Raw genomic sequence first — 57,671 nt, forward strand, 5'->3', positions numbered from 1 at the left:
ACCATTATTCAATTGGCAAAGGGAAATTGGAAGCAACACTATTTAATCTGGTTCACAACAGTACTATTTATTTTGTACTTCGTAATAGGTCCTATTCAAGGTTTATTCCAATAACATTCAAAATTTTACAGTGGACGGTATTTCTAATATCGTCCACTGTTTATTTGTATTAAAGTTATGTCGAAAGAAAAAGAAATATATAAGAAGTATAAAAATGAATAAAATATTAACTTTAATACCGGCTTATAATGAAGAACAAAACATTGCTAAGGTTATTACGGAATTGAAAGCTGATTTTTCAGACAGTGATGTTCTTGTAATCAATGATTGTTCAAAAGATAATACTCTTAAAGTTCTTCAAGAAATAGATGCTAATTATATTTCTACTTCTTATAACTCAGGGTATGCCGGAGCTTTGCAACTAGGTTTTAAATATGCTGTTGCAAAAGGATATAGCTATGTTATTCAGTTCGATGGTGATGGACAACATGTAGCTAATCAAGCAAAGAAATTATACGAGGCAGCCAAAGATACTGATAGCGACATAATTATTGGTTCTAGGTTTCTAAAAAAGACTAATTATAAGCATAGCTTTTTCCGTAAAGTTGGTACTAAGCTTTTCTCACTTCTAATAAGGATGATTAATCGAGTAAAGATTTCTGATCCTACTTCAGGTTTTCAAATCCTAAACAGAAAGACTTTCACTCACTACTCAAAGATGGGTAACTTTCCAGAATATCCAGATGCTAACTTGCTTATAGCTATGCTTTTGGATGGTTATAAAGTAAGTGAGGTCTCTGTTCAAATGCGTGAACGAGAGTTTGGCGAAAGTATGCATGGTGGAATAATAAAGCCAATAAAGTACATGATAAAGATGATTTATAGCATCTTTGTTATTTTGTTTATTAGATTCATGAAGATTTTCCAAATAAGAAAGTAAAAGGGCTATGAAGAATTTGTTATTTGTTTTTATCGGATTACTATTTTTCATAACTACTTATCGGAGTGTGAAAAAGAATATCTTCTCAGAAAAAGAAAGTTTCTTCTGGATTATTCTTAGCTGTCTCTTGATAATTTCTCCAGTTTTTGTGCCAGTTGTAGATTATGTTGCTCATAAAATAGGTATTGATTATCCACCTGCATTGCTATTTCTGTTGATTTTTGCTTTTTGTTTGTTGCTGATATTCAGATTGAGTAAGCATGTTTATATTCAAAATGAGAAGTTACAGGAATTGTCACAAATTGTAAGTTTGTTACGTAAAGATTTTGATGACAAAAATAATGCTGATAAAAACACTGAGTCATAACACTTAACTAAAGTAACTGTATTTAAGTAAGGTATGCATTTCCTTATTAATCCTATATTAGTTAATAATAAAGAATTTATAAATATTTAATTACCTTTAAATACTGTTGATAAATCAAAGTTTTTCTTTTGTATTTATAATATTTCAATTTTTTATTTATATTCTCTGATACCTTATATTCAACGCAATTATTAAGGAAAGTGGGCAGATGTCAGATATTGTAGATACTACTGAGATGTATATTAAAGTCATTTATGAGCTAATGGAAGATGACGTTGTGGCAATGCGAGCTCGTATTGTTGAACGTTTACATCATTCGGGGCCGACAGTATCTCAAACAGTTGCAAGACTAGAACGTGACGGTTTGCTATATATCGATTTTGATAGACAACTTAAATTGACTGACGAAGGAATGAAACTAGCACGAAATATTATGACTAAGCATAGGTATGTGGAACGTCTGTTAGTTGATGTTCTTAAATATCCTTGGGAGTTAGCTCATGAAGAGGCATGTAAATGGGAACATGTAATTGGAGATGAAGTGCTGGAATATTTGAGGAATTTTCTAGGTAAAATTGATACAGACCCTTATGGTAATTTAATTCCTATTACAAGTGAAGCTCTAAAACATGGAAAATCTCTTGTTAGTATCATTTTAGATGAGGAAAAAGAAGTCGAAATTTTGCGTATAGGTGAGCCTGTTCAAGTTCATGTTGATCTACTGAAACAGTTTTTACAAAATAATATTCTTCCAAACACTAAAGTTAATGTGAGTGTTCAAGGAGAAGAATATATATTATCGAGTGAAGATTCTTTGCAATCTCTTAGTATAAGTAAAACATTGGCGCGACATATTTTTGTGAAATAGTGTCTAATATTCAGCTATATTGCTGAATATTTCGTAATATTTTTTCTTCGTGTGACTTTTTTCTAAAAATTATGTACAATGTAAGGTAGCTTCGATTAGAAAGATGTTGAAGCTGGTAAATAGTTATCCAACCTCATCGCTATTTATCAAAGAAAACAATAGATGAGGGCGGGGAAACCAAATATGAACTCATTTGAGTTCTTGGGGTGAAAACAAGCTTTGCTTGTTAGGTAAGTCTCTACCGAATCCGACAGCTAACCTCGTAGATAATATAGGAGACAAAATTGGCTAATTCTAAAAGACGCGGTCGCCATCGTGCGTCTGCTCGTCCGGTAACTCCATTCACTGGGTTGGGTGAATCTATTTCAAAGCAAGCTCGTCGTAACGTTGCAGCAGTTGCTTCAACAGGTTTGGCTGTTACGATTATGGCTATTCCAGGAGCTAACGCTACTCCTACTCCAGTAGATGCAAAGTCTGACTTCGAAAAAGCCGAGATAAAGGCAAATCCTAATGTATCTGTAACTGATGATACAAAGTGGGATATGGACGCAATTGCGGTAGATCGTATTGAATCTAGAGAAGTTACTCGAAACGCTACTGATGATTTGCGTAATCAAGGTCGTAATGGACAAGGAGTCGATTCATCACTTCTACCAGCAGCACCAGCTGGTTCTATTATGGGTGAAGCTACGCGTTATATCGGCGTACCTTATGTATATGGTGGAACAACTCCGGCAGGTTTTGACTGTTCAGGTTTTGTCCAGTATGTATATCGTCAAAATGGTATTGAGCTTCCACGTACTTCGGGAGCACAGGCATCTGTTGGTGTCCCTGTATCACTAGCAAATGCTCGTCCAGGCGATATTGTATCTTGGGGATATCACTCAGGTATTTATGCTGGAAACGGCACAGTTCTACACGCTTCATCTCCAGGAGCTCCATTGGGATATTCACCTATGTGGGGCGGATATACAATTCGTCGTGTAGGATAGATAAGATTTCATGTGAGGGAGTATCAATTGGATGCTCTCTCATTTTGTTTAAACGCTTATTTTGTAGCTACCTTTCTAATTTTTGTATAGCCTATATTTTTTATTTACCTTATACCTGTTTTAAAATACACAATATTGTTTTCTTTGTGTTTTTATTTGTAGGATTCTGTCTTTTACTACAATTAAATACTTAGTTTTTTTGTTTTTATAGTGATGTTATATTTAATACATACTTTGTAAAAACCTTATAAAATCAAGGGTTTTGTAAAAGTGTAATTGTAAAGTAAGTATTGGTTATCGAGAATCTTTTTTAAATAATAGCTTTAGTGTCTTATAATTATAGTAAGTATTAAATAGCCCCCTTTAGGAGAGTGTGATGAGTAAAAAAGAAATTATTTTGGTTGGGGTTGATGGCTCAAAGGAGAGCTTAAACGCAGTTAAATGGGCTGCTAGCCGAGTAAAAAAAGCTGATGCAAGGATGCATATAATATGTGCTTATTCTTTGCCGAGCTTTACTCCTTCATCGCTTGAAGGTGGATATGCAACAATTGATGATGTATCCATAAAAGAAGGTGCTCAAATTGTAGTGGATGAGGCAGTAAAATTAGCAACTGAAGAAGGTGTTGAAGTAACATCAAGTATTGAAGTTGGTGATCCTGCTAGAATTCTTGTTGAATTGAGCAATGAAGTTTCAATGATTGTGGTCGGTAAATCTGGTACAGGTGGTGGAATTGCTGATAGGCTTTTGGGATCAGTTTCTTCTGCACTAGCTTGCCACTCATGTTGTACTGTTGTAATTGTTCCTTTTGCTGACGAAGATAAAGATTATTCTGAGATAAATGAAATTGTTGTTGGTGTTGATGGTTCTGAATCTTCACGTCTAGCTTTTAAAGCTGCTATTTACGAAACAAAAATGGACAATGCTCATCTAACAGCAGTTATGACTGTACCAATGACTAATAGTCTAGGAATGTTTACTTGGCTTCCTTTTACAGTTGAAAAAGAAGTTATATTGGAAGATGTTTCAAACAGTCTAAATGAAGTTATTGAGACTGAATTAGCTGGAGAAGAACTAGAAGTAACTCGTTATGCTTTAGAAGGACATCCAACAAAAGTTTTGACTGAATTTTCATCTCGAAGTGATTTATTGGTAGTTGGGACTCGTGGTCGTGGTGGTTTTACAGGATTACTATTGGGATCTACTTCTCAAAGTTTGTTAAACTATTCTGAATGTCCAATAATGATTGTTCCGTCTACTTACGAGGGATAGAATTATTTACTGAGCGAATATTAAAATGTACATGAAGGGTGTGTGTCTATTACAGGGTATACACCTTTCATTATTTTAATATTACAAAATAGACATACTTATTTTATATATTTTTTGTTTGTGGTACACTTCATTTATTGCCCTCGTAGCTCAGGGGATAGAGCACCGCTCTCCTAAAGCGGGTGTCGGACGTTCGAATCGTCTCGGGGGCACTTTTTATTGTCTTACTTTATTTGTTTTTAGAATGAAATCGTATTTATATATAACTTTGGGTATATGATTTGAATATATTTGTAAGTACATTGCTTAACTATAGTTAATACACGGGTGAGGTAAACGTAGCATAAAACTTTATGTGCTTTTGATATTTGTAACTATTTTAAGAAAAATATCTAGTATATAATTCTTATTATTTGTTGATAGGAGAAAGTTTAAATAGTTGAACTTTTAGAAAATTCTTTAGTATTTTTTACTTCTATAATATTATTTTTACTAGCTTTACTATAATTATTGAAAACTAGGTGTGAAGTAAAAATTTAAGTATTGTTTTTACTTCTAAGAATAAAGGATGATTTTACTCTTATTGATAAGAATAGTAATAATATTTCGAATTTGTAGTAATATTCTTATAAAATCTTACGGTATTGAGTTTAGTAGATTTTAGGATTTACCTATTAGACAAATATATTGTATATATGTAATTGTTTATTTTTAATTTTTATTTATAGTCAATTTTGATAATTTTGAAATTTACTCGTTAAAAAGTTTTTGCTTGCATTTACTATTAAATACAAGCAAAAACTTTAGCGTCTGTACGTATTGGTATTACATTGTTTTCTTACTTCTACGTGAGATAAGAATTATAGCCACACCTGGTATAGCTGCAAGTCCTACCATTGATAAAGCATAAGAATTTAGACCAGTTTCAGCTAGAGGGCTAGATTTCTTTTTCAAGACTGGTTTTAGAGCCTGCTTATTGTCATTTTTATCTTTACTTTCTGTCTTAGCGGCTTGTTCTTTAGATTTTACAACTACCTTCACATCTTTAGTCGCAACTGTGAAATCATTTTGTTTGAAAGTGTAACGTACTTTATATATTCCAGGTTTGGAAGTATCTACGTTTGAATCTATACTTACTCGTGGATCAGTTAGATCTACAGAAGTTGGAGTTTTTACATTGTACTCATGGATTGAGTCTAAAGTATCAGCTGGTGTGTATTTATCTCCAACTGTAAGTTCAGTATCATGAGCTTTTATATACTGGAATAGTTCTACATATAAGGTGCCTAGCGTATTTCCGTTAGAATCTGTTGTTTCTCTAGGAATAGGATTACCGTTAGCATCTGTTAGTTCAGCGCCTTCTCTGGTTGTGTAAGTATAATAAGGTAATCCATTAGTTGTGTAGCCTGTTCCCTCTAAAGAAGCACGAATGCGTTCTAGCTTTATTCTATAGAAACCGCCCTGATATAGGGTTGGATCTGTTGTCGCATCGGTCCAAGGTAAAGTGCACTTTTTGAAGAATTTTTCAGCACAGAAGAAGTCGTTAGCAATTGTGTAGTCAGACAAATCTTGGTGTGGAAGAACTTTTTGTATATCAGCTGGAACTGCTGAATATTTTTTGGCTCCAGGTTCAGTCATGACTGTGCCAATATACTGTCCTTTATTACTTAAAATAGGATTACCTGACTTATCTTTTACAGCTTGTGTAAAACGTATATCTATGGCAACGTTTGGTCCTTTTGCAGATCCAAATACTAAGTTTATTATGCTGAAATAATGACCATCAGTCATTTTCATTTTATCAGCATTTATAAGCTTTAGAGGAAGCCGAGCGGTTAGTTTAGTGCCAGGAGGAATTGGAGCTTTGCCTATAAAATGAACTTGTTCGACATTGCTGTACTCAACAGCTTTGCCAGGACCAACTTCATTTGCTTGTTTGCCGTTGTATGTTGAATTTGTAGCAATATCGGAATTTGGATCTGAGAAAATCATCTCTCCAGCCATTTGAATTTGTGCTGGGTAGCTTTTGTTTGCCTGAGTTGGGTAGCGTCCTGGTAAATAATATAAATCACTTACTGTGATAGGTGAGGAAGAAGTATTTTCTAGTTCAAACACCATGGATAGAGATTGCATGTTACTCAAGTCAATCAAAGAACGGCCAATTCCATCTAATCCAGCAGCATTTGTGCGGTAAGTTTTTCCGTCTTTGCCAACTACTTCGTAGTAAATTGTTCGTTTGTATCCATCATTAGATACTACACCCTGAGTATTCACGTTTTGATCATTGCCGTTAATAACTACAGGATTATCAGCAGTTTGAGCAAAAGTTGGGGTTTGAAACCCTAAGATTAAGAGTGTAAATGCTAGGAAAAAGTATAGTGTCCTAGACTTTGTATTTTCGATATTATACTTCATTTTAAACATGGGTATGATTAAAACATATAATGTAATTGTTAGCTATATTGTGAGTTTCTATAATAGGATACTTTATAATAATGTAATGTTTAACTTTATTTTTCTTTTGAACTTTAATATATATTGCTAGACTTTTTGATTTGCTGTGGAATGTGTATTTTGCGTTAGTTTGAATATTTATTTTTTCAAGGTTGGAATTTTACTTGCGACTAAAAGATTAAAGAAAATTTAAATTGACTTTTATAAAGGTGCAAGGTGGTTGTTTGACTTAGTTAGTTATGTAGGGGCTAGTCTTGTATGAGACTATGGAATGTGTTGTACTTGCATTGTAAAGAAATTTTGGTACATATAAGTTACGTAAATAAAATTTTATAAATCTTTTAGCGTATTTGAAACGCCTTTTGTGAGGTGAAAATTTTCTATTCTTTAAGATTGTAATGATAATTTTATTATATTTAGAATTCATAAAGATTTAGTAATTAAAATATTGCTACTGGTAAAGATGTATAATGTATGAGAATAGTGTTTGTGATATGTAACTAATAGTTGAAATCATTGACTTTGCTAGATAAAGACAAGGGTTTTATGTATATCACTTTGCTATGTTGAATTATTCGATTAACATGTAAAACCAATAAACAAAAAAAGAATTATTACATAGTAAGGTTAACTATTGAATGAATAACTTTATATTTAGTTAATATTAAACTACTCATTCTAATCTGTGTCACCTTATATTAGTATAGTTTTTGAAAAAAATGTTTTACAATTGTCGCAACAGTGCATAGGGGCACTGCCATCAGTAATTAACAGTGCATAGGCGCACTGTTATCAGTAACACATGAGGGGGAAGCTATGAAAGCTTATACCTATATTAAACCAGGCGAAGCAAAGTTTGTTGATGTTGACAAACCAAAGATAATCAAGTCGTCAGATGCTGTTGTTCGTATGGTGAAAACAACTATTTGTGGTACCGATTTGCATATTCTTAAAGGTGATTGCCCTGAAGTTGATAGCAACCGTATTCTAGGACATGAAGGTGTTGCTGTCGTCGAGGAAGTTGGTGAAGGTGTTACCAATTTTAAGAAAGGTGATAAAGTACTAGTCTCATGCGTATGCGCATGTAGTAAGTGTGATTTCTGTAAGAAAGGTATCTACGCTCACTGCGAAGACGAGGGCGGTTGGATTTTTGGTTATATGATTGATGGAACTCAGGCAGAATATGTACGTGTTCCTCATGCTGATAATACTTTGTACCATGTTCCAGAAGGCGTATCTGATGAAGCTCTTACAATGTTGTCAGATATTCTTCCAACAGGTTATGAAATTGGTGTTATAAAGGGTAAAGTAGAGCCAGGTTGTAATGTTGCAATTGTTGGTTCCGGCCCTGTAGGTTTGGCAGCATTGGTAGCTGCTCAGTTCTACTCACCAGCAAAAATCATTATGGTTGACTTGGATGATAACCGTTTGGAAACTGCTTTGGACTTTGGTGCTACTCATAAAGTTAATTCAAGAGATGCAGAAAAAGCAATTGAAGAAGTTTACAACTTGACAGATGGCCGTGGTGTAGATGTTGCTATCGAAGCAGTAGGTATTCCTGCTACATTTGAATTCTGCCAGAAAGTTGTTGGTGTTGACGGTACAATTGCTAATGTCGGTGTTCATGGAAAGCCAGTCGAATTTGCTTTGGATAAGTTGTGGATTCGTAACGTTAACGTTACTACTGGTTTGGTATCCACAAATACAACACCTCAATTGTTGAAGTCTCTTGTGGCTGGAAAGATTAATCCAGAGAAATTTGTTACACATCATTTCAAACTAAGTGAAATTGAAAAAGCGTACGAAGTATTCTCTAAAGCTGCAGAACATAACGCTATTAAGGTAATTATTGAAAACGATATTACAGTAGAATAAAGCATTCTAATTAGGGTGGAAAGTTAGAAAACTTTCCACCCTAATTATAAAAATCTTTTAGTTGTATAAACATTTTATAATCAAAGTAGTTTTTCTGACGTTCATTAAAAATTTTCTAGTTTATTTGTATTTCAGTTGATGTTTTACGTGTTAATAGGTATGTATAAAATAAGAAATTCTCTGAATTGTTGTAATAGTGTTAGTACATCTAAAAGTTATTGTTGTTGGTTTTGTGATCTAAGATAGAGTTCGCAAGGTGTCGTATTATGCAAATTTCAAGTCGTTTTACAATTGCTGTTCATATTTTTGTGTGTATAAATACTTTTGAATGTAATGAAAAAGTTACAAGTAAGTTTTTAGCAGGTAGTATAAATACAAATCCTGTCATTGTGAGACAAATTGTTTCTATGCTCAAATTAAAAGGATTAGTTAATTCTAGTAGAGGTAGTTCTGGTATTACTATTGCTAAAGATCCGTCAGAAATTACTTTATTGGATATTTTTCAAGCAGTAGATCTTATCGATAATGGTGAGTTATTTAATTTTCATGATAATCCTTCTCAAGAATGTCCAGTTGGAAAAAATATTCACAGTATATTGGATGATAAGTTGTGCTGTTTTCAAAAGGCATTAGAAAAGAAGCTAGAAAGTGTTACTTTAGACGATTTATTCGAAAGTGCTAAGACATATATAGACCTTTAGTTTTGTATAAATGTATAAAATAAAAGTTGTAGTATTCAATATTGTAACTTTTGTGTCTTTTTATCATAGTTACTAAAACTTATGGTTACTAGAATTTATTAAGAGATATATAACGGAAATAAAGAATTCATAAGTGTGTTTGTATATGGAAATGTGTGAAAGTTAGAGAACTTTTATACAAGAATTTATATTTTTATACTCAACATAATCTTGCTCTTGTAATCGTTAAATATACTTATTACGAAGACTGTTTAATGTTTGGTATTCCCTGCAAAATGTAGAGATTGTAGGGTATTCCAAGATTACGAGAAAGTTTTTGCGTAATGGTATACATGCTTTGTCAGACAAAGTGACCAAGTAGCATTTTATATTCTAAGCTTTGGATATGAAAAAATCATTTATTATTGGAATAATGTTGAAGTATTTTTTTCGTAGATTTGGCAAAATGAAGACAGAAATTTTAGTTAAGATTACTAGTAACTGCTTGGTTTATGTTGGTTATTTTCCTATATTATGCAATGTGAAAAACTAAAAGGAATAAATTAGATTTCATTTGTAACATTATATAATAAAGTGATTTTGGGGTTGTTAGAAAATCTGAACTATTGTCTTTAGCGCAAGAAGACAAACGAGACAAAGTGAAAAACCGTATTTCTTAATTACTTACCTATTCAAGGAAGGAAAAATTTGAATATATAGCCATATCCCCCCCCGAAAAAAGAATACAAACCAAACTTTTAAAGACTAACTAATATAAGTATTTTGGGAAAAGTGAGCCAGAATTTATAGAGATTCAAAACCTATTTTTACAGCAAAAATTGATAAAAAGAATAGTTGATAGTCAGATTATACAGGATACTAGTCTAATATATTTTTGTGAAGAGGCTGTAAACAAAGTCTTAAGTTGAAGCAATTGTAAATTCGGTAAATTCGACGTTGTTGAAGTGTTGTGCTCCTAACCAATATTGTTTTGATACTGCACTCACTCATTTGTCGGTACTCAACTGTATTTTAAGCGTAACAAGAACATGCTGCATAAAGGTGCAATAAAATCGGCAGGGAAAGTTGGAATATATTTGTATATAACTTATCTAGTGATTATGTAGTATATACACTAGGCTCAATAAGTGTTGATGTATTTTTCTAAGAAGAATAATTACTAGAATCTTGCTATTTTTTATCAAAAATGGTTGATGAAAAGAAAACTGACTTTATTGTTTTATATAAATGTCAACAGACAAATTTTACTTTTTAATGAGAAAACTCATAAATTTTGTTATATGAATTGTTATAAGAAATATTCACAAGATAGCTAATAGTTAAATAAGGTAACATTTAGTGTTTTAAAAGACAAAATAAGAACATATAATAAAGGTACATAAGTAACGTAAAACACTTCTAAGTGTGTGTAAAAAGTTGAGTTTGGCAAGAAACGTTAATACAGGTTCATTATAGATTAATCCAATGTGGTTACCCATGTCATCAGAAAACTTATATAAATGAGCTAGAAATAAAAGAGATAATTCCTCCTAAAAAGCATGAAAATATCAGCCTAACATACTTATATTCTGATTTATAAAATTTTAATTACTATGAAAATACGTATAGATAATAAGTTGTATTGAAAATAGAGAAATAATAAAAGTTGGAGAGTATAATACTTGTTTTTTTAGAAGAAAACATAGGGATAGTAACTGTGTTTTTTGGAACTAGATGTTGAGTGGAATATTTATGGAAATATTTAAATATTCATTTTATAAAAATGACTTATGGTAATGAAAATTAATTTGTGAAAACAATGTTTCTCTTTAAATAGAGTGTTAAACCACTAGTGTAATAGTGAATAATGACAACGTTATTAGAAGAAGTATTTAATAGTTTTGATAACTAATAAGTAACAAAATAATTAATTATTGAAAAATTTATAACAAGAGATACTAGTTCGTGTAGACTAGAATGGTAAATTTACAACAATAGTAAGGATTGTATATAGTAACTGGCAAGTCTGTGTAATAGGAATACTACAGTTTGTAAGACTAGTATTTTATGTGAATATTACGAAGTAATTTTTACATGCAACTAATATTTAATATTATTTATTTCTATCTTGAGTGCCTATTTTAAACGTACTGTATGCTTTCTTTCTTATTATTTTGTTTTTAAAGGAGATACTGTATGGGTAAAATGAAGAGGAAACTCAGTTTCAAATATTTTATGGGATTTTTTCTTGCATTCTTAACAATGGGAATGGTTTTTCCCACTATGGCTAATGCCGAAGATGGTGTTGGAGTAACTGTTTCTATTTTATATCAAGGAAATTTGCTTACAGTTCCTAAAGGAACAGAAGCAGCTGATAAAGTAGCCATTCCTGAAGGATTACGCGATATACGTTTTACTTTGACAAATACAAAAGATCCTAGTAAAACTTACACTACTACACTAAATAGGGGTAATGCTGGTTTCCCATATACAGGTGCATTCACAGAGTATCCTAAAACAGTTCCATTTGGCGACTATACTTTGAGAGCAGATAACTATGATGCTGATAAGTATGAAGTTTATGGTCTAGGTAGACCACAAGTTAGAGACTTTAGAGTAAAAGTTGGGAAAAATACTCCTAACCAGCTAGTAGGTATTTGGGCAAAAAAGACTATTCAAGGAATAGTTAGCGTTGATGGTAAAGAAATAGTTACAAAAGATCCTTCTGTAATTCCAGAATCTGCACTTCCTAAAGAACTAATAGGAACTACTGTAACATTGACTAAAGGTTCCGAATCATGGACAGGAACTTTAAATAAAGCTACAGCTGATGGAAAATTGTCTTTAGATTTTGGTAATACACTATTTTCTTCAGGTAAATATGATGTAAAAATCAATTTCCCTAAGAATGTTACCCAAATATATAAGTACACAGGACCTACTTCTCTTTTAGCATCATATGACAAAGACACCTGGGATATACCTATGACATTTGAAAAAATTGATTCAGAAAAGTATAACCCAACTTACCCTAGCGAAGGTGTAAAGGCTGAGAAAGAAAGTACAACAGAAGCTGATGTTTCAGTTCCTGAAGGACAACAATTACCTGATGGAACTACCTTTACTCCTGCTGGTAACGTTCCTGGCTGGGTAAATATTGATAAAAAAACTGGAAAAGTTACCCTAACTCCTGGACGTGATGTAGAAGTTGGTGAACATCCTGTTACTGTTACTGTCACATATCCAGATGGCTCAACTAAAGATATTGTTCTAAAAGTAAAAGTTGTTGAAAAACCAAAGGCTGATGAAAAATCAAATGCTGATGAAAAATCAAAGACACAAATAGATTCTTCAAAATCTGGTGTTAAAAAAGTTAAGCTTCAGAAACGAAGCGCTTTGGCAAGCACAGGTATCAACGACTTATTCATGCTACTTACCCTAGGAGCTGGTACTCTAGCTGCAGGAATGTACTTGAAAAAGACTGTTAAGAAGTAATATTAACTAAGTTATATAGATGGTGAGATATCATTTTGGTATTTCACCATCTATCTATTTAAATAGATAGTAGGTAAAACGAACTGCTGGCGAAAATAAAGAATAATCCACCGACCATAAACTGAACTAACTTATTTGCAAAATATGGCTAATATATTAAATATTATTAGAAGTTATTCCTCACGCATTCCTTATTCTAATCAAAACATGAAAGTGTTAAAATACAGATACTTAAATAATGCTTAGACACACAAACACTAAGGAAAATGATGAACGTTGAAAACTTATTAAAACAAGGATTAGTTGATTACTTAGAAGTTGATACGTTGCAAAGAAAAATTCATCAAGAAGTTTTAGAAGGTACTAGAAAAAGCACATTGATAGTATCCCAGTTCAATAATGTTTACACAGCTGGTAGCAAAACTAAAGAAGAGCATTTATGTGGACTAGATAACTATGTTAAAGTTGACCGAGGTGGATCAATAACATGGCATGGACAGGGGCAACTTGTTATTTATCCAGTAGTTAAGCTGAAAAATCCCTCTGATGTGATTTTGTACATTCGCACAGTTGAAAAAGCTGTTTTAGCTGCAATTCGTGAAGAATACGGTTTGAATGTGGAAACTATTGAAGGCAAAGCAGGGGTGTGGCTACGAAACCCTGATCGCAAAATTTGTGCAATTGGTTTAAAAGTGGCTAATGGTGTTACTTTGCATGGTTTGGCATTAAACGTGAACCCAAATCTTGACCATTTCTCTAGAGTAGTTCCTTGTGGGTTATATGATTGCGGTGTCTCATCATTAGAAAGTGAAGGTATCTGCGATAGTTTGGATAACTGTGCTGAAATATTACTGCGATATTTATCTGAGCACTTAGAAGCGATTTTAGACCATGCTTCAAAATAAAATTTAATGTATTTTTAGATTTGATTTGTGTGGTTTCCTTTTTTTTGAATGAAGTAAAATAGATGCTTCATTCAAAAGATGTTTGATGAAAAACTATATATAGATTTAGAAATCTAACAGAAAATGTATTTATTTTTTACAATATTGATATTTTGTATTTATAGACTAATGAATTTTGTATTTTAAATATAGAAAATATATACAATATTAATAAAAATAAAGTTATTTCGAAGTGAAAGCTTTAGCGGTTGAAATAAGTTAAAAAGTAGTTTAAGGCTTTATATAAAGAAATAAAATATAAGATATCTGTGTTTAAAAATAGTCTATAATTAAAACACTTTTATGATTACATTTATATATGAACGGTTGAAAACAATAGGCTAAGCGTAACAGAAAGTTGACAAAATGAGTACTATTCCAAGTCCGCAGGGTAGGAAACTTTTGCGTATAGAAACACGTAATGCTCAAACGCCTATTGAGAAAAAACCTGAGTGGATTAAAACCAAAGCTGTATCTGGTGAAGAATATATGCAAATGCGTTCTTTGGTCTCAAAGGGCAACTTGCATACTGTATGTGGAGAAGCTGGTTGTCCTAATATTTATGAATGCTGGCAAGATCGAGAAGCAACATTTTTGCTCGGAGGGGCTTTTTGTACTAGACGCTGTGACTTTTGCGACATAGCCACTGGCAAACCTACTGAATACGATAAAGATGAGCCTAATCGTATCGCGCAGTCCGTAAAAGAACTAGACTTACGCTATGCAACTATCACAGGTGTTGCTCGTGATGATTTACCTGATGGTGCTGCTTGGTTATATGCCCAAACTTGTAAAAAAATTCACGAATTATGCCCTAGTACTGGTGTTGAATTGCTTGTGGACGACATAAAAGGGGAAAAGAAATCCTTAGATTTGATTTTTGACTCGTCTCCAGAAGTATTTGCTCATAACTTAGAAACGGTTCCTCGTATTTTTAAGAAAATACGTCCAGCTTTTAACTATGATCGCTCTTTATCTGTAATATCAATGGGACGTGAAGCTGGAATGGTAACTAAATCTAATCTTATTTTAGGTATGGGAGAAACCAGAGAAGAAATTGAGTCTGCTATGCGAGATTTACATTCAGCAGGATGCGATATTCTCACGATTACACAGTATTTACGTCCTTCTAAGCTACACCATCCCATAGATCGTTGGGTTCATCCTAAAGAGTTTGTTGAGCTTAGTGACTATGCTAAAGAAATTGGGTTTTCAGCTGTTATGGCTGGACCACTTGTGAGGTCTTCATATCGTGCAGGCTTTTTGTGGGGTAAAGTCATGAAAATGCGTGGGGTTGAGGTGAATCCGAATTTAGGGCATTTGCTAGAAGATAAATCTTTGCGACAAGAAGCTAAGACAATACTGGAGACTAAACCATCTTTATGTCACAAATAACCTTATAGGTACATACTGGGGTAAACAGTAGTATATTTAGCATAAGTCTGTGTTTAAGCTCTAAATATAGCGGGTATAAATTTCTGTAAGTCTATTGGTATCAATTTTCCCATTAGGTAGCAAAGGCATAGAACCCAAAATAATTATTTCCTTAGGTATCTTGTATTTACTTAGGGTAGTTTTTAGATAATTTTTGATACACAAATAACTTTCACTATCGTCTTTTAGTAAGCATGTTTTTTTATTTATGAAACTTTTATATTCTTGTTCAGTAAGTTTGTTTATGAAACTTGTATTTTGCAAGTTGTTACTTTTAGTTATAGTAAAGTTGTTTTCCTTATCTAGATTTTTATGCTTAACGGAAGAGATGTTGTCTTGTAAAACGTAATCGTCTTGAGAAGGGATTGTAGGTACTATTGCTGAAATTATTTTTTCTCCCCAATATTTGTCAGGCACTGAAAAAGTTTTGGACATTGTTATTTCTGTATGAGATTGTAAGATTTCGTCTATTTCATTTGGAAAAACGTGTTCACCGCCACTTATGATTAGCTCACTTTTTCTTCCTGTTATTTGTACAAATTTATCTTCAAACCAACAGCCTAAATCCTTAGTTAAAAGAAAACCGTTGTGAAAATGCTCTTCGTCGTGTTCAGTGTGGTTTAAATAGCCGCTAGATACTGACGGACCTTTTACTGCTATTTCGCCGATTTTACTATTTGTAGTTATTGGTTTTTTATCCTCTAAGGAAAGTATTTGTATATCGACATGGGGGAAAGGTAAACCAACATTATTAGGTTTTTCAGTGACTAAATTTTGAGGCAAGTAAGTCCCAGAAGCAGAAATCTCAGTCATACCCCATACCGGTAATAAGTTTAAACCGTGATTTTTAGCTTTTGAAATCAAAGTTTTAGGTACAGGACTACCTCCAGTTAAGGGTAAACTCAAATTTGATAAATCCTGTGAAGTATGAGCTAGTAAGATTTTTTCATATAAGGTTGGTACTGCAAACATCAGTGTAACTTTTTCTTTTTCTAAAATATCTAATAAGTAATCTGCTTGCAAATTTTCAGCTATGACTACTGTTCCTCCATTTATAAGCAAGTCAATCGTACAACCATTAAAGCCCCCTATATGAGACATCGGGGCAACCACTAGCGCGATATCTTCATAAGTGTATTTGAAGCCTAAACGCAAATTTTTTGTGCCCCACCATAAATTTTTATAAGTTAGTTTTACTCCTTTAGGTTTACCTGAGCTGCCAGAAGTATACAATATTGCCCCAATATTATTTACTTTCCTCTCAGAAGGATTTTTTATCTTTGTAACTGTGTCATCTATTGAGGTAGTGTGATTTATACTTTCAAAACACTTGCTGTAATACTCATCTAAATTTTGGTCAGTGATGTGTAACAAAGGTTGTAACTCATTGAAAATATTACTTTTATCTCTTTTTGATAACAAAGGATTTATCGGAGAAAAACTTAATCCTAAATATGCGCAGGATAAATAAGAAATTAATAATAGAGGATGATTTTTAGCGCTATATAACACATTGTTACTTAAATGCATGTTTTGATTTTGAATAAAGTAAATGAAATTATGTACGAGTTGTAAAACTTCTTTAGCAGTATAAGACTCTTCTTTGTAAACTAATGCTTTTTTATCAGATGAAACACTACATGTGTCTTTAAAAATGTAGTAGGGGTTATATTGAGTATATTCCAAGTCGTATGAGCTATTTTTACTCATATCATTTGTTATATTTTCACCCATACACTATCTCTTTCTAAATTTAGTTTTAGGTTAAATAGTTTTAATCCATGTAATATTTTCTAATTATTTATATAATATAGTCTAGGATAATTTTAGCTTTTAGTAGAGAGTTGGCGAGAATAAGTGTCACCATTATTGTTTTCAAGAGGTAATTCACGCAAACGTGAAGAAAATAACGAAGTAGAAACAGTAGAGCCAGTTTTTTCTCCTGAACAGCTCCGTGCTGAAAATATTAGTGCTGCCCTTGACAATTGGATAAGCAAGATCGAAAAATCTAGTTTAGGCAACGCTCTATCAAATATATCTATACTAGGTGAAAACATTATCGACATTACAATGGCTCATCCATCTGGTATTGCACAACTCTATAGTGATAGACCTACACCTTTATCTAATATTATCCGTGAACATGATATGTTGGCTCGCACTCGCGTAAAAGCTCGTTTAGTACATAGTGAAGCTGACACGATTTCCCAAAAACATGGTGTATGCCCAACTTACTTAGCAATAGGTTTAGGGCGTTGGGTAGATAAAGCTGAAGAAGGTAAAGTAGTTAATAGATATGCACCTGTGTTATTGCGTCAAATTTCGTTAAACACTGGTAGTGGCGATGATATAGTATTTTCTTTAGAGGATTCTTTGGAAATAAATCCAGTACTACTTGAATCGTTTAGAAAAGCAGGGGTGGTATTTGACCCTACAGAAATAATACGGTTAGCTTCTGTGAACCAAGGTTTTTCTCCTAAAAATGCACTAGATAGAATATCTCAAATAGCTAAAGAAACATTCGATTATTTCGTTTTAGAAGATAAATTACTCGTAGCTTCTTTCACATCACCATCGCAAATACTTATAGATGATTTAAACGAACTGAGATCTAAAGCCATATCATCAACTTTAGTTGGAGCTTTAGCTGGAAATGAAAGTGATATACAAGAGCTATCCAAACCTCTTTTAGATCCTAACCCACTTGACCGTAAACCAAACTTAGAACGTGGCATTGGAGACCTTGATCCAGTGCACCAAGATGTATTGGACAACGTTTCTAGAGGAACTTCAATGGTTGTTGACTGTCCGCCTGGTAGTGACAAACTAAGCATGATTGTTTCTTTAATGGTTGACTCAGCATTACAAGGACGTACAGTCTTATATGTGCCAGGAACCTCGCGTATCGGTAAAGAAGTCGTCGAAGAGTTCAAAAAACACGAATTAGACGAGTTTGTGATGAATGCTGTTAGTGTTAATAAGTGGCGTAATAATATTGCTGACGGTTTGAAATATGCTCTATCACGTCAAGAAAAAAGCTACGATAAAGCAGCTGTAAATGGTGTACGTTTAAGGCTAGAACAAGCTAGATCGCAACTGGGAGAATACACTGCTCGTCTACACAAAATTCGTAAACCATGGAATGTGTCTGCTTGGGAAGCTCTGCAAGCATTAACTGATTTAACATCAGCTAACCCAGGACCTCGCACTTGTGTTCGTTTTACACCAGAAGTTTTGTCTCATTTGAGTGAAGATAGTTGCAAGTCAGCACGACAAATACTAGCTAAAGCTTGTGATTTACAGATATTCTCACAACGCAAAGTAGATAATGCTTGGTATGGGGCTGTGCTAACTAATGATAACGCTGTTGAAGGTCTACTTGAATGCGTTGCTCGTCTATGTGAGGAGACTTTGCCTACTATCCAGCGTCATATTGCTATGGTTGCTGCTGATACGGGGTTAACGCCTGCTGACTCATTTGAAGCATGGGAACATCAACTTGAACTACTTCAAGGTGTTGCTTCTTGTCTTGAAATTTTCCAGCCTCAAATATTTGAAAATAGTGCTGCTGATATGGTTATTGCTACTTCTTCTAAGCAATGGCGTAAGGAACACTGCATAAATATGAAACTAGGAGCTCGTCGTGCTTTGGTACGTCAAGCTAAAAGTTTAGTTCGTTCAGGTGTGAATGTGGTTGACTTAAATGCTGAGCTGATTCGTGTTCAAGAAAAACGTGAAATTTGGAAGAAATATGCTTCAAATGACACCAGCTATCCTCGACTACCAGTTGGGTTAGATAAAATCCAAGAAGTATTATCTAACGCACGAGCAGATATGAATAAGCTAATTTCAGTTCTAGGCTCAGCCCATCATGATATCGAAATTATGCCTTTAAATGAACTTATATCTTTGCTAAATGACTTAAAGTCAGATCGCACAAATGCTTTCTTACTACCTGCTCGTGTACGTGTGTTGAAAGAGTTACATGACAATGGGTTGGACGAATTAGTAGAGGATTTACGTGCAAGAAATGTTAGTAATGACATTGTTGCCAGTGAACTAGAACTTGCTTGGTGGGCTTCTGTACTTGGAGCTATTTTGTTAGAAGATCCACAGCTAGCAGGTTACGATGGTCAATCTTTACAGACTTTGGCTTATCAACTTCGACAGCTAGATAAAGCGCAAGTTAACTCACTTACTATACATGCTCGAACAGAGCTAAATAACCGTTCATGTGTATTTGTAAAAGACCGTCAAAACGAAGCTATACAGTTATTTGAAGCTTTAGATTTATCTGCTGGTTTGCAAACTGTTCGTGAATTGTTATCAGCTTTTCCAATTACCAGAGTTTTGCAGCCAATGATTGTAAGCCCTCCTATGATTGTTCCACAAATAATGGGAGCGGATTACAACTTAGATTTATTAGTCTTAGACAGTACTAATTTTATGTCTATGGCTGAGCTTATTCCATTGATAGCTAGGGCAAAACAAGTTGTTATAGTCACAGACACTAAGACAAGTTCTGACTGCGAAATTGCTGACTTGATTTCCTTATTGCCAAGTATTGTTTTGCCAAGTTCTCAAGGTAAATACAACGAGGACTTATTAGCCTTTATGTCTAAGTACGGCTACGGGGATAAAATTCAGGCTGTACCTTTGCCACGTCCATCAAGCAATGTATCTTTACACATGGTTGATGCTGTAGGTATTCCTTCTTCTGGTAAAGGGGCTGTTGAAAGCTCATCACAAGAAGTAAATAGAGTAGTTGATTTAGTTATTGATCATGCTTTAGCTTATCCTGAAAAGTCTTTGGCAGTTGTTGCGCTGAACGAATCTCATGCAAATCGTATTCGTGAGAGTGTACGAGCAGTAGCTAAGGAAAATAGGGCAGTTGAAGCTTTCTTTGCTGAAGAAAAAGAAGAAGCTTTTGTCGTAACTGATATATCTTTGACTTCTGGTCTGCACCGAGACATCGTGATTTTAGCAGTTGGATATACTAAGACTCCTAACGGTAAGCTACTTCACGAATTTGGAGTTATTTCTCAGCAAGGTGGACAGGTTCACTTGGTCTCAGCACTTGAATGCGCTATCGAAAGAGTGATAGTTGTTTCTAGTGTTACACCTGAAGAAATACTTTCAGGGTATGTTTCATCTGATGGTGGAACTATGCTTGCTGATGTTATAGCTTGGGCTGGAAATAGCGAAGAGTTCAAGAAAATGTCTGATGAAGAGGCTGAGTTATCTCAAAAGCCTGATAGGTTACTTGTAGATTTGGCTGATAGATTGTGGCGTTTAGGACTTCGTGTAGAGGCGAACTTAGGCGGTAATTCTAGATTTAGGATTCCTCTAGCTATTGGACATCCTCAGTTACCAGATGAATACTTGGTTGCTTTGCTAACTGATGATAGTCGTTACGTGATGGAATCTAGTATGCGTAGACGTGAGCGTCACTGGGTTGAGCGTTTACAAAATCGTGGTTGGAAAGTTAGTACTGTATTCTCCACAGCTGTATTTATGGATCCACAGGGACAAGCTGAGGAAATTTTAGAAATAGTTTTAGCTGCTCTAAAGACGCGTATAAGTGAAATAGAAAAGGCAAAAGCTAAGGTGCTGAATGCTAATAAAGCTATTTCGATTCCAGTTGAAGAGGTGCCTGCAGTTTCTACAGCTTCAATTGAAATAAACTTGAAGCGTGGACCGCGTCCACCAATTGCGCAGGGATTGCCTTTGGCTGCTTATGGAGACGATCAGCTTGATGATTTGTTGGCTTGGATTTTGTCAGATGGAGTTGAATACACGGAAGATGAAGTAGTTGAACAGTTGCGTAAAGCTTTAGCTTTGACTCGCAAGGGTGCTCAAGTTGATGCCGTACTGAGGCATGTTGTAAAACGTGGTATGAAGTAGGAATTACGTTGAATAAGGCAAGAAAACACAAGAGAGTAATAGCTTTATCTAAAGTTGATCTTGCCTTAAAAGAATCTGTGAATAAAACTGAAGCTGATATTGTTGCGTGTAATTTATCGTCTGATACTAGTTTACGTAACTCTGTTTTAAAAGAAAAAACTTTGGAAATAGGGAAATCTGAATTAAGGTTTGGTAAAAATACTTCTGGAAAAGTAAAAAATGATACTTCTAAAGTATGTGCTGATAATAAAATTATGAAAAGTAAAACTATCACGCATAGAAAAAGTGATAAAAATACTACTAAACCTAATAGGCAACTTAGTGAAAATGAAAAATTTATATTAGAACAATGTCCACCTCATTTCGGTAAGATTTAATCCATTTTGATATGTGTCTTTAACTGTTTTTAAAAATGTGTATATAAAGTATTAATTGTTTATAAAGAATAAATAGTTGTGGATGTAGAATAAATAAAATATATAATGTAAAAAATATATAGAGATTTTATAACAAAAACACCACGGCGAGTCTCGTGTGCTAAAAAGACATAGATAAACTACTTAAATTAGTAGAATACCTCCAAATTTTAAAATAGAATGTGTAAATTTTAAAAGTAATTTGTATATAAGATTTTCGCTAAAATACGATATAAAAATATTGCAAAAAAGGTAGCGCAAACGCCAGATACGTTTAACGTATATATAGATATTTAGTTTAATGATGCTGTGTTCTTAGAACCACTTAGTTTTCTTTAAAGAAATACCATCGTATATGTGTGTCATTTTTATGTCGTGACTTTCTTGAGGAATTATGCCTTGTTCAGGTACTTCCCAATCATATACGGTTGCTATAAGTGATATATTTTCCTGAGCATATAACAAAGCCTGATCGTACCAGCCTCCACCTTGGCCCAGACGTACTCCCTTGTTATCGCAGGCTAAAGCAGGAACTATAATTGCTTGGGCTTCTTCAATTGCCTCAGCGTCTAATATTTCAGTGTCACATACGGAAGGAACTTTGCCTGGACCGTTGCTTAGTAAAGCAGCTCCAGCTGTGTATTCACTCCATTTTGGATACTTACCATTAGAAATTGAAGGTACAATTATTTTTACGCCTTTATTAGATAAGAAATCTAGCAGTTGTACTGTAGGAGGTTCTATCCCGTATGATAAATAAGCTCCTACACACTTAAAATTTTTCAATTGTGTGCCAAGACTTTTTATCATTGAACTACCATAAGAATAAGCTACATGTTGGGCATATTTTGCCCTTTTACTCTTATAATGTTGGCGTAGTTCAGCCTTAGTTTGTTGTACTGACATACACGTCTCCTTGATATTTTAAACAATATTTTAGCAAAATATAGTAATAAATGTTCGTATTATGTTATTTCCTACATTAACCTTAAGGGTATGAATAGTAAGATTTCGAAAATTAAGCATGCAGTTATTCCAGCTGCTGGGCGTGGAACTAGGTTTTTACCAGCCACTAAAGTAATGCCTAAAGAGATGTTGCCTATAGTTGATAAACCAGGCATTCAGTACGTTATTGAAGAAGCATCTAGTTGTGGTATCAAAGACTTATTACTGATAACGCGCTATGGAAAAAACTCTATTGAAGACCATTTTGACTCAATTTCTGATTTAGAAGACGCTTTACAAGCTAAAGGTGATTTTGCAACTCTGGAGAAAATAACTAATACTGCTGCTGGTATTAAAGTTGCATCTGTTAGACAGGGTAGGCCACTTGGATTAGGACACGCTGTTTTGCAAGCGGCAGGACACATTGGAGATAATCCTTTTGCTGTAATGTTGCCAGACGATCTTATGCACCCAGAAGATCCTGTATTAGAGCTGATGACACGTGTACATGAACGCCTTGGGGGAAGCGTTGTAGCATTGCTTGAAGTTACTCCGCAAGAAGCTACTGCTTATGGAAATGCTGATGTTGAAATAATAGATTTTAGTGAAGATTCACTTAAAGATCGTGTATTTGAAATTTCAGACTTAGTTGAAAAACCATCTATATCTGAAGTCCGTTCAAAATATGCTGTGGTAGGACGCTACATTTTAGATCCTTCGGTTTTCAAAATTCTAGAAACTTTGCCTCCTGGCTGTGGTGGAGAAATTCAACTCACAGATGCCTTGAGTGTTATGGCCTCTAGACCGAAAGAAGAAGGTGGCGGTTTATATGGTGTAGTAATACGCGGTCGTCGTTTTGATACTGGAACACCATATGGTTACTTGCAAACTATTGTTTCTTTGGCAGTTGAGAATGAAAACTTTGGTGAATCTTTTAATGCATGGCTGAAAGATTTTGTGAGGTGATTTTGTGAAGTCTGTTGCTGAACATTTAGTTAATTGTTTAGATGCTGTTGGCCCACAGCCTGCTTTGGAGGTCTTACTTCCTGATGCTGCTGGCTGTATTCTAGCTGAAGACGTTAATGCTCCTTTTGACCTTCCTGTAGCTGACCTAGCCTCTTGTGATGGTTACGCTGTTATGAGTGCAGATTTGGTTGATGCGTCTTCAACTAGTCCTGTATTTTTAGAAGTGTTAGATGATGTGAATGCGGGAGATTTAGATCCAACTCGTATCGTTCAAGGTTCTAGCGTACATATTGCTTCTGGAGCCCCAATTCCAAGTGGCGCTGACGCTGTTGTTCCTATAGAGTTTACAGATCATGGACAAGCACGTGTAAGTGTTCGCACAACTGTAAAATCTGGGGATAATGTACGTCGTAGAGCAAGAGATGTTCAGGCAGGACAGATTCTTTTGAGCAAAGGTACTCGCCTAGGAGCACGACAAGTAGCATTACTAGCTGGTGTTGGACGTCACCGTGTTCAAGTACATCCCAGACCACGTGTTGTCGTAGTTTCTATTGGTGATGAGCTCGTTGAACCAGGACACATTAGTCAGCCAGGCAAAGTGTTTGATGCTAATGGTCATGCGCTTTCATGTGCTGTTTCAGATGCGGGGGCTGCAACTTTCCGTGTTGCTGCTGTTCCTGATGAGCGTGTCGCTTTGAGAAACGCGTTAGAAGACCAATTAGTTAGAGCTGACCTAATTATAACTACTGGTGGTCTTTCTTATGCTGCTGGTGATACTGTGAAGGAAGTTCTGGCTCCTTTAGGTAGTGTTCGTTTTGATAACGTTGCTATTGCTCCAGGTAGGCAGTTAGGTGTCGGACATTTAGAAGATGATACTCCAATTTTCTGTTTACCAGGTGATCCTGTAAGTGCGCAAGTTGCTTTTGAAGTGTTTGTGCGTCCGTCTTTGCGCAAAATGCAGGGCTGGGGTGACCTTTACCGAGCGAGCGTTGAGGCAAAAGTTACTTCAGGCTGGACTTCGCCTATTGGCAGACGTGAATTTATGCGTGTTAATTTGAGCGGTAATCCATCTGAAGGTTACATTGCAGAAGTTCAAGGTGAGCCTGATGAGTTGTTACTATCGACTATGGCTAGTTCAAATGCCTTAGCAGTTGTGCCGGAAAATGTTACAACTATAAATCCAGGTGACAAACTTGTATGCATGCTTTTGGATTAATGTGAGTATCTGAATATATATTTTGTATCTCCTCCTATGAGTTTATATAATTAATGTAAGCTCAAGGAGGAGTTATGTTTTTATCACGCTTGCGTTTTAAACGTTATTTAGATTCTTTTCCTGAACTGGTAGAAAATAACGTCGGGTTGCGTAATCTTGTGAAAAGTAGTCCGTTGGATGAAAATGAGTGCCCTGATGAACTATCAGTGTCTTTGATGTCATATAAGGATTTTATTGACATTTTCGCCTTGAATAAGAAAAATAAAGCTTGGCTGGATCAGTGGACTGTATGCCAACCTAAAGGATACATTTACTCCACGAATGATATTTTTAGCTTGTCTAATATTTTTTCTAATACAATTGATATTTATTTAAATCAAGTGCTTCAAGATAAAGGATACTTTTTTAAGATATCTTTAGATGGTAAGTTATGTGGATTTATATGCTTGAACGATGTTACTAGGGGAGCTTTGTGTTCTGCTAAAGTTGGGTATTGGATTGCTTACGAGTTTGCTGGGCGCAATATTATGCCAGTTGCATTAGCAATGTTGACTGATTTTTGTTTTGAGTATTTGCTTTTACATAGGGTGGAAGTAAATATATGTTGTGACAATTTGCCTAGTTTGAGGGTAGTGGAAAAACTTGGTTTTAATAGTGAAGGTAAGAGAAGTAAGTATATCTTTGTAAATGGCAAATGGGCTGATCATTATTCATATGCGCTAACCGTTGAAGATGTTTGTTGCGGAGGTGTTTTAGCTAGATATGAGAATAGTTGTTCTTGTTTTTAGCTTTGCTTGTAGATTGCTTGAAGTAATATAACCTTCTAAGGAATATTTATTTTTTCAGATATTTTACTATACTTATAAAATTTGTAATTACATTCTTGTAATTTTATGCAACGCACCGTGTGAAATGATTGACTTTTTCCTACTATATTCTAGTTTTATAGTGTGGGAAATGTTGTTATACCTTTAGTGATTGTAATTGTGTTGGGTGTTGCATATATTATTCCTCGCAAAGCAGTTAAAAATGATAAGATTGCTAATTCCCGTATAGAAGATCGTTTTTCTTCGGGAATTAAAGTATTGGATACTAGTGCGAGATATGCTTCACCGATTGCTCAATGCTCATCTACACGCATTCACCCTCAAAACGACAGTAGTAGTTACTTGAGAAATACTAAGAAAACTGGATCCACCATGAAAAAAGTCTCTTCTCTGCGAATTAAGAATGCGAATGATATTCGTGTTATAGCTAGTTTAAAAGCAGATCATGCTGCTAAAAATTCTAAACGTGCGATTAAAGTGCGTGTTTTGACGGCAGCTATAGTACTAAGTATCTTGACTGCTTTTATTGTTTTAGGTGCTTATTTAGCTTCAGTTGTTTCTATATATTGGGTGTTGACTTCTTTTGTTACTACTATGGTAATCGGTGGATATACGCGTGTTATAGTTGCTAAAGATAAGCATGAAGCACTGGTAGAGAAGAAAAAAATTATCGCTTTGCAGAAAAAAGTTGCTATTTCAAAACAAAGCTCTGTTAAAGCTAAAACTAAGCTATCAGAGTCAGCTAAAACTAAATCATACAATGCTCAGCAAACTTATAGGAAACAAGATTCTGATGTAAGTATAAATACTGGTCTTGCAATATCTGAGGTTGATAACTTTCAAGATAGTAGTGTTGCTAACGCTACAGAAAACGACATTCAAGAAGTCGCTTCTAAATGGACAGCAACTCGTATCCCTACACCTTTATATGCCAGAACTGAGACACATAAAGTTTCTGTTGCTGTACATGAGGATATAGTTACTGGAGATGAGAAAACTCAAACTTATCGTCCAACAAAAGCTTCACCGATTGATAATGCTGTATCCACTGATGAACTAGTTGAAAAGCAAGTACGTTTCAACTTAGAAGACGTTCTTCGTTCTCGTACAGCAGGTTAATTTTTATATAAGTAAGACTCGTGGAAAATATTTATTTTTGTCCTACGAGTCTTATTGTTTTTAATATCATTAATATAGTTACCTCTTTTTAAATACTACTGAGTTATAAAAAGTGCTATTTTATTTTAGTCTTTGAATTTTTAAATATTTAACTCTTTATTTACTTTATGTATTTTGTTACTCGTATTTAATAAAAGGTGAGCTAGTAGTGAAATTCATAGTAAAAATTACTATCCTTTTGAAAAGATAAACTAGCTTTAGTGTTTTATTTTTACATTGGCTTAGTTATTCCGGGAGGAGTATAGTTATCAATGAAAGTTTCTATTTCTTCTAAGGAATCTGAGAATAATATTTTTTCAAACTCATCTTGAAATAGGAAACCAGCTTCAACCATTTCTTTATACACATTTTGCATTGATGTATAAAAGTTATCTATGTTATAGAAAATACATGGGTTATCATTTTTACCTATACGTGACCAAGAAACAACATCAGTAATTTCTTCTAGAGTTCCAGCACCCCCAGGCAAAGCTATAAATACATCGCCCAAATTGAACATTATATCTTTACGCTCAGCCATTGTTTCCACAGTAATTAGCTCAGAAATACCATCGTGACCAAGTTCTCTATCTTTCAAAAAAGTAGGAATAACACCTATTACTTTTCCTCCGTTTTCAAGCACTGCGTCAGCAATAGTTCCCATGAGCCCAGTGCTACCACCACCATAAACAAGAGTGTGGTTATTTTCGGCAATCCATTTACCTAAAGTTATTGCACTTTGCTTATGAAGAGGATTTACGCCAGAGTTTGCTCCACAATATACTGTTATATTCATATTTAGTGCTGACCTCCACTTTTGTATTATTTAGAATATTCCATTATAGATATAAAACTATTATTATTGAAACTTTTGATTTTGCTTTGTTAAAAGCAGTGGCTGAATCTGTAGTTTTACAGGCTTATTTCCCTTACTTGTAACTCTAAGTATTTGTATATACAAACTTTGCTATAAGAGTATACTTAAATGAGTGGTTAGTAACATGTGTTTAAGGAGTCTTAGAAAATGTTTGGCGATTAATGGCTTTTCTCCAAGAACATTTTCACTTTCTTTTTATTGGTATTAGCATATTCACTATTATTGCTTGTATTTTTGACTGGAAATGGATGACGAGAATTGTATCGCCTGCAAAACTAAGCGGTATAAGGGCTTTTATTGAAGAACTTCATGGGGTAGAAGCAAGATATAAGTTTGAAAGATTCATTATTTTTGTTTGCGGGATTCTACTTTTATTTATAGGTGTCCTTTATTGGTTTTATAGCTAATATGTTTATCGAGTACGGCTTAAATAAAAGAGATGAAACATAAAATAAGAGATAAATCTAAACTTTAGAATTATAGCGTTTAATAAAACCTACTACTTACTTAATACGTTGCGGGTTGAAGTAAGTAGTAGGCAATTTTACTAGTTACTTTATTTTCTTTGATGTTTTAATAGTGAAAGATGTTAGAGCGAATAAAATGATTATCCAAATTAATAAAATTACAAAACTAGTGTTACTAAAGTTAAACTTTCCATTAGTTAATTCGTTGAACGCACCGAGGAATGTGTATTGTATAAAAGTACCTATAGACTTATTTAACTGAGAAAACATAGGTCCTAAAGCAATTATAAACATTATTGGTAGAGAGTTTACTTGTGCTTTGGATTGAGTATCTGATATGCCAGCTATACACAAATAAATTAATATTGTAGCTAAACAAGTTAGTAAGACTACTGTAGTGTATTGTATATACATTCCAGATAAATCTACATCAGCTGTAAGTGGGAAAGCTATAGTTACTAAAATTGCGAAAAATATTGGATAAGCAATCGTTGATATTATATACTCGCTAGTTTTTACACCACTTAACATTAAAGTTTTAAGATTTTTCTTTTCTTTTTCTTCAGCAATTATTATAGAAATAGTAAGCCCAACAGACATAGCTATCGCCATAGACAAGCATAAAAACATTATGTATCTATTTGCCATACCTTCAGGTTTCATAACGAATTTATACATAATTAGCATGGCATAGGGAAGTATGACTTGTATTAGTATATTTACGTTACTTTTTAAGATTTGAGTTCTAAGCCATAACAAGGCAGTTATTCTTCTATACATCTAATTTCGCACCTGTCAATTCTATAAAAATATCTTCTAAAGTAGGTTCGCATGAATGAATTGAGAAAATATCTCTTGTGTCTAATGTTTTAAAGTCATCAAATGAGATAGTTTTCTCTGAAAAATCGTTGTAAGTAACTGTAAGAGTTTTTGAGTTATTATACTTTTGTATTATAGAACGAGGGTTTCCATACTCGATTAAACTTCCCTTATTTAGTAAAGCTAAATTGTCACACAATAATGTTGCTTCATGCATATCGTGTGTTGTTAGGAAAATTGTTGTTCCTTTAGCTTTTAGTTCCAGTAGTAACTCATGTATAGCTTTTGAAGTGGTTGGATCTAAACCACTTGTAGGTTCATCTAAAAACAAGATTTTAGGGGTGTTTATTAAGGCACGAGCAAGAAACATGCGTTGACGCATACCTGTTGATAACTTTTCTGCTATTACATTTTTACTTTCATCTAAGCGAACTTCTTTCAATATTTGTTCTACATGTGAGTTTGGAACTCCATAAAGTTTTCCGTAAATTAGCAAGTTTTTATACAGTGATATTTTTTCATAATAGCCCGATTGGTCGCTGACTATACCTATTTTTTCTAGGTCTACAGGAGAAAGTTTTGATGTATCTTTCCCCATGATTTCAGCACTACCTTTTTCATGAGAAAGCTGTCCTGTCAAAATATTTATCATTGTAGTTTTACCAGCACCAGAAGGACCTAAGAAACCAAAAATTTCACCTTCTTTGATTTCAAAACTAACTTTATTTAAAGCTATTTTATTTTCAAACGACTTTGAAATACCATTAGTTTTAATCATTATTTCATTCATAAAGTACCTATAATGTGTTAAGTAGAATGAGTATGTAGTCATACTTATTATGTTGATTGTGATTTTCTATAATAATACAAATTCGTAAAAACATATTCAAGTTGGCCACAGTTTGTACACGTATACATCCTATGTTTAGAAAATATTAATATAGTGTATTTTAGCTTGCCCTGTTTTTTGAAGAGGAGATGGCTTTTAAGAAAAGAATGCAAAGTTGTTTGGAGACAGTAATTATTTATTCATACTTACTTTAAATTGAGATATTTTTATTATTTGTGTCTAGTTTTTAAATGTAAGACAGCCTTTGTTGTTAATAGGTAACAAGAGCGTATTATAAAAGAAGAAACTATACACGTAGCAATATGGATAAATAGTTACGTATATAGTTTCTATATAAAATGTATTAGTTTGAAAAACTGTTAGTGTATATAATCCCAGTCTTTTTCTGGATATAAGAACTCTAATATGTGTGTTGTAAGTCTCCTTGATTTTCCTTGATAAGGGAATATATGCATCATCATCATTGGATTGTAGTTTGCCTCAACAACGCCATAAGAATTTTCATGATTTAAAGGTTTGTTAATATCTGGGATAATAAGATCTACTCCGCATATTTTTGCCTGTAAAGCATTAGCTATTTTTGCTGCTACGTTTTTGTAGCTTTCGTGGGCTTTATCTGTGAAATCAATAGAATCACCACCAGTACTTATATTTGAATTAGCGCGTAAAAATATCTTTTCGCCTTTGTCTGGGATTGTGTTTTCGTCATATCCTTGAGTTTTTAAGTGTAATTTTTCAAGTTCACCTAAAGCTATTTTCTTTAGCGGCGAAGAAAGTCCATCTCCTCGTAAAGAATCTTCGTTTTTTATGTTCACTAATTCTTTTATTGTGTTTATTCCATTACCTGTTATATTGGCGGGAACTCTGGACAAAACAGCTTTGGTATCGTTACCTAATACAAAGAAACGGTATTCTTCACCCACTAAGTAATCTTCTATCATGATTTCTTTATCTTCTTTTAAAGCAATTTCAACAGCTTTTATAAAATCAGTTTCTGAATAAGTTGGGTTAGAAAAAATTGTTATACCTAATCCGAAGTTAGTACTTTTAGGTTTTATTACAACTGCTTTATTTTTTACCTGTCGATATATATTTTTAGCCTCTTGTAGATTTGAGCATTGCACACTCTTTGGAACGTTAAAACCTTGTTCTTCTAAAACTATTTTTGTCACAACTTTATTGTCCATTATTAGAGGTGAAATATAGGTATCTTTACTTGTCATATTGCCGTTTTTGACGTACTCAACATGATCTTTGTAAGTTAGTTTAACGAACTGGTCGCTTTCGTCTAAAATTTCTACCTCTATGCCGTGTTGTATAGCATCACTTATCAAAGCTTGGGTTGATAACTCCATGTGCGAAAAAGCTGTTAGTTGGTAAGGTTTTTCTAAAGCTGCTTCTTTTTGCTCTTTAGTGATTTTTGCTGTGAACTTTTGGAACTCTTCCCAAGAATTACAATGTTTGTAGATTTGTCCAGCTAGTGTGAGTTCTGGTGAATGCAGAGCTAACTGCTTTTCTTTTATTATCTCAATATCTTCTTCTGGCAATCCTAAGATTTTTGACATTTCTAGCATTTGAGTGAATAGCCATTTGCCCTCATCTAGATACTCAGTTTGTTGGAGAGGATGAGAAAGCGCTACTAGTTCATTTTTAGCTTTACCTACTTCTGCAGATTCATTCGGGTTAGTTTCATCAAGCCATGACATCAACATTGTAAAAAGGTGAATGAAACGAATGTCCGAAAGTGCTATTCCTGTAGGAGAAAAAGGATTGATATCAAAAATGCGTAGTTCCAGATATTGTATGCCCTTTTCTAAGAATTCACGAGCATTTGATGAGCCTTTCAACCTAACAGCAGAATAGAATTCTTTTTCCTCAATTAAATCTTTGTTAGCAACATAGTTTTCTATGTTAGCAACGTACTCTTCTAAGGAATTGAAAGAAATTTGTATTTTGCCTTCGTTGACATAGCCGTATTTACTCACTCTGAGACTACGGACTGGAAGAGTAGGTTTTTCATCTATTTTACAAACCTCATACTTGTTTATGTAGTCAAAGTATTTTTCGTCTATGTAAGGTGTGCAACCATATAGGTAGACTAGCAACCATTGATATCGTAGGAATTGACGAGCAACTTTCATGTATAAATCATTTTTGGTTTCAGTCAAGCTAGTATCAGAACTTTCAGCTATTTTTAGTAAAAAACTATCAGTGAAACTAAAGTTATAATGTATTCCAGATAGTAACTGTTTGTGTTTACCATATTTCTCAGAGAGATACTGTCTGTACTGTTTTTGTTTTTTGTCCTTCAACTGTACTATTTTTATTGATTCCTCTTTTGGTAACTCAGGTGGAATACTGATTGGCCAGATATATTCTTCTGAGTCTAAAGCACGTAAAGTTACTTCATTTATTGTTTGTAATATTCGATATAATTCTTTTTCAGTTTTGACAGCAGGAGTTATTAACTCAAGTTGAGATTCAGCGAAATCTGTTTGTATATATGGATGATAGGAACGATCCCCAAGATTATTAGGGTGTGTACTTGTTGCTAAAAGTGGTTTTTCAGCATCTAAAATAACTCTGTGCCCTTCTTTTTCTAAACCTAGATTTGCTTGGGAAAAGAGTTGTTCAAGACAGTCTTCTGTTATTATATCTCTTATGTTCATCAGTTACATTTCCTACTTATAGCATTTGAATAATTACTAGCAAGTTTATAAGCATTTTGTTAGTAATATCCTATATATTTTAGATGGAATACTATTTTTACGTAAATGGTTTAACAGTTTATTTATTGAAAAATTCCATTTTTCTTTCTAGTTTGTGTGCTTATTTTTTTTGTTTGTTTTGGTTTTATTATTAATGTGTTTGTTTTTACTGGGTGTAGCTATTGTTTGTATGTGTGTTTTGAGTGTTGTAATTATTATGCAGTTAGTAATGTTTGTGTTTTGTAGGTGCTGTATGTATTAGGTAGTCGGCAATACTGTGTTTTACGTATGTTCTTATTTGTAGTATATGTTTTTTATATTTGGAATAGTAGGAACATAATTTAAGTAGAGGCGGTTATAACTACCAAAATATGTGTGGTAGTGTGTTTTTTGAGTAATTTTATTTAGAGCTTTGTTTTTTGTGTTTACTACTAGCCAGGGTACGGCTATAAGTATTTTTATAAACTTTTGATTACTGTCGTATTTTGTGCTTTTGACAGGTAAGTTTTACTACTTAGTTTAGTTTGTTTTTAGCCCTATTCATATTTTTGAGGTGTGCTTAGTGAAATCTAAAACTTTATATGTAGCTGTGTTATTAGTGATGAGTAGCTAGTTTGTTATTAGTATTTCTCTATTTATTATATGAGTTCTAGTTGTGAAGTATTTTACAAACGCTTGTGTGGTATGAGAAGAAAAAGTATTTATTTGAGCAAAGTGGGGGAAGGTTTTTATCTTAGGGAAGACATGTGTATTGAGTGCAATGTATGTAGTGGTTTTTATAGATGAATAAAATGAGTGATTATTTGCGTGGTTGGGAAGATGTAAGTCAGAAGTAGGTTTTTTGGTAGTTGCGTTTGTTTTGCTTTCGGTAAGTGGTTTGTGAGCTTTTGTATTTATTACTTATCTTTTTGATTGGATGTTTATTTTTTGATGAATCAAAGGTATATTATTCGTGAAATGAATCGTGTAGTGTTTACTTTGTAATTATTTTAGGTGTTTTAGTTAGTGGCGTATTAGATAGCTTTTATATTTGAAGATAAACTTTTTTACTTTGGACTTATTATTGTTTTATTTTGCCTTATTTAGCATTTCTATGTTGGTGTGTTAGTGAAGATTTTGGGTGTATGGACTTTATTTATTTTTAATTATTAATAAATGGCAAAGATAAGGTAAAAGATAATAGAATAGATATTATTTATTTATAAAACTGATACATAATATTTCTCCTTTTGAATTGACTTTTTGAACAAGGTGAACAATATTTAAAGTGTGATTTAGGTCACACAACTTTAATGGTTGTATAAAAGAGTTTGGACAAGTTTTAACACAATGATGTGAGTGAAACAATATAAGAAAGGAATCACTATGAAAAACTCACGTTATTCTAAAATAGTAGGAACTATAACGGCACTTTCGCTAAGTTAGTTATTTATTATTGCTCCAGTAGGAGTTGCTAATGCAAATATACATGGTAAAACACCGGTAGTTATGAGTGGAAGCAATGAAAAATTTAATTCCAACGTTACTAATCCAATAGAAAACCGCTTAGCTAATAAATTTGAAGAAGGATTTGAAATTTTATTTACAAAGGTTATTGAAAAAGGCGATGATGGATTATATAAAGTTAGACAAACCTATAAAGGAGATTTATAGGGACTGCCTGTATCTAAAGCAGAAGGTACAGCTAAGGGGTTCAATATTCTTATAGTATCGCATGAAAAACGTGGTGTTATAGGCTATGTAACGTGTGTCCTATAGGGGATTATTCCAGGGCTGATTTGGTAGATATTAACTGGGGCAGTGTATATACTTGGGTAGAACAAAATACTTGGGGAAAACTTTCCAGATATCTTGTTAAGCATGCAGTCAAAAAGTATTAAAGACTTGGTTAAACTTACTCATTGACGGTTAGCTTCTTCAATTCCTATATCTATGGTTTCTCATGTGATTGGAGTATAACATGCGAAAAGGATTTGCACATTTCCTTGAAATACTTGCCTACAGCGTTGTTGGTTCTATTGGGATAATTCGTTTTATTAGTAATCCTGAATTATCTACACTTGTGATGTTTACTATTGCAGCTTGTGTTTCGTACATTCATGTTTTTTACCTTTTAGATTATGATTCTTTGCCAGAGTATCAACAAGATATTTATCGAAATAACGTTGCAACATTAGTGGTCGCAGGAATTATTATTTTCTTGTACAAGCCAGCTTCTTTTGTCATAGGTGGGTTGTTGTTACTGATTGCATTTGCAATTTTTGTTCGCTCATTTATTTTGAAAGAACACGGACCTATTAAAAGAGGTGAAAGGAGCCTTTGGTTTCCTTTTCAAGGAATCTAGGTATTTTGCTTTATATGATAGGTTTAGTGCCTAGAAATATATAACAGGTAATATCTAGAAATGTTTTATAGATGTTTATATTGAAATATTTGTGGACTATTTATCTGCTTTACTGAATTATTTATCTATAAGTTACTCACTGTATTGTTGAAATGGTAGATAGTTCGTAGATATTGATTTTGCTCTTAGCTCTTATACATATTGATAGTGTAAGAGCTAAAAGTATTTAAAAGAGGTGTACAAGAAGTACATGACCTGAGATATGTGGTTGGGATAGTGTATTAAGTAGAAGCATCTGAAGAAGTACTATAAGTAGGATGTACGTGGGGTTGTGTTTTAAGCAATGTAGGCAAGAGGCATTACTATAATGAAAGTATTAATGTATTTGTTTTGAATGGTAATTTTTGAGCAGGGGGTTTTGGGTAGGGTGTTTTGTCTAGTAGTGTTTTATGTTTGATATATTCAAAAGAGGTCATGACTTTGTTGGTTAAAAATTTAGCACTCTGTTTTGTGGTGGAAAGTGTGTGTAAGGTAGTGTGTTATAGCTAGAAATGTGTGTGAAGTTGTTTTGAGTAGTTTATAAGATGCTGTTATAAGTGAGTAGAGTAAGTATTGATGAGTGTGTGGGATTTTGGTTTTGAAAATGCTCAAGTTGTATGAGAAGGATTTGTGTTGTGTTTTCGCGAATTTGTGAGGTTTTGTTAAGGGAGTTATTGTTTTGTTTTGTGGAGAAAGCTTGAGTTAGATAGTTTTTGTCTGTAAGTACTTACTATAGTGTTTATATGTAATAATTGTGAGATTGTTTTTTTGCCCGCATTACTATGAGTAAAATATTTTTTAATGTATTTGTTTTGAATGGTAATTTTTGAGTGTGTGTTTTTGAGTAGTGTTGTTTAAGGTGTTGTTGTTTCGTTCAAAGTATGTAAAGTGTGAATGGTTCCTATGACTGCTCTTGCATCCTTTTCTACTAACAAGACCAAAGACACATCCAGCAAACAACAATGTCACTAAACCAGTAAACAATCCCTCAACACCAGTAGTAGGTAGTTTACGAATTCTTAACATTAGTTATGCTCTTTTTCAACGGTAACACCGTTGTAAGTAGTAATGAGTGTGAGGTTATTTTTAAGCAGTTCTTAAGGTGTTGTTTAAGTGAGTAGGGTAGGTATTTGTTTTTTATTGATGAGTGTGTGAGATTTTGGTTATGAGAGTGTTTAAGCTGTGTGGAGAGGGGGGTATTGTGTTTTTAGTAGGGCGTGTGAAGTTTTGCTGAGTAAAGGAAGTGTTCGTTTTGTTTTGTGGAGAGAGTTTGAGTTAGATAGTTTTTGTTTGTAAGTACTTTAGATGGTGTTTTGTGTGATAACTTATAGATTGTTTTTGTGTGCATTCTTATGGGTAAAATATTTTTTAATGTATTTGTTTTGAACGGTAATTTTTGAGAGTATATTTTGCGCAAGGTTGTTCAATATGGTGTTGTTTCGTTCAAAAGTGTGTAAAGCATGAATGTTCTTATAGGAGCATTTGTGACTTTGTTGACTAAAAATTTAGCACTCTGTTTTGTGGTGGAAAGTGTATCTATGGTGTGAATAGCTTATAGTGGTATTTGTGAGTCTGTTGTAAGTAGTGTGTTCAAGGGTATATGTTATCTAAGGTGTGCGGAATGTTCCACTGTAGCTAAAAGTACCTAATACTGCTTACCATGCAATGTTATGTAAGAGTGTCTTTTGGTCAAAGTGTTGAACGCCTCATTCTGTACTACAACGTATACAATACAACACTATGAGTAAATGTAGATGAGACATTGTCTCAAAGCGAGAATGACCACTACTGTAAGCAATAAGTAAAATGCACAGGATAGGTTTGCTAAGTAAAATCTGTGTTAGACAGTTTTTGTAGGGACATCGAAGGTTGGTGTATTCTACAAAACTACTCAGGACAACACACTAAGCAAAAATACTTACACGATTTGTACACCAGAATTACTATGCAGAGATATAATGTATGCCTCCTCGAAAATACGTTTTGGTTGTTAAGTGTGCAAGCATATATTTATAACAAGTTATTTGAATACTGTTTGTCCTTTGATTCACTTCATACGTTCAAGTAAATATGGGTGGTTTATATCTCCGTTTTCCTGTTACCGTTGAAATCAAGACTATTAAAGTAGAGGATATATGACTACTTTACGCTTCGAAGTAAGATAAGTAGAAAGAGAAAATTCATTCTATAAGCAATAAGAGCTTCCTGATAATCTATAAGCTTCGGTTATAAGTATTGTTCAACTCTGATTAATGCCCTAGATTTTATAAATAAAAATTGAGGGGAGAATTACTTTATAAATCCTGTGCGAAATTTTTAGATTTTGTTATTTTTGTTTATGATTACTTTTGGTTTTATTTTGTCATTGTAATGTGGATAAGCGTCCGTATAATCATTTGTATAACCTGAATTAACTTAGAAGCAAGATAGTATTCTTTTATATAGAAACTTTATATTCAACGTGGTAAATACTTATCTAATCTTAGCTTTAGAGTGTGTAACTACTTATTTTTACTTACTTACTTACTTACTTACTTACTCCCTTTGCCTTTTTATCTTACGCTATTTGAATTATTTTTGATTTTTTACACAAGGGATTGGAAGAAACCACATCTTTTATTTTTTCTAGCATTTGCGAATAAGATAAACCGTAATAGTATAGTGCTGTGAAAGTTTCGTATTCTGAATAACTCATAATTTCAGCTTCGTTTTCAAGTCTTTCAAGTATGAGGTCATTCAAATCGTTTACGTCATTATTAGCGTATACTTCATCTGGTAAATCTTTTCCGTTTAAATACAAGCCAAGACCTTCTAAGGTTCCCAATGGAGTTATAGTATTTGATGGGAAAGATTTCAATTCAGATCCTTTAGGGATAGGAGTGTTTTCAAACAATTCTTGAAATATTTGAATCTCATAATCGGATAGTTCTGTGGTAGAAAAAGTTACAAAATCAATATTGCATGATTTTATTTCTCCAGTTTTTTCAAAGGTAGTTTTACCTCCTATTAAAGACCCTAAATTACGGTTTGTTAGAAAGTTTTCAAGTATATCTTCGAACTCGTAGCGAATATATGGTTGAAATCTAGCGTTTAAATAAAGTTTATATTTCATACGATTTTCTCCTTATAGGTAAGAATGATATAAGTAGTTCGTGCGCTCGAATATTATAAAAATATCTGGATTATGAAATAGAATTAGTTCTTCGAATATGTTGAAATAGTAAAGTATACAAATATATGTAATAACAAGTTCTCTCTTTGTGTATCGATTATACAGGTAAAATACTTCAAATTTACTTTGTAAATAAAAACGTTATAAATGTTTAATGAATTGTTTTTTTTTGTTTGGTGTGACACGCCCGGGTGTTTGTTGTGTTGTGTTGTGTGTGGTTGGGGGTGTATAGTTTTTGTCTGTTGCTTTGATGCTTTTTGTGTCAGGGTTTGTGTTTTTCCTGGTTTGTTTTCGGGGCTTCTGCTTTTTTTTGGTGGGGGTTTTGGGCTTTCTTGGGTTTTGTTGTTTGTGAACTGAACAGTGTGTCTTTTATTTTTGTGATGCCATTTATTTTTTTGATGATGCTGAGTGCTCTTTTTTGGGTGTTTGGTGTTGTTTTTTTGTTTTTTGCTTTTATTGGGCTTTTTGTTCAAGGGCTGAATTTGTTTTTTGTTTGGTTTTTGTTCGGAGAGTTTGATTCTGGCTCAGGACGAACGCTGGCGGCGTGCTTAACACATGCAAGTCGAACGATGAAGCATTTCCTTTCGGGGTTTTGTGGATTAGTGGCGAACGGGTGAGTAACACGTGAGTAACCTGCCCCCTTCTTTGGGATAACTATCGGAAACGGTGGCTAATACTGGATATTCAGCTTTTGCCGCATGGTGATTGTTGGAAAGGTTTTTTCTGGTGGGGGATGGGCTCGCGGCCTATCAGCTTGTTGGTGGGGTGATGGCCTACCAAGGCTTTGACGGGTAACCGGCCTGAGAGGGTGACCGGTCACACTGGGACTGAGATACGGCCCAGACTCCTACGGGAGGCAGCAGTGGGGAATATTGCACAATGGAGGAAACTCTGATGCAGCGACGCCGCGTGAGGGATGAAGGCCTTCGGGTTGTAAACCTCTTTCAGTAAGGGAGAAGGCTCTTTTTGTGGGGGTTGACGGTACTTACAGAAGAAGCGCCGGCTAACTACGTGCCAGCAGCCGCGGTAATACGTAGGGCGCGAGCGTTGTCCGGAATTATTGGGCGTAAAGAGCTCGTAGGTGGTTTGTCGCGTCTGCTGTGAAATTTCAGGGCTTAACCCTGGACGTGCAGTGGGTACGGGCAGACTAGAGTGCAGTAGGGGAGACTGGAATTCCTGGTGTAGCGGTGAAATGCGCAGATATCAGGAGGAACACCGGTGGCGAAGGCGGGTCTCTGGGCTGTTACTGACGCTGAGGAGCGAAAGCATGGGGAGCGAACAGGATTAGATACCCTGGTAGTCCATGCCGTAAACGTTGGGCACTAGGTGTGGGGTCTGTTTCCACGGATTCTGCGCCGTAGCTAACGCATTAAGTGCCCCGCCTGGGGAGTACGGCCGCAAGGCTAAAACTCAAAGAAATTGACGGGGGCCCGCACAAGCGGCGGAGCATGCGGATTAATTCGATGCAACGCGAAGAACCTTACCAAGGCTTGACATACACTGGGATGCTGCAGAGATGTGGTAGTCTTCGGACTGGTGTACAGGTGGTGCATGGTTGTCGTCAGCTCGTGTCGTGAGATGTTGGGTTAAGTCCCGCAACGAGCGCAACCCTTGTCTCATGTTGCCAGCACGTTGTGGTGGGGACTCGTGAGAGACTGCCGGGGTTAACTCGGAGGAAGGTGGGGATGACGTCAAATCATCATGCCCCTTATGTCTTGGGCTTCACGCATGCTACAATGGCCGGTACAGAGGGTTGCGATATCGTGAGGTTGAGCTAATCTCTTAAAGCCGGTCTCAGTTCGGATTGGGGTCTGCAACTCGACCCCATGAAGGTGGAGTCGCTAGTAATCGCAGATCAGCAACGCTGCGGTGAATACGTTCTCGGGCCTTGTACACACCGCCCGTCACGTCACGAAAGTTGGTAACACCCGAAGCCCATGGCCTAACCGTTTGGGGGGAGTGGTCGAAGGTGGGATTAGCGATTGGGACGAAGTCGTAACAAGGTAGCCGTACCGGAAGGTGCGGCTGGATCACCTCCTTTCTAAGGAGACCGCAAATCATTTATTATTATTGTTTTTGGTTTGTGTTTGTCTTTTTTGGCATGACTGTTTGCATTGGACCCTTTGTTTTTTGGGTTGGTTTGTTTGTGGTTGTGTTTTGTTTTTTTTGGGTGGAACGTCATGGAAGACCTCGTTTGTTTGCTGGCCTGTTTTGGGTTGGTGCGGGGGTGGATGCGCTGTTTGGTTTAGGGGCAACAGTTTTTGTTGTTTCTTTTTTTTGTTTGCCATGCTTATTTTGTCGCGGTCCTTGTTTTGGGGTTGTGGTGGTTTGTGTTGGTGGGTTGTTTGTGAACTGTATAGTGAACGCGAGCATCTATGACAAGAGGATCCGTTTTTTTGGGTTTTTTTGTTGTTGTAATGTTTGTTAGAGAATTTTTTTTGGTCTCATTTTTTTGTTTTGTAGTTGCTTAGAGCATTCGGTGGATGCCTTGGCACCAGGAGCCGATGAAGGACGTTGTGGCCTGCGATATGCCTCGGGGAGTTGGCGAACGAGCTTTGATCCGAGGGTGTCCGAATGGGGGAACCCAGCAAGAGTTGTGTCTTGTTACCAGCATTTGAATATATAGGGTGTTGGGGGAACGAGGGGAAGTGAAACATCTTAGTACCCTTAGGAAGAGATATTGCGTGAGTAGTGGCGAGCGAAAGCGTAGGAGGCTAAACCATGCGCGTGTGATAGACGGCAGTTGTTGCGTGTGTGGGGTTGTGGGGCGTGTTTTTTCAGTGTGCTGCCGCATGCTGGGTGAGTTATAAATGGTTGTTATAGTTGAACACTTTGGGAAGAGTGACCGTAGAGCGTGATAGTCGTGTAGGTGTAATTTCAGCCACTTGCTTGATGCGTTCCCGAGTAGCACGGGGCCCGTGGAATCTCGTGTGAATCTGCCAAGACCACTTGGTAAGCCTAAATACTACCTGGTGACCGATAGTGTATTAGTACCGTGAGGGAATGGTGAAAAGTACCCCGGGAGGGGAGTGAAATAGTACCTGAAACCGGATGCTTACAATCCGTCGGAGCCTTGAGGGGTGACGGCGTGCCTTTTGAAGAATGAGCCTGCGAGTTAGTGGTATGTGGCGAGGTTAACCCGTGTGGGGTAGCCGTAGCGAAAGCGAGTATGAATAGTGCGTTTTAGTCGCATGCTCTAGACCCGAAGCGGGGTGATCTACCCATGGCCAGGTTGAAGCACGTGTAAGAGCGTGTGGAGGACCGAACCCACTTCAGTTGAAAATGGAGGGGATGAGCTGTGGGTAGGGGTGAAAGGCCAATCAAACTCCGTGATAGCTGGTTCTCCCCGAAATGCATTTAGGTGCAGCGTTACGTGTTTCTTGCCGGAGGTAGAGCTACTGGATGGCCGATGGGCCCTACCGGGTTACTGACGTTAGCCAAACTCCGAATGCCGGTATAGTTAGAGCGTAGCAGTGAGACTGCGGGGGATAAGCTTCGTAGTCGAGAGGGAAACAGCCCAGATCATCAGCTAAGGCCCCTAAGCGTGTGCTAAGTGGGAAAGGATGTGGAGTTGCATAGACAACCAGGAGGTTGGCTTAGAAGCAGCCATCCTTGAAAGAGTGCGTAATAGCTCACTGGTCAAGTGATTCCGCGCCGATAATGTAGCGGGGCTTAAGTACACCGCCGAAGCTGTGGCATTCACACTTTTTTTGCTAAGCCGCCCTTTGATGGTTGGTTCAGGTGTGTGGATGGGTAGGGGAGCGTCGTGTGTGGGGTGAAGTCTCGGAGTGATCTAGGGGTGGACTGTACACGAGTGAGAATGCAGGCATGAGTAGCGAATGGAGAGTGAGAAACTCTCCCGCCGTATGACCAAGGGTTCCAGGGCTAGGCTAATCCGCCCTGGGATAGTCGGGACCTAAGGCGAGGCCGACAGGCGTAGTCGATGGACAACCAGTTGATATTCTGGTACCGGCGAAACACCGTAAGGAACTGAACTTTATTGTTTTCGTGAACGCTGGTGGCTTTTCTTTTTTCTTTCGGGGAAAGGGTTGGTTGCTGGTTTTTGTGTTAATGTTTTTAGTAGGTTAGCGTGTTAACAGGGGTGACGCAGAAAGGTAGCCTCCGCGTGCTGATGGTTATGCACGTCTAAGGATGTGGCCCGTTTCCTAGGTAAATCCGGGGAACATGTGGGTGAGGTCTGATGGTGACACATTTTTTGTGGAAGTGGGTGATCCTATGCTGCCTAGAAAAGCCTCGACGTTAGGTGTTAGCCGCCCGTACCCTAAACCGACACAGGTGGTTGAGTAGAGTATACTAAGGCGATCGAGATAATCATGGTTAAGGAACTCGGCAAAATGCCCCCGTAACTTTGGGAGAAGGGGGGCCTACCTGGTGAAGCCAATTTTTTCTGGTGGAGCTGGTGTGGGTCGCAGAGACCAGGGGGAAGCGACTGTTTACTAAAAACACAGGTGCGTGCGAAGTCGTAAGACGATGTATACGCACTGACGCCTGCCCGGTGCTGGAAGGTTAAGAGGAACGGTCAAACATTTTTTTGTTGAAGCTGTGAATTTAAGCCCCAGTAAACGGCGGTGGTAACTATAACCATCCTAAGGTAGCGAAATTCCTTGTCGGGTAAGTTCCGACCTGCACGAATGGCGTAACGACTTCCCTACTGTCTCGACCATGAACTCGGCGAAATTGCATTACGAGTAAAGATGCTCGTTACGCGCAGCAGGACGGAAAGACCCCGGGACCTTTACTATAGCTTGGTATTGGTGATCGCTTGTGCTTGTGTAGGATAGGTGGGAGACTGTGAAGATGGAACGCTAGTTTTGTTGGAGTCGTTGTTGAAATACCACTCTGGTTCAAGTGATTGTCTAACCTCGGTCCGTGATCCGGACTAGGGACAGTGCCTGGTGGGTAGTTTAACTGGGGCGGTTGCCTCCTAAAAGGTAACGGAGGCGCTCAAAGGTTCCCTCAGCCTGGTTGGCAATCAGGTGTCGAGTGTAAGTGTAGAAGGGAGCTTGACTGTGAGAGTGACAGCTCGAGCAGGTGCGAAAGCAGGAACTAGTGATCCGGCCGTGGTTCGTGGAAACGCGGTCGCTCAACGGATAAAAGGTACCCCGGGGATAACAGGCTGATCTTGCCCAAGAGTCCATATCGACGGCATGGTTTGGCACCTCGATGTCGGCTCGTCGCATCCTGGGGCTGGAGTAGGTCCCAAGGGTTGGGCTGTTCGCCCATTAAAGCGGTACGCGAGCTGGGTTTAGAACGTCGTGAGACAGTTCGGTCCCTATCCGCTGTGCGCGTTGGAAACTTGAGAAGGCCTGTCCCTAGTACGAGAGGACCGGGACGGACGAACCTCTGGTGTGCCAGTTGTACCGCCAGGTGCATGGCTGGTTGGCTACGTTCGGGAGGGATAACCGCTGAAAGCATCTAAGCGGGAAGCCTGCTTCAAGATTAGGTTTCGTTTGAGGTCCCCACTAGACTAGTGGGTTGATAGGCTGGATGTGGAAGAGCAGTAATGTTTTTTAGAGCTGACCAGTACTAATTGACCGATAACTACAAAAACATGTAAACAAAAAAATTTTTTTTTGGGATTGTATGTATTGTTTTCTGACAAAGTGTTTTGGTGTTCGCGTTTTACTATATGGTTCATGACCAACCCGTCGGGGTGTGGTTTGATAGGTTTTTGCGGTGGTCATAGCGTGGGAGTTACGCCCGGTACCATTCCGAACCCGGTAGCTAAGGCCTGCAGCGCTGATGGTACTGCACTCGTGGGGGTGTGGGAGAGTAAGTCACTGCCGCAATAAAAAACTGTTTGTTTTGTTTAGGGGTTAGGACAGGGAAACATGAGAAAGTGTTTCTTGTCCTAGCCCCTAAAGTATTTTAAACACAAAAAACATTCTTTGATTCTTGTTTAGTATTATTCTTTGTTCTTACACACATATTTTTAAACACAAACATTTTTTGTTCAGGGGTATGCGTGTAGAGGGTATGAGTTCCCACGTATGAAACCCCTTGTGAAGGGAGGGGGTAAGGAGTGGTGTAAAACCTTCGGATTAGTGTGTGGGAATATATAGGGTTTGTGTATCATATAACTTTATATCCAAATTATTATTATTACTATTATTATTGTTGTTGGTTAGTATTCCTTTTATTACTTCCCCTGTGGTTTTATTTTGTTTATTCTCTGGGTATAGTTTTTTGTTCTTTGGGCTGACTTTCCAAAAATACTACTTTTACTATTTTTTCTGCTTATCTCTGGTCTTTTTTATTTTTTTGTTTGCTGGGATTTTCTAAAACCTATCCCTATTACAAAAAAAGGGGTCAGGGGAAAGCCAGTTACTCTGCCAAAAAAAGGTGTGTTCTCATAGTTTTTCTTACATAGGGATACTTGTATATTTTATTGTTCTGGTTTTATTTTTGTTTATCCCTGCTTATCTCTGGTCTTTTTTCATCTATACTAACTACTGAAAAATGGGTTTTACTAGGGATTGCTCATAAATATTTTTTTTAAAACTATTCACTGAACATGTAAGCTACACTACTAAAAGGTAGTATATATGCTTATACACCTGCTTTTGTGGTATGTATAAACACTATTACGGACTATGAAATATATAAAACCTTACTTTTAAATGTAATAAGAAGTATTGTAATAGCTACTTAGGGGAAATATATGTAGTTCCTTATGTAAACATGTTTAAAAGTCACAGACCTATACGTACGTAACACGAGCTATAAAGTTTATGTATTTTAATATGGTGGTGTAAAACTATCTTAAATATATTTTATAAGTTTCAATACATTTTGTTATTTTTTTATAATATATTTTCTCTGTACTAAATTAGGTTAACGCAAACAAATAAACAAATTTTATCTTCTTACCTGAAAAATACATACATCTATATTTTGTACCGTAGTATGTAGATATTGGGTAATAAAATAGCAGTTTCCCTAAAACTTACTTACGTTTTAACAATGAGTGTAAAACAAGAACATTTTACTACTTTTTACATGCTTTCTGAGATATGAACCATACATACGCATGCTTATAGAAGACACTATACCAAACACACTCTATGTACGCTCATAGAACTTAGTTATCAATTGAACTTTTTAAACTTATGCATTGTTCAGCCGATAATACGTCCAAAGTTGAATTTATGCACTGTACATCTTATATTTACTCTATTTTAGTTATTCTTATAGCGAAATTCTTTTTCGTTACCAAATACTTTTCTGAAACAAAAATTTCATGAAAAGTTTGAAATACCAATGAAAAATCCTACTCTATTTTCTTGTTAAAAATGACAGACATACTAAAGTAGAGTTGAAAGTTGAGCCTAAGAGACTAAAGTTTTAAAAAACTCTCTTGCTTTTAAAAAAGCAATCCTGTAAAGTTGAGTGCAGAACGCTAAAGTTTAGAAACTTTATAGAAATAGGAGATAAAATGGGACGTGCAGTAGGTATTGACTTAGGTACAACAAACTCTGCTATTGCAGTACTAGAAGGTGGAGAACCAACAATTATTGCTAATGCTGAAGGTGAACGTACTACACCATCAGTTGTTGCTTTTTCTAAATCCGGTGAAGTTTTAGTTGGTACAGTTGCTAAACGTCAGGCTGTGACAAATGTGGATCGCACAATTGCTTCAGTAAAACGTCACATGGGTACTAACTGGTCTACAGAAATCGATGGTAAGAAATATACAGCACAGGAAATTTCAGCTCGTACACTATCAAAGCTAAAGGCTGATGCTGAGGCTTATCTTGGTGAACCAGTAACTGATGCTGTTATTACAGTTCCAGCTTATTTCAATGATGCTGAACGTCAGGCTACAAAGGATGCTGGTCAAATTGCTGGTTTGAATGTTCTACGTATTGTTAACGAACCAACAGCCGCTGCTCTTGCTTACGGTCTAGAAAAGGGCAAAGAAGACGAACTAATTTTGGTATTCGACCTTGGTGGCGGTACATTTGATGTTTCTTTGCTAGAAGTTGGAAAAGACGAAGATGGATTCTCAACAATTCAGGTACGTGCAACAAATGGTGATAACCGCTTAGGTGGTGACGACTGGGATCAGCGTATTGTGGATTGGTTGATTGAACAGGTAAAGAATAAGGATGGCGTAGACTTATCTAAAGATAAGATTGCTTTGCAACGTTTGCGTGATGCTGCTGAAGCTGCTAAGAAAACACTATCATCTTCAACATCAGCAGACGTTTCTTTACAGTATGTCTCAATGAGTGAAAATGGTCCAATTCACTTGGAAGAAACATTGACACGTGCTCAGTTCCAAAATATGACAGCTGACTTGATTGAACGCACAAAGGCTCCATTCAACGCTGTTGTTAAAGATGCTGGAATTAAAATAAGTGAAATTGACCATGTAGTTCTAGTTGGTGGTTCAACACGTATGCCAGCCATTACAGAAGTAGTAAAGGAATTGACTGGTGGTCGTGAACCAAACAAGGGCGTAAACCCAGATGAAGTAGTTGCTGTTGGAGCAGCTTTGCAGGCTGGTGTTATTCAAGGTGATCGTAAAGACGTTCTACTTATTGACGTTACACCTTTGTCACTAGGTATTGAGGTCAAGGGTGGCTTTATGCAGAAGCTGATTGAACGCAACACAGCTATTCCAACAAAGCGTAGTGAAATTTTCTCAACAGCTGAAGATAATCAGCCATCAGTTCTTATTCAGGTATTCCAGGGCGAACGTGAATTCGCACGTGATAATAAGCCATTGGGCACATTTGAATTGACAGGAATTGCTCCAGCTCCACGTGGTATTCCACAAATTGAAGTAACTTTTGACATTGACGCAAACGGTATCGTACATGTTAGTGCAAAGGATCTAGGTACAGGTAAAGAACAGTCCATGACTATTACTGGTGGTTCAGCTCTTCCTAAGGAAGAAATTGACCGTATGGTCAAAGAAGCTGAAGCACATGCTAATGAAGATAAAGCTCGTCGTGAAGAAGCTGAGACACGTAATACAGCTGAACAGACAGTTTACAGTGTTGAAAAGCTTTTGAAAGACAATGCTGAAAAACTTCCAGCTGATGTAACTTCACAGGTTCAAGAAGCTGTCGATGGCGTAAAGAAAGCTCTAGAAGGCGAAGATATTGAAGCTATCAAGACTGCAATGAGTGCTTTAGATGAAAAGGCTCAGCAAATCGGTCAGGCACTATATGCTAATGCACAAGCTTCCGAACAGAGTGCACAACAAGCACCTGAAGAAGAAGTTATTGATGCGGAAGTAGTTGACGAAGACGAAAATAAATAATTGTGAATTTCCGTTCTTGGGCTACCAAATTTGATGGTGGCCCAAGAAACATATCTGCTAAAAATTCTATTAACTAGGTGTGCTATAAATGAACGACAATATTGAAGATAAGAAAACTCGCGAAGCTTTGATAGATGATAATACTGGTGAATCAACACAATGTGAATGCGAACAAAAAGCTGAAGAAACTCTATCTGGTGCTGAAAACGAAACAGGAACAACAGATAGTGAACTTGCTGATGAGAGTGCAAAAACACCAGAGGAAGAAAACTTAGAGTTAAAAGAAAAAATTGATAAACTAACAGATGAACTAGCAAGATCTAACGCTGATTACTATAACTTGCAAAACGAGTATTCTAATTATGTGCGTAGATCAAAATCTGAAATTTCTACTTATAAGTTAGCCGGAGTTGAATCAGTTGTAGAATCCTTATTGTCTGTATTTGATGATATTGATGCTGCTAAGAAACATGGAGATTTAACCGATGGACCATTTGTTGCCATAGTTAATAAAATTGAAACAGCTTTAAAAACTGATTTTAAAATTGAACGCTTTGGTAATTTTCATGACGAATTTGACCCGAATATGCATGAAGCTTTACTAGTTACTCCAAATCCAAGTAGTGACAAAGAAGAAATTGGTGATATTATTCAAAGCGGTTGGAAGATAGAAGATAAAATTATTCGTGCTGCTAAGGTTGTTGTATTTACTCCTTCAGAATAATTATTAGCTAAGCTGGTATAAGAGGATAGACTATTCTTATTATAAAAAATAATAGCAATATTTATGAGGCAAACGAGCAAAACGAGTATCATAAAAGCTCAGAAGTATTCAACAAGGTGCTAATAATTACACTTATTTCAGCAGAATAACCTGAAAATATTGTGATAGGCTAACTTCATAGGTTTCGTAGGCTTCCATGGGATAACTTATCTGTTTTCAAAAATTGCTATTCAAAATATGGTTGGTGTAAAAGGAGAATTAGCTTTCATACCATTCATATAAGAAAAACATTGCCACGATGAGGATTTATTCGCTATTTATAAATTTTTGAGAAATTTCGTTCATCTGTAACAATTAGAGAAGAAGGAAAAATGGCTTCACAAGATTGGCTTAACAAGGATTTCTATGCCACTCTTGGCGTGAAAAAAGACGCAGACGATAAAGAAATTAAAAAAGCTTATCGTAAACTTGCTCGTCAATATCACCCAGATAAAAATCCTGATGACAAAAAAGCTGAAGAGAAATTTAAAGAAATAGGTGAAGCATACGCTGTATTATCTGATCCTAAAGATAGGCAACAGTACGATGCTTTACGTACCATGGGTAGTGGTGGTGCGCGTTTTTCTGCTGGTAGTGGTGCTGGTGGTTTTGAAGACATATTCAGTTCCATGTTTTCAGGAGGCAGGGCTTCTCGAGGAAATACAAGAAGTGCTGGTGGCTTTGAAGACATATTTAGTGGGCTTTTCAACGGAGGATTTTCTACTGCTTCTAATGGTAGTTCTGCTAGTAGAATGTGGGAACAAGCAGATACTGGTAGGCAATCAGCTACTCCTCAAAAAGGTAAAGATAAGCAAGCTAAGATAACTCTGAGCATTAGGCAAGCTATCAAAGGTGCAAAGATAAAGCTAAATGTTTCTGGGCAAACGGTTACAGCAAATGTTCCAGCGGGCATAAATGATAAACAAAAAATTAAAATATCAGGTAAAGGTAACCCTGGAGAATTTGGTGGAAGTAATGGTGACTTAGTCGTAACTATTACTGTGAAAGAAGATCCTTATTTAAAACTTGAAGGTAAGGATATAGTTATAAAAACACCGATTAGTTTTAGTGAAGCTTATCTTGGTGCTGATATACAAGTTCCAACGCTTAATGGTGAGTTAATTGATGTTGCAATACCACCTAAAACTGACAGCGGTAGCAGAATTACCGTTTCAAATAAAGGTGTGCAAACTTCTAAAGGAACTGGTGACTTAATCGTTGAAGTTCAGATTGTCTTACCTAAGATAGATGACGATGATACTAATGTTGTTCTCCAGCAGTTGGCTGAACAAGTTAACAAGGCTGAATCGAAAACTCGTGAAAGCTTTTTGGAACATATTATGCCTTAGGGAAATATTTAGTTTAAGTGCTTTATAGAGCGGGTAAAGTTGTGCTTTAGTATTCGAAGTAAAAGCTGAAAACAATATTTGCTTTAAAATGCCTAAACGCTTAAAGCTAAGTATTTATATGAAAGTGGCATATAATATGAAATATATCTTGGTATATATAGAAAATGAATAATTGCGCTCTCGAAAATAAGTGTTACCAAAAGTTTCTAATAAAGGGTATGCAAAAAGGTGTGAAGAGTTATTGTAGTGACAAATATAATAGCTTTTTATGGAGAAAAAGAACTTATAATATTAAAGTAACTAGTTAAATAGTGGTGGTGATAAGATGGCTAAGAATTTTGCAGATGAAATAAATGTTTTTGAAGAAGAAGATGGCACCATTCGTTTAACTTTTACACAATTTGAGCAATATGATTATGATGATCAAGAAGAAATTGAGCGTATGCCATTAATGCCTATTTCTGTTGCTGCGGCTCTTGCTAATATGCACCCTCAAACTGTGCGTCAATATGACCGCTTAGGACTTGTTATCCCTGGTAGAACAAAAGGTAAGGGTAGACGTTATAGCTTGAAAAATGTTGAAAGGCTTTTAAATATTCAGCGTATGTCTAGGCAGGGAGTAAATCTTGAAGGAATACGTAGAATAATCGAGTTAGAAGAAGAAAAAGACTATCTTTTGTCTAAAATTGCGAAACTAGAAATGCAAGTACAGTCTAGTAACAGGGTATTTACAGCTGATTCTAAGGGAAGAATACACCCAATGCGTAGAGGAATGCGTTACTCTATCAAAGAAGAAGCTGGCGATTCATGTGCTTTGGTAATATGGAAGCCTGCACAATCTTTTTAAGATTTCAGGTTAGTTTATTATACAGTCCTGATATTTGCGGTATTACAAGGTAAAGGCTTTAGTGAATAAAATAATTATGAGGCTAAAATCGATAAAATATTATAAACTGTGCGACGATGTATAGTAGTTTTATGTTGATTATTTATGAATTGCCATAAGTGAAGTAAATTTAAAGCATTATTTCTCATATACCTATAGTTTTGTGAATATTTATATATTAATATTATGTACACAGTAAATTTTACGTTAGAGAGATTATGCGTACTATACTTGACTTTTTTGCTCAGAATACAGTTCTTCTTCTATTTGTTTTAATACTCATTGGTATGGCAATTGGTAAGGTCAAGATTGGAGGAATTAGTCTTGGCGTAGCTGCTGTCTTATTTGTTTCTATGGGATATAGTGCTTTTTCTCACTACTATGGTATAGAAGTATCTATTCCTGCTGAATTTGGGACGTTAGGGTTGGTCCTGTTTACTTTCACTATAGGAATGAGCTCTGGGCCTAGCTTCTTTAAAATCTTGCGTAAGTCTTTCTGGCATATTCTTGGGTTGTTATTAATACTAATTTTTTCAGCAGCGGCTTGCTACTTCGTAGGCTATTATTTGCTTGGAATGTCACCTGCTGTAATTGGTGGTACTTACGCTGGGGCTTTGACTAGTACTCCTACGCTTTCAGCTGTGGGTAATGCTTCAAATAGTTTACAAGAAGCAACCGTTGGTTATGCTCTTGCTTATATTTATGGCATTTTAGGTATGATGATTTTCTGTTATATGGCTTTGCGGTATAGACGTAAAGACAAGGATGCTCCTGAAAAGATTTATACCCATACTGTGCGAGTTGAGAGTGATTTGAATTTGACTATTGGACAGATAAGTAAAAAATATGGTTCAAAAATTAAATTCCCTCGTCTAGCGCATGGAGAAAATGGCCATGTTTCTCTGCCTTCTGAAGACCAACTTTTGAGAGAAGGCGATTTAGTTACTATAGTTGGTTCTGAAAAAGTTGTTAAAGAAGTGATTGACTTTTTAGGACATGAATCTTCGTTTGCTTTAGATGCTGACCGTTCAGAAATGGATATGTGTAGGTTTACTATTTCTAACCCTAAGTTTAGTGGCTGTAAAGTTAAGGATTTGAATGTTGAAGGTAGATTTAATGCTACTGTATCTCGAGTTAGGCGTGGCGATGTTGATATGTTTGCTGATCCTGATTTACGTTTACAGCAAGGAGACAGGGTTAGGGTAGTTGTTCCTTGGAATAAAATAAAAGAGCTTAATGAATATTTTGGTGATTCTGTTAAAGGACTAATTGATATAAACCCAGTTGCTTTGGGGCTTGGCATTGTATTTGGTGTGCTTGTAGGAATGATACCTTTGTTCCCATTACCGGGAGGACACTTTTCGCTAGGTATTGCTAGTGCCACTATGTTAGTTGGTATTATTTTTGGTTACTTGGGTAAGATTGGTTCGGTTCCTCTTGCTATTCCGTATACTGCTTGCCAAGTTTTATGTGAGTTAGGGCTATGCATTTTCCTAGTTCAAGCTGGTGTAAATGGTGGTAGTCAGATTTTGAATGCTTTCACTAGTGATATGTGGTGGAAGATTCTTCTGCTTGGCATTATGGTCACCAGCATTGTAGGTGGTTTTTCATATTTGGTAATGCGTCATGTTATGAAAATGGGTGGTACTCGTTTGTCTGGTTTTATTGCTGGAGCACAAACTCAATCAGTTTTGCTTTCTTTCTCAAGTAATATAACTAAAGGGGATCCTCGTGTAGCTATTGGATATGCAATGGTTTATCCTATAGCCACTATTTGTAAGGTTTTTATTGGGCAAATTTTAGGTGGTTTGTAACTACTGTAAGGTAAGTTTTATTTGAATAGAGTTCAAACACTTTCGCTCTAAGATAAAAAAGTAGAAATAAAGTTGAGCGTAGTAGACTCAACTTTATTTTTATGGGAAACTATACTTAGACATTTAGGAGGGAAAATGACTCAAAAACTTACGGTTAAATCGCAAGAGGCACTAGTTGCAGCGATACAAACAGCCTCCGCTGCTAACAATCCTCAAGCTGAACCATTACATTTGTTACAGGCCTTACTTGAGCAAACAGACGGGATAGCAGTTTCGCTATTAAGTTCACTCAATGTTGATGTACAAGCTATTGGTAGAAATATAAGGCAAGAGTTAGTGAATTTACCTACAGCTACAGGAAATACTTCTTCGTCGCAACCTAGTAAAGAATTCTTAGAAATCCTAGATAATGCAGGTAAAGAAGCTAGTGAAAACGGTGATGAATATACTTCAACTGAACACCTACTAATAGCTATTTTACAAAGCAAAACAAAAGCTTCGAAAATTTTAAAAACTTACAAAGTAGAGTTAAACGCTTTGAGAGAAAACTTAAAAATAATGAGAGGTAACACAAAAATTACTACAGCAAATCCAGAAAACACTTTTCAAGCATTAGAAAAGTACAGCACTGATCTAACAGAAGTAGCTAGAAGCGGTAAGCTAGACCCTATAATTGGCAGAGATAGTCAAATTCGCAGGCTAATACAAGTATTATCAAGACGGACTAAAAATAACCCTGTTCTAATAGGTGAACCGGGTGTTGGTAAAACAGCAGTAGTTGAAGGATTAGCCCAAAGAATTGTGGCAGGAGATGTACCTGATAGTTTGAAAAATAGAAAACTTGTTAGTTTAGATTTAACTGCTATGGTTGCTGGGGCAAGTTACAGAGGCGAGTTTGAAGAGAGACTACAAGCAGTTCTAAACGAAATAACAAACAGTGATGGCCAAATAATTACTTTCATAGATGAGCTACACAATGTTGTCGGTACGGGTGCTAACTCTGAAGGATCAATGGACGCATCCAATATGTTGAAACCTATGCTAGCTCGTGGTGAATTGCACTTAATAGGTGCAACTACCCTAGACGAATACAGACAATATATAGAAAAAGATCCGGCTTTGGAGCGAAGATTCCAACAAGTATATGTATCTGAACCAAGTGTTGAAGACACGATTGCAATACTCAGAGGTATCGCACCTAAATATGAAGCTCACCATAAAATTACGATTGCTGATAGTGCTTTAGTATCTGCTGCAACTCTTTCTGATAGATATATAAGTGGTAGGCAACTACCTGATAAAGCTATTGATTTAATAGATGAAGCAGCTTCAAGATTGCGTATGGAGCTAGATTCCTCTCCAGTTGAAATAGATAACTTGCGTCGAACAATTGATAGACTAAAAATTGAAGAAACATACTTATCTCAAACTGAAAATAATGATGAAGCAAGTAAAGAACGACTAGATAAACTACTTGAAGAAATAGCTGGAAAATCAGCACAATTGGCTGAGCTAGAGTCCAAGTGGGAAACACAAAAACACTCGCGTAACCAAATTGGAGACTTACGTGTAAAGCTTGATGAATTGCGTACTCAACTTGATTTAGCTATGCGTGATGGAAACTTAGAATTAGCTGGTAGACTACAAAACTGGCAAATTCCAGCTATCGAACGTGAGATTGAAGCAACTGAGATACATGAACAAGAAAACGAGGTCGCTGATGAAGAACTTCTTGTTGCTGAAAAAGTTGGACCTGTGCAGATTGCTGAAGTTATAGAGGATTGGACTGGTATTCCAACTGGAAAGCTTTTAGCTGGTGAAATGCAAAAGCTCTTAAATATGGAAGATGAAATAGCGCGCAGGTTAGTTGGTCAGACTAAGGCTGTGTCTGCTGTTGCTGATGCTGTTCGTAGAAGTCGTGCTGGAATTTCTGACCCAGATCGCCCAACAGGTTCTTTCATGTTTTTAGGTCCTACAGGTGTGGGTAAGACTGAGCTTGCAAAATCTCTTGCTCAGTTCCTATTTGATGATGAACACGCAATGGTACGTATTGATATGAGTGAATACTCTGACAAGCACTCTGTCTCTAGACTAGTTGGTTCTCCTCCTGGATACGTGGGATATGAAGAGGGTGGACAGCTAACTGAAGCTGTTCGTCGAAGACCGTATAGCGTGATATTGCTAGATGAAGTGGAAAAAGCTCACCCTGAGATTTTCAACATATTCTTGCAAGTGCTTGATGATGGAAGATTGACTGATGGACAAGGCCGTACAGTTGACTTCACTAACACTATTTTAATTTTGACTTCAAATCTAGGTACTCCGATTATTATTGATGAGCAGATACCAGAAGAGAAAAAACCAGACGCTATTATGCAAATTGTGCAAGCTAATTTTAAACCTGAGTTCTTGAATAGATTAGACGAAGTGCTGATTTTTGAACCTTTGTCTCAGGAAGATCTAAGCAGGATTGTTGATTTACAGCTACAAAAGATAATGGATAGGCTAAAATCACGACGCATTAAGATAAAGGTTGATGACAAGGCTAAGCAATTCTTAATAGCCAGAGGATATGACAAAGCATACGGCGCTAGACCGCTAAAGCGTCTAATCCAGAAAGAAATTGGGGATAAACTGGCTAAAGAGATTTTGAGTAATACTGTTAAAGATGGAGATAGCCTAGATATTAGTTATCGAGAAGAAAGTGATAGCCTAGAAATCACATCTAATAATTAAAACCATAATCAAAGCTATATAAGAAAGTGTGTAACAATCTTATATAGCTTTGATTTTATAAGATATAATTAAGACGTTATTTTAGCGTATATTTTAAGAGTAAAATGCAAGAATTTAGCTTTGAAGTAGCCTATGAAACTGGAAAATTGGGTGAAGTTACATATAGCTTTGGTGATACTAAAAAGGAGTTTCCATTAGCTTCTGTCACCAAGCTTTTTACTACTTATTTAACTTTAATTCAGGTTAATAAAAACCTTTTAACACTAGAAGATAGACTCTTGCCAAATAATGCGACTGTTGCTGACTTATTAGCACATACTAGCGGATTAGCTTTTGACAAATATGAATTCATACACAATTTACGTGAATACAGGCAATACTCAAATATTGGAATGGAAATTATTGGAGAGTATTTAACAGATATTACAGGTATAGAGTACGAGGAATTGCTTATAAAAGAAATAGTTGAGCCTTTGGATTTAGACTGTTTTGTTTTTAAAGATGAGAAAAAACCTTCTAAAGATGGTTGGGCTACTTTGAAAGATTTACGCAAATTCGCTCAAGAGTTATTAAACCCAACTTTAATACCTAGAAAACTCTTAGAAAAGGCTTGTACACAATATTTGTTCTTACCGGGAATTTATTTAAACACTATGTTAGAAATTGATGACCATGCTTGGGGCTTAGGATTTGAACTCAAGGGGAGTAAAACTAACCATTGGATGGGAAATCTTTCTTCTAAACGTAGCTTTGGTCATTTTGGCAGTGCAGGCTCGTATCTCTTTATAGATCTTGATAAGCAAACCTACAATATTTTTCTTGGAGAAAAGAAATACAACATTGAACATAGACAAAAGTGGAATAAACTAAATGATGAATTATCAGCTAAACACAATATAAGCAATGAAAACTAATAATTTGAAACTATAGAGACAAGGATAAGCATGACGTGTAAAGACGAAATTCTTCCAAACGAAATAGACAGAGTACGTGGTGAAAATCTTTTGAACTTGAATAGGCGAATTTTTGACCCTAAAACACGTATTGGCACAGCTTTAGTTACAGGAGCTTCAAGTGGGATAGGGGAAGAATTTTGTTGGCAAATAGCCTCCAGAGGTCATAACGTAGTTTTAGTTGCTAGGAATGAAGAAAAGCTACAAAGACTTGCTGAAGATATCCATCAGATTATGGGAGTGCAAACGCAGGTGATAGTTGCAGATTTATCTCAGCAAAAAGATATAGACAAAGTTATAAAACGCTTGAAAGATACAGAAAACCCTATAGATTTGCTCGTAAATAATGCTGGATTTGCTATAGCTCAGCCTTTTGTAGATGGGGATTTAGATAGAGAGATTTATGGTCTGAAAGTATTAGTAGAAACCACTCTTAAGCTAAGTCATGCTGCTGTGCATTCTATGAAGAAGAGGAAGAGGGGAGCCATAATAAATGTTGCTTCCGTTGCAGCTTTTAGCGCTATGGGTACTTATGCTTCAGCAAAATCTTGGGTTGTAACTTTTACTAAGTCACTGGCAACTGAAGTTCAAGCTCATGGTATTTATGTTTCAGCTTTATGTCCTGGATTAGTGCGTACCAACTTTCATAATGCTCCTAGTATAAAAGATGCAAGATGGCCAAAGTATTTGTGGTGTAATGTTGAAGAAGTGGTTGAAGATTCGCTTGAAGGACTAAATAGAGGCAAAGTTATCGTTGTGCCTAATTGGAAATACAAAGTAGCTTACTTTTTAATGAAATTTGCTCCTGAAAAAGCTGTTCGTAAATTTGCTGGGCACTCATCTTCTTCAAATGCACAGTTCTAAAAGTAATATATTTAGGAAAACATTAAGATGTGTGAAATATTTGCGATTGTACTACCTAACGGATAATTCTAGTATTAGTATTGTACAAGGTATTAAAAGAATTGAAGGTGTGTCATGGACGAAGCAATAGTTGAAAAAATTATTGATTTATCAGCTTTTAAAAATAACTTTGATGTTATAAAAAAATATCTCGATGGCACTATGATTTTATCTGTTTTGAAAGCTGATGCTTATGGTCATGGAATGAAAGAGCTGGCTATTCCTTCACTTGAAAATGGAGCTAGTTTTTTGGCTGTGGCAACTACTGGTGAAGCTCTTGTTTTGCGTAAATACCTAGATGAGCAGAACATAGCACGCCCACTTTATGCCCAAAAACCGGATAAGAATAATCCTCGTTTGCTTTGCTGGACTTACGATCCAGATACTGACTTACAGGAAGTAATTTTAGGTGATATTGATATAGCGATTTCGAACACAAAACAGCTTCAACAAGTCATTTGTGCTTTGGAAAAGGTGAATTTGGCTGAGGAACTATCTGTCCCTAAAAAAACTGAAGTTGTGGGAAATGAATCTGAAAAAGTTTTCCAGAAAAAAGCTTATGTGCATATTAAAGTTGACACTGGTATGTCTAGAATCGGTGTTCAGATACAAGACTTACCTCACCTTGTTAAAGAGATAAAACGACATGACAATATAGTTGCAACTGGTCTTTTTTCACACCTTGCCTGTGCTGATGAATTAGAATCAGATTACACGAACTATCAGAGAAATATTTTTGAAGAAGCAATAAGTATTTGTGAAGATAATAACTTACATATTCCGTACAAGCATTTAGCTGCATCCTCGGGAATTTTATTTCACCCGGATACACACTATGACATGGTGCGTGCTGGAATAATTATGTATGGACTGACTCCAAATATACAAATAGCAACGGGTAAACAACTAGGGTTAAAACCAGTGATGAGCCTAGAAACAAAAGTTATT

36 protein-coding genes, 1 tRNA gene, 3 rRNA genes and 1 riboswitch (2 of these 41 cut by a window edge) are annotated in these 57,671 nt (G+C 35.8%); of the genes, 32 read left to right on the top strand and 8 right to left on the bottom strand.

What is annotated here, in order from left to right:
- The 7 genes from HCQ94_RS01110 to HCQ94_RS01140 all read left to right on the top strand — a co-directional run.
- A protein-coding gene (locus HCQ94_RS01110) for an NCS2 family permease (RefSeq protein ID WP_166979122.1) crosses the window boundary here: on the top strand, window positions 1-114 show its final stretch. 1,329 nt of this gene lie to the left of the window's left edge; only the last 114 of its 1,443 coding nucleotides appear in the window; its start codon lies beyond the left edge, outside the window; it ends in the stop codon at window positions 112-114.
- Window positions 115-214: 100 nt separating this feature from the next.
- Entirely contained in the window at window positions 215-940 is a 726-nt protein-coding gene (locus tag HCQ94_RS01115; RefSeq protein WP_166982815.1) for a glycosyltransferase family 2 protein, read from the top strand.
- A gap of 7 nt (window positions 941-947) precedes the next feature.
- Window positions 948-1,307, top strand: coding sequence for a DUF2304 domain-containing protein (locus tag HCQ94_RS01120; protein WP_166979032.1), 360 nt, complete (start codon window positions 948-950; stop codon window positions 1,305-1,307).
- 208 nt (window positions 1,308-1,515) lie between these two features.
- On the top strand, window positions 1,516-2,175 hold the full coding sequence (locus HCQ94_RS01125) for a metal-dependent transcriptional regulator (RefSeq protein WP_166982813.1): 660 nt from the start codon (window positions 1,516-1,518) through the stop codon (window positions 2,173-2,175).
- Between the two features lie 134 nt (window positions 2,176-2,309).
- Window positions 2,310-2,459: riboswitch (cyclic di-AMP (ydaO/yuaA leader) on the top strand.
- The gene (locus HCQ94_RS01130) at window positions 2,460-3,167 is read left to right on the top strand and encodes a C40 family peptidase (RefSeq protein ID WP_232525736.1); all 708 of its coding nucleotides are present in this window, start codon (window positions 2,460-2,462) and stop codon (window positions 3,165-3,167) included.
- A gap of 376 nt (window positions 3,168-3,543) precedes the next feature.
- Window positions 3,544-4,437, top strand: a complete 894-nt coding sequence (locus HCQ94_RS01135; protein ID WP_166979038.1) for a universal stress protein — start codon at window positions 3,544-3,546, stop codon at window positions 4,435-4,437.
- Window positions 4,438-4,576: 139 nt separating this feature from the next.
- Window positions 4,577-4,649 (top strand) — tRNA-Arg (locus HCQ94_RS01140).
- A 613-nt stretch (window positions 4,650-5,262) separates the two neighbouring features.
- On the opposite strand, the gene HCQ94_RS01145 is transcribed toward HCQ94_RS01140, so the two are convergent.
- Window positions 5,263-6,861 (bottom strand): bacterial Ig-like domain-containing protein, encoded by a 1,599-nt coding sequence (locus HCQ94_RS01145; protein ID WP_196373615.1) that lies wholly within the window; start codon window positions 6,859-6,861, stop codon window positions 5,263-5,265.
- Window positions 6,862-7,707: 846 nt separating this feature from the next.
- On the opposite strand from HCQ94_RS01145, the gene HCQ94_RS01150 reads away from it, so the two are divergent.
- The 5 genes from HCQ94_RS01150 (at window position 7,708) to lipA (ending at window position 15,280) form a co-directional block, all read left to right on the top strand.
- A complete protein-coding gene (locus HCQ94_RS01150) occupies window positions 7,708-8,766 on the top strand; it encodes a zinc-dependent alcohol dehydrogenase family protein (RefSeq protein ID WP_166979044.1) in 1,059 nt (352 codons plus the stop codon).
- A 266-nt stretch (window positions 8,767-9,032) separates the two neighbouring features.
- Complete coding sequence (locus HCQ94_RS01155) at window positions 9,033-9,467, top strand: Rrf2 family transcriptional regulator (RefSeq protein ID WP_166979049.1); 435 nt, start codon at window positions 9,033-9,035, stop codon at window positions 9,465-9,467.
- A gap of 2,175 nt (window positions 9,468-11,642) precedes the next feature.
- Window positions 11,643-12,941: a Rib/alpha-like domain-containing protein gene (locus tag HCQ94_RS01160; RefSeq protein WP_166982811.1), complete on the top strand. Its 1,299-nt coding sequence runs from the start codon at window positions 11,643-11,645 to the stop codon at window positions 12,939-12,941.
- Window positions 12,942-13,210: 269 nt separating this feature from the next.
- Window positions 13,211-13,846 carry a lipoyl(octanoyl) transferase LipB gene (gene lipB, locus HCQ94_RS01165; RefSeq protein ID WP_166979057.1) on the top strand — a complete coding sequence of 212 codons (636 nt, stop codon included), beginning with the start codon at window positions 13,211-13,213 and terminating at the stop codon, window positions 13,844-13,846.
- 405 nt (window positions 13,847-14,251) lie between these two features.
- A complete protein-coding gene (gene lipA / locus HCQ94_RS01170; RefSeq protein WP_166979060.1) occupies window positions 14,252-15,280 on the top strand; it encodes a lipoyl synthase in 1,029 nt (342 codons plus the stop codon).
- 60 nt (window positions 15,281-15,340) lie between these two features.
- Here lipA and HCQ94_RS01175 read toward each other — a convergent pair whose 3' ends face one another.
- Window positions 15,341-17,053 (bottom strand): class I adenylate-forming enzyme family protein, encoded by a 1,713-nt coding sequence (locus tag HCQ94_RS01175; protein WP_166982809.1) that lies wholly within the window; start codon window positions 17,051-17,053, stop codon window positions 15,341-15,343.
- A 123-nt stretch (window positions 17,054-17,176) separates the two neighbouring features.
- On the opposite strand from HCQ94_RS01175, the gene HCQ94_RS01180 reads away from it, so the two are divergent.
- Window positions 17,177-21,223 (top strand): PDDEXK-like endonuclease domain-containing protein, encoded by a 4,047-nt coding sequence (locus HCQ94_RS01180; protein ID WP_166982807.1) that lies wholly within the window; start codon window positions 17,177-17,179, stop codon window positions 21,221-21,223.
- Between the two features lie 8 nt (window positions 21,224-21,231).
- On the top strand, window positions 21,232-21,600 hold the full coding sequence (locus HCQ94_RS01185; protein ID WP_166982805.1) for a hypothetical protein: 369 nt from the start codon (window positions 21,232-21,234) through the stop codon (window positions 21,598-21,600).
- 354 nt (window positions 21,601-21,954) lie between these two features.
- Here HCQ94_RS01185 and HCQ94_RS01190 read toward each other — a convergent pair whose 3' ends face one another.
- A complete protein-coding gene (locus HCQ94_RS01190; protein ID WP_166979072.1) occupies window positions 21,955-22,545 on the bottom strand; it encodes a 5-formyltetrahydrofolate cyclo-ligase in 591 nt (196 codons plus the stop codon).
- 90 nt (window positions 22,546-22,635) lie between these two features.
- Here HCQ94_RS01190 and HCQ94_RS01195 point away from each other — a divergent pair, with 90 nt between their 5' ends.
- From HCQ94_RS01195 to HCQ94_RS01210, 4 genes are all read left to right on the top strand, one after another.
- Entirely contained in the window at window positions 22,636-23,550 is a 915-nt protein-coding gene (locus tag HCQ94_RS01195; protein WP_166979075.1) for a UTP--glucose-1-phosphate uridylyltransferase, read from the top strand.
- 4 nt (window positions 23,551-23,554) lie between these two features.
- The gene (locus tag HCQ94_RS01200; RefSeq protein ID WP_166979078.1) at window positions 23,555-24,766 is read left to right on the top strand and encodes a molybdopterin molybdotransferase MoeA; all 1,212 of its coding nucleotides are present in this window, start codon (window positions 23,555-23,557) and stop codon (window positions 24,764-24,766) included.
- Window positions 24,767-24,840: 74 nt separating this feature from the next.
- Window positions 24,841-25,554 (top strand): GNAT family N-acetyltransferase, encoded by a 714-nt coding sequence (locus HCQ94_RS01205; protein WP_166979081.1) that lies wholly within the window; start codon window positions 24,841-24,843, stop codon window positions 25,552-25,554.
- Between the two features lie 162 nt (window positions 25,555-25,716).
- Window positions 25,717-26,712: a hypothetical protein gene (locus tag HCQ94_RS01210; protein WP_166982803.1), complete on the top strand. Its 996-nt coding sequence runs from the start codon at window positions 25,717-25,719 to the stop codon at window positions 26,710-26,712.
- Window positions 26,713-26,983: 271 nt separating this feature from the next.
- On the opposite strand, the gene HCQ94_RS01215 is transcribed toward HCQ94_RS01210, so the two are convergent.
- The 4 genes from HCQ94_RS01215 to gshAB form a co-directional block, all read right to left on the bottom strand.
- The gene (locus HCQ94_RS01215; protein WP_166982801.1) at window positions 26,984-27,547 is read right to left on the bottom strand and encodes an LOG family protein; all 564 of its coding nucleotides are present in this window, start codon (window positions 27,545-27,547) and stop codon (window positions 26,984-26,986) included.
- Window positions 27,548-28,179: 632 nt separating this feature from the next.
- On the bottom strand, window positions 28,180-28,758 hold the full coding sequence (locus HCQ94_RS01220) for an ABC transporter permease (RefSeq protein ID WP_198426296.1): 579 nt from the start codon (window positions 28,756-28,758) through the stop codon (window positions 28,180-28,182).
- A 109-nt stretch (window positions 28,759-28,867) separates the two neighbouring features.
- A complete protein-coding gene (locus tag HCQ94_RS01225) occupies window positions 28,868-29,704 on the bottom strand; it encodes an ABC transporter ATP-binding protein (RefSeq protein ID WP_198418157.1) in 837 nt (278 codons plus the stop codon).
- A gap of 419 nt (window positions 29,705-30,123) precedes the next feature.
- On the bottom strand, window positions 30,124-32,433 hold the full coding sequence (gshAB, locus tag HCQ94_RS01230) for a bifunctional glutamate--cysteine ligase GshA/glutathione synthetase GshB (RefSeq protein ID WP_166982797.1): 2,310 nt from the start codon (window positions 32,431-32,433) through the stop codon (window positions 30,124-30,126).
- Between the two features lie 1,527 nt (window positions 32,434-33,960).
- On the opposite strand from gshAB, the gene HCQ94_RS01235 reads away from it, so the two are divergent.
- Together HCQ94_RS01235 and HCQ94_RS01240 are read left to right on the top strand one after the other, a co-directional pair.
- Window positions 33,961-34,125, top strand: a complete 165-nt coding sequence (locus HCQ94_RS01235; RefSeq protein ID WP_166982795.1) for a hypothetical protein — start codon at window positions 33,961-33,963, stop codon at window positions 34,123-34,125.
- A 307-nt stretch (window positions 34,126-34,432) separates the two neighbouring features.
- Window positions 34,433-34,816 (top strand): hypothetical protein, encoded by a 384-nt coding sequence (locus HCQ94_RS01240; protein ID WP_166982793.1) that lies wholly within the window; start codon window positions 34,433-34,435, stop codon window positions 34,814-34,816.
- 2,596 nt (window positions 34,817-37,412) lie between these two features.
- Here the strand turns inward: HCQ94_RS01240 and HCQ94_RS01245 are convergent.
- Window positions 37,413-37,967: a hypothetical protein gene (locus tag HCQ94_RS01245; protein WP_166979108.1), complete on the bottom strand. Its 555-nt coding sequence runs from the start codon at window positions 37,965-37,967 to the stop codon at window positions 37,413-37,415.
- 561 nt (window positions 37,968-38,528) lie between these two features.
- On the opposite strand from HCQ94_RS01245, the gene HCQ94_RS01250 reads away from it, so the two are divergent.
- The 12 genes from HCQ94_RS01250 to alr form a co-directional block, all read left to right on the top strand.
- Window positions 38,529-40,068 (top strand): 16S ribosomal RNA (locus tag HCQ94_RS01250).
- A 415-nt stretch (window positions 40,069-40,483) separates the two neighbouring features.
- Window positions 40,484-43,598, top strand: a 23S ribosomal RNA gene (locus HCQ94_RS01255).
- 122 nt (window positions 43,599-43,720) lie between these two features.
- Window positions 43,721-43,837 (top strand): 5S ribosomal RNA (gene rrf, locus HCQ94_RS01260).
- The 16S, 23S and 5S rRNA genes sit together here, the layout of an rRNA operon.
- A gap of 1,646 nt (window positions 43,838-45,483) precedes the next feature.
- Complete coding sequence (gene dnaK / locus HCQ94_RS01265; RefSeq protein ID WP_166981138.1) at window positions 45,484-47,319, top strand: molecular chaperone DnaK; 1,836 nt, start codon at window positions 45,484-45,486, stop codon at window positions 47,317-47,319.
- Between the two features lie 88 nt (window positions 47,320-47,407).
- On the top strand, window positions 47,408-48,043 hold the full coding sequence (locus tag HCQ94_RS01270) for a nucleotide exchange factor GrpE (RefSeq protein WP_166981142.1): 636 nt from the start codon (window positions 47,408-47,410) through the stop codon (window positions 48,041-48,043).
- Between the two features lie 371 nt (window positions 48,044-48,414).
- The gene (locus tag HCQ94_RS01275; RefSeq protein WP_166981145.1) at window positions 48,415-49,431 is read left to right on the top strand and encodes a DnaJ C-terminal domain-containing protein; all 1,017 of its coding nucleotides are present in this window, start codon (window positions 48,415-48,417) and stop codon (window positions 49,429-49,431) included.
- A gap of 325 nt (window positions 49,432-49,756) precedes the next feature.
- Window positions 49,757-50,278, top strand: a complete 522-nt coding sequence (locus tag HCQ94_RS01280) for a heat shock protein transcriptional repressor HspR (RefSeq protein ID WP_232525737.1) — start codon at window positions 49,757-49,759, stop codon at window positions 50,276-50,278.
- Between the two features lie 257 nt (window positions 50,279-50,535).
- Entirely contained in the window at window positions 50,536-52,131 is a 1,596-nt protein-coding gene (locus HCQ94_RS01285) for an aspartate:alanine exchanger family transporter (RefSeq protein WP_166976927.1), read from the top strand.
- Between the two features lie 135 nt (window positions 52,132-52,266).
- Window positions 52,267-54,867 carry an ATP-dependent Clp protease ATP-binding subunit gene (locus tag HCQ94_RS01290; protein WP_166981148.1) on the top strand — a complete coding sequence of 867 codons (2,601 nt, stop codon included), beginning with the start codon at window positions 52,267-52,269 and terminating at the stop codon, window positions 54,865-54,867.
- Between the two features lie 104 nt (window positions 54,868-54,971).
- Entirely contained in the window at window positions 54,972-55,781 is an 810-nt protein-coding gene (locus HCQ94_RS01295; protein ID WP_166981151.1) for a serine hydrolase domain-containing protein, read from the top strand.
- A gap of 30 nt (window positions 55,782-55,811) precedes the next feature.
- A complete protein-coding gene (locus tag HCQ94_RS01300) occupies window positions 55,812-56,684 on the top strand; it encodes an SDR family NAD(P)-dependent oxidoreductase (protein WP_166981154.1) in 873 nt (290 codons plus the stop codon).
- 114 nt (window positions 56,685-56,798) lie between these two features.
- Window positions 56,799-57,671, top strand: partial view of an alanine racemase gene (alr, locus tag HCQ94_RS01305; protein WP_166981157.1) — the 5' portion only. Its footprint extends 360 nt past the window's final position; only the first 873 of its 1,233 coding nucleotides appear in the window; the start codon lies at window positions 56,799-56,801; the stop codon falls past the right edge of the window.

This window comes from Actinomyces sp. zg-332, from assembly GCF_011751945.2.
Taxonomy (GTDB): Bacteria; Actinomycetota; Actinomycetes; order Actinomycetales; family Actinomycetaceae; genus ZJ293.

What these genes read in the sequence shown, in the direction of transcription:
- HCQ94_RS01235 (WP_166982795.1), top strand. Translation starts at nt 33,961, where the DNA reads ATGAGTGGAAGCAATGAAAAATTTAATTCCAACGTTACTAATCCAATA.
- HCQ94_RS01120 (WP_166979032.1), top strand. Translation starts at nt 948, where the DNA reads ATGAAGAATTTGTTATTTGTTTTTATCGGATTACTATTTTTCATAACT.
- HCQ94_RS01205 (WP_166979081.1), top strand. Translation starts at nt 24,841, where the DNA reads ATGTTTTTATCACGCTTGCGTTTTAAACGTTATTTAGATTCTTTTCCT.
- lipB (WP_166979057.1), top strand. Translation starts at nt 13,211, where the DNA reads ATGAACGTTGAAAACTTATTAAAACAAGGATTAGTTGATTACTTAGAA.
- HCQ94_RS01240 (WP_166982793.1), top strand. Translation starts at nt 34,433, where the DNA reads ATGCGAAAAGGATTTGCACATTTCCTTGAAATACTTGCCTACAGCGTT.
- HCQ94_RS01300 (WP_166981154.1), top strand. Translation starts at nt 55,812, where the DNA reads ATGACGTGTAAAGACGAAATTCTTCCAAACGAAATAGACAGAGTACGT.
- HCQ94_RS01270 (WP_166981142.1), top strand. Translation starts at nt 47,408, where the DNA reads ATGAACGACAATATTGAAGATAAGAAAACTCGCGAAGCTTTGATAGAT.
- dnaK (WP_166981138.1), top strand. Translation starts at nt 45,484, where the DNA reads ATGGGACGTGCAGTAGGTATTGACTTAGGTACAACAAACTCTGCTATT.
- gshAB (WP_166982797.1), bottom strand. Translation starts at nt 32,433, where the DNA reads ATGAACATAAGAGATATAATAACAGAAGACTGTCTTGAACAACTCTTT.
- HCQ94_RS01195 (WP_166979075.1), top strand. Translation starts at nt 22,636, where the DNA reads ATGAATAGTAAGATTTCGAAAATTAAGCATGCAGTTATTCCAGCTGCT.
- HCQ94_RS01145 (WP_196373615.1), bottom strand. Translation starts at nt 6,861, where the DNA reads ATGTTTAAAATGAAGTATAATATCGAAAATACAAAGTCTAGGACACTA.
- HCQ94_RS01160 (WP_166982811.1), top strand. Translation starts at nt 11,643, where the DNA reads ATGGGTAAAATGAAGAGGAAACTCAGTTTCAAATATTTTATGGGATTT.
- HCQ94_RS01280 (WP_232525737.1), top strand. Translation starts at nt 49,757, where the DNA reads ATGGCTAAGAATTTTGCAGATGAAATAAATGTTTTTGAAGAAGAAGAT.
- HCQ94_RS01215 (WP_166982801.1), bottom strand. Translation starts at nt 27,547, where the DNA reads ATGAATATAACAGTATATTGTGGAGCAAACTCTGGCGTAAATCCTCTT.
- lipA (WP_166979060.1), top strand. Translation starts at nt 14,252, where the DNA reads ATGAGTACTATTCCAAGTCCGCAGGGTAGGAAACTTTTGCGTATAGAA.
- HCQ94_RS01125 (WP_166982813.1), top strand. Translation starts at nt 1,516, where the DNA reads ATGTCAGATATTGTAGATACTACTGAGATGTATATTAAAGTCATTTAT.
- HCQ94_RS01115 (WP_166982815.1), top strand. Translation starts at nt 215, where the DNA reads ATGAATAAAATATTAACTTTAATACCGGCTTATAATGAAGAACAAAAC.
- HCQ94_RS01290 (WP_166981148.1), top strand. Translation starts at nt 52,267, where the DNA reads ATGACTCAAAAACTTACGGTTAAATCGCAAGAGGCACTAGTTGCAGCG.
- HCQ94_RS01150 (WP_166979044.1), top strand. Translation starts at nt 7,708, where the DNA reads ATGAAAGCTTATACCTATATTAAACCAGGCGAAGCAAAGTTTGTTGAT.
- HCQ94_RS01155 (WP_166979049.1), top strand. Translation starts at nt 9,033, where the DNA reads ATGCAAATTTCAAGTCGTTTTACAATTGCTGTTCATATTTTTGTGTGT.
- HCQ94_RS01285 (WP_166976927.1), top strand. Translation starts at nt 50,536, where the DNA reads ATGCGTACTATACTTGACTTTTTTGCTCAGAATACAGTTCTTCTTCTA.
- HCQ94_RS01190 (WP_166979072.1), bottom strand. Translation starts at nt 22,545, where the DNA reads ATGTCAGTACAACAAACTAAGGCTGAACTACGCCAACATTATAAGAGT.
- HCQ94_RS01295 (WP_166981151.1), top strand. Translation starts at nt 54,972, where the DNA reads ATGCAAGAATTTAGCTTTGAAGTAGCCTATGAAACTGGAAAATTGGGT.
- HCQ94_RS01220 (WP_198426296.1), bottom strand. Translation starts at nt 28,758, where the DNA reads ATGAAACCTGAAGGTATGGCAAATAGATACATAATGTTTTTATGCTTG.
- HCQ94_RS01135 (WP_166979038.1), top strand. Translation starts at nt 3,544, where the DNA reads ATGAGTAAAAAAGAAATTATTTTGGTTGGGGTTGATGGCTCAAAGGAG.
- HCQ94_RS01245 (WP_166979108.1), bottom strand. Translation starts at nt 37,967, where the DNA reads ATGAAATATAAACTTTATTTAAACGCTAGATTTCAACCATATATTCGC.
- HCQ94_RS01175 (WP_166982809.1), bottom strand. Translation starts at nt 17,053, where the DNA reads ATGGGTGAAAATATAACAAATGATATGAGTAAAAATAGCTCATACGAC.
- HCQ94_RS01225 (WP_198418157.1), bottom strand. Translation starts at nt 29,704, where the DNA reads ATGAATGAAATAATGATTAAAACTAATGGTATTTCAAAGTCGTTTGAA.
- HCQ94_RS01275 (WP_166981145.1), top strand. Translation starts at nt 48,415, where the DNA reads ATGGCTTCACAAGATTGGCTTAACAAGGATTTCTATGCCACTCTTGGC.